Below are 57,329 nucleotides of genomic sequence, written 5' to 3'. Positions count from 1 at the left end.
GCTCGAAACCGTTCCACGGCACCACCATCGACCAGGCCTCGACACAGCGCAGGCGATAGATTCGCTCTTCGACTGTCATCTCGGACATGATGTCATTGAAATCATACCGGCCGGGGCGATCCACCAGCCCGTCGATGGTGACGCTCCAGGGGGCGGTGGTCAGCGTGTGCGCATAGGCCGCCGGATCGCCCTTGCCGGTTCCGAACTCGTAAAAGTTGTTGTAGCTGGTGATGTCTTCCCAGCTGTTCGGTTCCAGCCCGGTCTTGGCCGCCAGCGGCCCGGCAATCGCACCCAGGCCCATCCCCGCGGCACCGGCCAGAATCTGACGCCGGTTCAGGAAAACAGGTTCGGGCGTGACATCCCGGTTGCTCAGCTCGTTCTTCCAGCGATGGGCCATAACACCTCCGTATTCCGTTGGTCCCGAAATAACCGGCCCATCGCGCCGCGCCAAACCAATTCGGCTCACGATTAGGCGACGGAATTGTAACGTCGCCATGGCCGCGTCCCGCGACGGGTGGCCGCCACGAGAGCGCTGCGGACGGGATCAGGTGATCACGTCCGGATCGACACGACCCACATGCCGGGCAAATCCCGCAAGTTCGAGCACCGCCTGCCGCAAGGGTTCGAGAACTTCGGCGGTGTCTTGCCCCGGGATCGATCCTTCGGCGCGGTAGAGTTCGAGGTAGAGCCGGATGGTCGCGCCCTCGGTTCCGGTCCCCGACAGGCGCAACACCGCTCGTCCGCCACCCGCGAACCAGATCCGCAGGCCCTGATGCTCGGATAGTGAATTGTCGATGGGATCGCGATAGGCAAACTCGTCCGCCCGTTCGACCGTCATGCCGGCAAAAACCTGCCCCGGCAGAGCGTCGAGCCGGGAAATGACACCGGTGACAAGCGCATTCGCATGCGCTTGGGACACCGCCTCGAAATCATGTCGCGAATAATAGTTACGTCCGAACTCGGTCCAGTGGGCGTTCTGGATCCGGGCCACCGACTGCCCGCGCGCCGCCAGGATGTTGAGCCACAGCAGCACCGCCCACAGCCCATCCTTTTCACGCACATGATCCGAGCCGGTGCCCGCGCTTTCCTCGCCGCACAGGGTTGCGCGGCCAGCATCCAGCAGGTTGCCAAAGAATTTCCAGCCCGTCGGGGTTTCAAAGCTGGCAATGCCAAGCTTTTCGGCAACCTTGTCGCTGGCCGCGCTTGTCGGCATCGACCGCGCGACCCCGGCCAGCCCGTTTTTGTAGCCCGGCGCCAGATGCGCATTTGCCGCCAGTATCGCGAGGCTGTCGGACGGGGTGACATAGGCCCCGCGCCCCACGATCATGTTGCGATCGCCGTCCCCGTCCGACGCCGCACCCAGATCCGGGGCCTCGTCCGACATCATCAGGTCCATCAGCGGTTTCGCCCAGATCGGGTTGGGATCGGGATGACCGCCGCCGAAATCCTCGGATGGCACCGCGTTGACCACGGTTCCCGCGGCAGCCCCCAGCGACGCCTCGAGTATCGCCCTGGCATAGGGGCCGGTAACCGCGTGCATCGCATCAAAGCGCATGGTGAACCCGCCGGCAAACAGGCGGCGGATCGCGTCGAAGTCAAAGAGCGTCTCCATCAACGCCAGGTAATCCGCGACCGGGTCAACAACCCTGACCGTCATTCCGCCAAGCCGCGACTCGCCAACGCTTCCCAGATCGACGTCATCGGCCGCAAGGATGCGATAGCCCTCGATCGAGCGGGTGGCGTCGTATATCCGCGCGGTCAGCCCCTCCGGGGCCGGGCCGCCATTGGCCGCGTTGAACTTGACGCCGAAATCCGCGTCGATCCCGCCGGGATTGTGGCTCGCCGACAGGATGAACCCCCCGTCTGTCCTGTTCTGGCGGATCAGGTTGGATGCCGCAGGCGTGGACAGCAGCCCGTTCTGACCGACGATGGCCTCGGTGGCCCCATTTGCCGCCGCGATCCCGAGAATGGTCTGAATGGCGGGCCGATTGAAAAACCGGCCATCCCCGCCGACCACGAAACGTTTCCCTTCGCCGCCACCGATGGCGTCAAAAACCGATTGCACAAAGGCCGCCAGGTAATGATCCTGCATGAATACGCGGGTTTTCTTGCGCAAACCCGATGTGCCCGGTTTTTGCCCGTCAAACGGTGCGATCTTGACTGTCTTGATGGTCATGCTTGGGTTCCTTCGGTCGATTTGCGTGCCGCGCGGCCATGGTCCGCCATGCATCCGCCTATGGTCGTCAGTTCGGGATGAGTTGCAAGCTCGTCCACGGAAACCGGATAGCGCCGCTGCCAGTTGAGGTGTTCGTGAACCGTGCCCGGCAGGTTCTGCGCCTCGACGCTGCCCAGGGCATCGTCGAGCTGGACACACACCATGTCCGCCGGAGAGGCGGCCAGCAGCCCATGTACCGCATCCTGCAGGTTCGGCGCGTGCCCGCGCAGGGTGGCGACATCCTGCATCCGCCGCCCCCTTTCATGCGCCGCGGCCGCATCATCGATCCAGCCGAGCCTTTGCCACCAGTCGATGTCACGACCCTGCGCGTAACCCTGCAACGTTGGCGTGTCATGGGTTCCGAAACAGGACAGGACCTGTGGCGAGGGCATGCCGGGAGTACGAAACCCGGCCCCGTCCCGTTCGTATTGCAAAACCGAATAGCCATAGAACCCATGTTCGCGCATCCTGTCGCGAAACCCGTCAGGAACAAGGCCCAGATCTTCGCCGATCACCAGCGTACCGTTGCGGGCCGCCTCGATCTTGATCAGCGCGATCAACGCCGCGAAAGGCTGAGTGACATAGGCCCCGGGCGACCCGTCATCCCGCACCCAGTAGCTGCGGTTCAGGCCCAGAACATGATCGATACGCAGCACCCCGGCATGGCGCATGTTCTGCGCGAGGATGCGGCGCAACGGAGCGTAATGGGCGGCGCGCAACCGGTGCGGGTTGAATGCGGCCAGCGCCCATGACTGCCCCTCGGGGCTCAGATGGTCCGGCGGCGCCCCCAGCGACACGCCCGGCGCAATCACATCGGCGTTGCACCAGGCTTCGGCCCCGCCCTGCCGCGCACCAACCGCAAGATCGAGATAGAGCCCCAGCGACATGCCCGCCGCCTGCGCCCGACTGACCGCCTGCGCAAGCTGGCCATCGGCGATCCACTGGAGCCATTTGTGAAACCGCTTGCGCCCCGGCGCGGCCTGCGCCGCATTTACTCCCGCTGGCCAGTGCCGCCAATCCGGGCCGTGCAATTCGGTCAAGGCCTCGAACGCGGCAAACCGGTCAAGCTCATCACCGCCAGCCCGGCAAAACGCCTCGAACCGTGGCTTGTCTTGCTGGCGAAACACGTTCCACGCGGCCTCAAGCGCCGCCTGATGTGCGTGTTTGTGGGCCGAATAGGGCACGGCTTCGGCGCGCCGCAACGCTTCGGACGCATCGCATTGCGCGCCCGGAACCTGATCGAGCGCGATATGGGCGGTGTTCAGGAACCCGCGATGGGACGGCGAATAGGGGCTGAACGCATCGCACTCCGCATGGCCCATGGCATGCACCGGGTTGATGCCCAGAAACGCCGCGCCGTGCCGCGCGGTGGCCTGGGCGGCGCGACCGAGATCATCATAATCCCCGATGCCGCCATTGCGGCCCGAGACCAGCCCGTATAGCGCCCCCGACAGGCCCCAGATCCGGGATTGACCGATCAGATCACCGACCTGCGGCAACCGCGCGGGTGCGGCGAGCACCGTCACCTCCTGCGCATCCGCACCATCCCACAGCCGCAGCACATAGACATCCGGTGCCAGCGGCGGCAACATGACATCCCCCTCGCCTGCAAGCAGCGGGTGCGGGTCATCGGCGCGGGCCAGGCTCCAGGCATGCCCCGCGCCAAATCCCAAGGGCTGCGGGACATCCGCCGCGACGATCACGTCTGGCGGAAATTTCCGCGCCTCGGCCTGTCCGCGCAAATCGGCAATGCTGTCGGCCAAGGCCTCTCCATCCGTGTCATGACCCATGGCGCGGGCCAGCGCCGCATAGGTTTCCGGTGGCGTGACACGCTCTTGTCCCGACATGTCGTGAAAAGCCGGCAGGATCCCCAGCAACTCGCCAAGTTCGCGCAATTGCCCGGCCCTGCTCATGCTGCCCGCTCCGCAAGCAACACAAAGGCGCTGAGTGACCCTGCGCCGATGATGGGGGCGTCCTGATCGATGCGAACAGGGCTCTGCGCCGCGCGGGTGGTGTCGATCTCGCGCAGCCAGATCATGCCCTCGGGGCAATCGGGCAGGGCCACGGGCAGATCTGCATCGCTGCGGTTGAAGGCGATGAACACGGTGTCCAGATCCGGCACGTAATCCGGGGCCTCTGCCGAACAGCGCAGCGTCAGGCAGACATTGGCCAGCCGCGGATCGCGCCATTGCACCGGGCCCTGCGCGAAATCCGTCCACGCCACATCCACCAGCCCGTCGCCGGGCCGTGTCCCGCCGTGCAGGAACCGGGTTTGCCGTACCGCGCGATGTGCCACCCGGAACGCCGACAGGTGGGCGACAAAGCCGCACATGTCCTCATCCGCCCGGTCCCACGACACCCAGCCGGTTTCGTTGTCCTGGCAATAGGCATTGTTGTTGCCGCCCTGCGAGTTCGAGATCTCGTCGCCGGATAACAGCATTGGCGTCCCCTGCGCCAGAAACAGCGTGGCGAGCATGTTGCGCTGGCGTTGCCGGCGACGGTCGCGGATGGCCCTATCGTCCGTGTCCCCTTCAACCCCGCAATTGTCGGAAAAATTCGACCCGTGCCCGTCACGGTTCATTTCGCCATTGGCCTCGTTGTGGCGATGGTCATAGCGCGTGGTATCGGCCAGCGTGAACCCGTCATGGGCCGCGATGAAATTCACCGATGTCCACGAGCGCCGCCCGGAATGGTCGAAATTCTCGGCCGAACCCAACAGACGCCCGCCCAGGTCCTGGGTGGCGTGGTCGTCGTTGCGCCAAAAGCGGCGCACGGAATCGCGGAACCCGTCATTCCATTCGCGAAACTCGTGCGGGAATGCACCCAGCTGATAGCCCCCCGGTCCAATGTCCCACGGTTCCGCGATCATCCGCACATCCGCCAGCACCGGATCCTGCCGCAGCGCCGCAAAGAACCGGCCCTGCGCATCGAACCCGTGTTCTTCGCGGCCCAGAACGGTCGCAAGATCGAACCGGAAGCCGTCAATGCCAAAGGCCTCGACCCAAAAGCGCAAACTGTCCAGCACCATGCGCAGCACATAGGGATGCGCGATGTTCAACGTGTTGCCGCATCCGGTGTCGTTTACATAATAACGCGGTTGCCCCCGGCTCAGCCGGTAATAGGACGCGTTGTCGAGCCCGCGAAAACTCAGCGTCGGGCCGGATTGGTCCCCTTCGGCGGTGTGGTTATAGACCACGTCCAGAATGACCTCGATCTCGTGTTCATGCAGGCGGTCGACCATCCGGCGAAACCCGGCCAGCCCCTGCGCCCCGAAATAGCGCGGCTCGGGGGTGAAAAAGCCGATCGAATTATACCCCCAGTAATTGCGCCGCCCGCTCTCGACCAGGAAACTGTCATCGACAAAGGCATGCACGGGCAAAAGCTCGACCGCGCCCACGTTCAACCGCTTGTAATGTGCGATCATCGCGTCCGACGCCAACCCTTCGTAAGTGCCGCGCAAGGGTTCGGGCACATCCGGGTGCAACCTGGTCAGCCCCTTTGGATGGGCCTCGTAAATCAGGTCACGCGCCCCGGCCCGGTGCCCACCCTTGACCCGAGGCGCGAAAAACGCCGGGTCAGACACCACCGATTTCGGCACAAACGGCGCACTGTCGCGACCGTCAAACGACAGATCGGCCTCCCGCGCGCCCGCCTCGTATCCAAGCATCGCCGGATCATTGCCCCAGGTTCCGTGCAATTCACGGGCATAGGGATCCATCAACAGCTTGTTCGGATTGAACCGATGCCCCCGTTCCGGCGCATAAGGACCATGGGCGCGAAATCCATAGCGGGTTCCAACCGGCAGGGCGTGAACATAACCATGCCAGACCGGGCCGGTGCGTTCGGGCAAGACATGGCGCGCGATCTCGGTTTCGCCATCATCGGTGAACAGGCACAGCTCGATCTTGCTCGCGTTTTCCGAGAACACCGCAAAGTTCACGCCATGGCCGTCATGCCGTGCCCCAAGCGGATAGGGCGCGCCATGCGTCATCCGGTGTGTGGTCATTGCCTGCCTTCGAGCAAAGCGGTGAACAGGTCCAGATAGGCGCGCGCGGATTGATCCCAGCCAACCGGGTGCCGCATCGCCCGCCGTTGCATCGCGGCCCAGACCCTGGGCTCTGCAAACAGCTCACAGGCCCGCGCGATGGCCTGATCCAGACCGGGGGCCGAGATTGGCGAAAACTGGATGCCGGTGGCGCATCCGGCCTGCAAGGCCGCGTCGTTGGCATCGATCACCGTATCCGCCAGCCCGCCGGTGCGCGCCACCACCGGCAGCGTTCCATAGCGCAGGCCATATAGCTGGGTCAGCCCGCAGGGTTCGAACCGCGACGGGATGAGGATGGCATCGGCCCCGCCCTGCATCTGGTGCGACAGGGCCTCGTCATAGCCGATGATCGCGCCCACATGGCCGGGATGCCGCGACGCGGCCTCGACAAATGCCTGTTCCATCGCCGTATCGCCCGACCCGAGCAGCGCCAGCTGCGCGCCGCGTTCGACAAGGCCCGGCAGACAGTCAAGCAACATGTCCAGCCCTTTTTGCCCGGTCAGCCGGCTGATCACGCAAAACAGCGGGCCAGCGGCATCCGGCGAGAGTGCAAAGCGCCGGCGCAATGCGTCTCGGTTCCGCGCCTTGCGCCCAAGGCTGCGCATTCCATAACTCGTATCCAGGGCCGGGTCGGTCTCGGGGTTCCACGCATCAAGGTCGATCCCGTTGAGAATACCGGTCAACTGCGCCTGCCGCGCCGCCAGCACCCCTTCGAGCCCCATGCCGAACTCGGGCGTCAGCAACTCGCGGGCATAGGTGGGGCTGACGGTGGTGATCGCATCGCTATAGACCAGCCCCGCCTTGAGAAATCCGACACGGCCATAGAATTCGAGCCCCTCCGGATGAAACAGCTCGGGCGCCAGCCCCAGCGGCCCCATCACCCCGGGGTCAAACACCCCCTGAAAGGCGATGTTGTGAATCGTCGTCACAACCGGTGGCGTCGCCCGCTTGCTTTGACGCAGGTAGGCGGCGACCAACCCGGCCTGCCAGTCATGGGCGTTGACCAGATCCGGTATCCAGCCCGCGATGCCATCCTGGGCAACCCGCGCCGCCGCCATCGACAGGGCGGCGAACCGCACATGATTGTCCCGATGGTCCTGGCCATTGGCATCCAGATAAATCGTTCCGGCGCGGTCATAGAGATGTGGCGCGTCCAGCAGGAGCAGCTCGATCCCCTGCGCATTTGCCGCCACCAGCCGCGCCGGCCCGCCGTGGAAATCGGCAAACCCCATGACCTCGGCCCCCGTCGCCAGCACCTCGGCCAGCGCCGGATAGGCCGGCATCATCACCCGCACCTGCGCGCCCATCCCGGCAAGCGCCTTGGGTACGGCCCCGATCACATCGGCCAGCCCTCCGGTCTTGACAAAGGGGGCGCATTCAGAGGCGACAAAGAGCAGTTTCATCCGGTCATTCCGTCAGTCGTTCAAGGCATCGATCATCGGTTGCGTGATCAAGGTGACACCATTTTCCGTCCGCCGAAACCGTTTGGCGTCAAGCTCGGGATCTTCGCCCACCACCAGCCCCGCCGGGATGATCACGCCCCGGTCGATCACCACATCCCTGAGCCGCGCCTTGCGGTTGATCTCGACATAGGGCATGGCCACCACACCTTCGAGCTGGGAAAAGGAATGCGTCTTGACCCCGGTGAACATCAGGCACCGTTCAAGGCTCGATCCCGAGATGATGCAGCCGCCAGACACCATTGACGACACCGCCAGCCCGCGGCGGCCCTCTTCGTTGTGGATGAACTTGGCGGGGGGCGTCAGCTCGGAATAGGTCCAGATCGGCCATTCCGTGTCAAACAGGTCAAGCTCCGGTACAAAATCGGTCAGGTCGATATTGGCCCGCCAAAAGGCGTCAACGGTGCCGACATCGCGCCAATAGGGTTCCTTTTCAAGCCCGGTGCGCACGCAGGAGCGGCTGAAGGGATGCGCCACCGCCTTGCCGTTCTTGACGATCGACGGGATCAGATCGCTGCCGAAATCCTGGGTCGAGTCCGGGTTGGCGGCATCCTGCGCCAGCAGATCCATCAGGAAGCCGGTTTCAAAGACATAGATCCCCATGCTGGCCAGCGCCAGATCGGGATGGCCGGGCATCGCCGGAGGATCGGCAGGTTTCTCGACGAAATCCAGGATCGTATCGCTGGCATCCACCTTCATCACGCCAAAGCCGCTGGCCTCGTTGCGGGGCACTTCGATACAGCCCACGGTAACATCAGCACCGCTTTCCACGTGATGCTGGATCATCCGGGAATAATCCTGCTTATAGATGTGATCCCCGGCTAGAACGACGATGAACTTGGGGCCATAGCCCTCGATGATGTCCTTGTTCTGCCAAACTGCGTCGGCGGTGCCGCGATACCAGTTCTCTTGATCCAGCCGTTGCGAAGCGGGCAGGATATCTAGAGACTCATTGCGCTCGGCCCGGAAAAAACTCCAGCCGCGTTGCAGGTGGCGGATCAGGCTGTGCGCCTTGTACTGGGTCGCGACCCCGATGCGCCGGATGCCGGAATTCACCGCATTGGAAAGGGCAAAGTCGATGATCCGGGTCTTGCCGCCGAAATACATCGCCGGTTTCGCCCGCCGGTCGGTCAGCTCGTAGAGCCGGCTGCCCCGCCCGCCGGCGAGAACAAAAGCCATAGTTTGCGCCGCCAGCCGCTGAGATTCATTGTCCATGTCAGTTCCCCCATTCGAGGCCCCCGGCCCCGCTCCAATGTCAATCGCTATGGTTGCAATTCAAATATCACCGTCGAAAGCGGCGGCAGCGTGAGGCTGAGCGAATACGCCCGCCCCGATGCCGCGATCTCGTCGCTGTCCACACCGCCCAGGTTGCCGCGATTGCCGCCCCCATAGCGTTCGGCATCGGTGTTCAGCCGCTCGGCCCAATGACCGGCCTGCGGAACCCCGATACGCCGCTCCCGGCGCTCGACCGGGGTAAAGTTGGTGACGACCAGAACCGGCAGCGCACCGTCTTCACCGTGGCGCACCCATGCAATGATCGATTCATCGGCGGCATGTTCCTCGATCCATTCGAACCCGTCCGGCCGCGCATCGCGTTGGAACAGCGCCGGGGTATCGCGATAGAGGCGGTTCAGATCCCGCACGAGGGTCTGGATGCCCTTGTGATCCGGATGATCAAGCAAATGCCAATCCAGGCTGGAATCGTGGTCCCATTCGCGACCCTGTGCAAATTCACACCCCATGAACAACAGCTTCTTGCCCGGATGGCCCCACATGAACCCCAGATACGCGCGCAGGTTGGCAAATTTCGCTGCCCCCTCGCCCGGCATCTTGTCAAGCAGCGAGCCCTTGCCATGCACCACTTCGTCATGGCTGATCGGCAGGATGAAATTCTCGGAAAACGCATAGAGCAAGCCAAAGGTCAGCTTGTCGTGGTGGTATTTCCGATGCACCGGGTCTTCGGCGATATAGGCCAGCGTGTCATTCATCCAGCCCATGTTCCACTTGAACCCGAAGCCAAGCCCGCCGCCATCGACCGGGGCGCTGACACCGGGAAAGGCGGTGCTTTCCTCGGCGATGGTCATCATGCCGGGATACGTGCCATAGGTCAGGGTGTTCATCTGCTGCATGAAGGCAATCGCTTCGAGATTTTCGCGGCCGCCATGCACGTTCGGAACCCACTGGCCATCCTCGCGGGAATAGTCGCGGTACAGCATCGAGGCCACCGCATCGACGCGCAGCCCGTCGATATGGTATTCGCCCAGCCAATATTGTGCGTTTGCGGTCAGATAGTTCGCGACCTCGCGGCGTCCGTAGTTGTAGATCAGGGTGTTCCAGTCCTGGTGAAACCCCTCGCGCGGGTCCGCGTGTTCATACAGCGCGGTGCCGTCGAACTGGCCCAACCCGTGCTGGTCCGTAGGAAAATGCCCCGGCACCCAATCGAGGATCAGCCCGATATCCGCCGCATGGCAAGCATCGACAAAGGCCTGGAACTCTTCGGGTGTGCCATGCCGGATTGTCGGCGCAAACAGCCCGACAGGTTGATAGCCCCACGATCCGTCAAACGGAAACTCCGACACCGGCATCAACTCGATATGGGTGAACCCCATGTCCCGGGCGTAACCGACCAGCTGATCCGCATGTTCGCGATAGCTCAGCGGGCGGCTGCCTTCTTCGGGAACCCGCCGCCAGCTGCCCAGATGCACCTCGTAGATCGACATGGGTGCGTCGGGGCGATGGCGTGCCGCGCGCCCGGCCATCCAGCCCGCATCGGCCCAGACATGCCGGTCAATCTCGCGGACCACCGAAGCGGTTTGCGGCGGATGTTCCGATCCGAAACCCACCGGGTCCGACTTGAGCGGCAGCAGCCCGCCCGACCCATCCAGCAATTCGTATTTATAGGCCGCCCCCTCGCCGACATCCGGCAGGAAGATTTCCCAAACCCCGGTCTGCCCACGCCGGCGCATCACGGCGCGGCGGCCATCCCAGTTGTTGAAACCGCCCACCACCGAAACCCGGCTGGCATTTGGGGCCCAAACCGCGAAATGGGTTCCGGCGCTGCCCTCGTGGGTTGTCAGATGGGCACCCAACACGCGCCAAAGCTGCTGGTGTGCGCCTTCGCCGATCAGGTATTCGTCAATCTCACCAAGCACCGGGCCAAAGCGATAGGGATCCTGCGCCTCCCAGACCTGTTCGCCCGCGCCAAAACGCAGACGATAGGCAAAGGGCTTGCGCCGCCGCGCCGCGATACCGGTAAACAGCCCCGGCGCATCGGGGTGCGGATCAAGCCCCATGATCCGGCGGCCGGTCCGGGGGTCGAGCACCTCTGCCCGGTCGGCATCGGGGTGAAAACACCGCACCGACAACTTGCCGTCAACCGCGTGCAAACCCAATACCGCGAAAGGATCGGAAAACCGGCCCGCCGCGATGGCCTGTGCGTCTTGGGAACGGATCATCGGCTAGCCCTCCTTGCGCTCACATGGTCAGCGAACGTGCGTTCCAGATGTCGGATGCATAGCCCCGGATCGTGCGGTCGGACGAGAACCAGCCCATGCCAGCGGTGTTCAGCGCCGCCATCCGAGTCCATGCCGCGGGGTCGCGATACACCGCGTCAACCTTGCGTTGGGTATCGACGTAGCTGTCGAAATCACAGGTCACCAGGAAATAGTCATGGTCCCAGATGTTGCGCAAAAGCGCCGCATAGCGTCCGCCATCTCCGCCCGAGAATGTCCCGTCGGCGATCTGTCCCAGCACGCGGGTCAATCGCGGGCTGGCCCCGATCGCGGCACGGGCATAACCCGGCTCGGCCCGGCGTTCCGTCACCTCTTGTGCGGTCAGGCCAAAGAGAAAGAAGTTCTCCGCGCCCACATGTTCGCGAATTTCCACGTTTGCGCCATCCAGCGTGCCGATGGTCGGGCTGCCGTTCAGGGACAGCTTCATGTTGCCGGTGCCCGAGGCCTCTTTGCCGGCGGTCGAGATCTGTTCAGAGAGGTCCGAGGCCGGAATCAACAGCTCGGCCATCGAAACATTGTAGTTTTCCGGATAGACCACCTGCAACAGATCACGGGTGGTCGCATCGGCATTCAGGATCTTTGCCACGTCGTTGATCAGGTGAATGATCGACTTGGCCATCACGTAACCCGGTGCGGCCTTGCCACCGAAAATCTTGACCCGCGGGGTCCAGTCGCCATTCGGATTGTCGCGAATGTCGTTCCACAGGGCAATCGTCTCGAGGATATTCATCAACTGACGTTTGTATTCGTGGATGCGCTTGATCTGGGTGTCGAACATCGCGTCGGGGTTCACGATCACGCCATCACGGGCGCGCAGCCAATTGGCCAGGCGTTCCTTGTTGCTGCGCTTGGCCTTGGCAAAAGCCTCGCGAAATGCCGCATCCGCGACATGCGGTTTCAGCTCCGCGAGCCGCTCAAGATCGTCGGCCCAGCCCTGTCCGATGGTGTCGTCGATCAAGGACCGCAGCGCCGGGTTGCAGGAATACAGCCAGCGGCGCGGGGTTATGCCGTTGGTCTGGTTGATGATCCGGTCGGGATAGGCCAGGTGCAGATCGTGGAACACCGTTTCCTTGACCAGTTCGGAATGCAGCGCCGAAACGCCGTTGACCTTGTGCGCCATGACAAAGGCCAGTTCCCCCATCTTGACCTGGCCGTGCTCGATGATCGTGACCTTGGACCCCGCCGTCGCGAAATGCGCGTCCTGGATGATCTCGATGATACGGTGATGGCGCGGCAGAATGCGGGCGAACAACCCTTCGGGCCAGCGTTCCAGCGCCTCGGGCAGCAGCGTGTGATTGGTATAGGCCAGCGTCTGGCGGGCAATCTCGATAGCGCGCGCCATTGGAACCGCGTGTTCGTCCGCCAGCAACCGCACCAGCTCGGGTCCGGCAATGGCCGGGTGGGTGTCGTTCAGCTGGATGGCGACATGGTCGGGCAGGTCTTCGATGGCATAACCTTCGGTCAGGAAGCGCCGCAACAGGTCCTGGATCGAGGCGGCGGTAAAGAAATACTCCTGCTTCAGGCGCAGTTCCTTGCCCTTGTCGGTCGTGTCATCCGGATAGAGCACCCGGCTGATCGTGCGCGCCAGCGCCTCGGGTTCGGAAGCGGCGATGTAATCGCCCCGGTTGAAGCTCTCGAGATCGAACAGCTTGACCGGCTTGGCCGCCCACAGGCGCAGGGTATTTGCCCATTTCCCCTGCCAGCCGATGATTGGCGTGTCATAAGCCTGCGCCAGCACGGTTTCGTCGCTGTGCCAGACACATTTGTCGCCGCATTTGCTGACATAACCGCCGAAATGAACCGGGATCGACACTTCCGGGCGCTCGAATTCCCAGGCATGCCGTTGCGCCAGCCACTTTTCGGCGGTTTCGACCTGAACGCCATCCTTGAAATGCTGCTCGAACAACCCGTGTTCATAGCGGATGCCATAGCCATAGGCCGGGATGCCAAGGGTCGAGAGGCTGTCTAGGAAACAAGCCGCCAGACGCCCCAGCCCGCCATTGCCAAGCGCCGCATCCGGTTCATCCGTGACGATCCGGTTGTAATCCTGCCCGAGTTCGGCAAGCGCGGCGGCGGCCATGTCCTCGACACCCAGGTTGATCGCCACGTCCTCGATCAGACGACCGATCAGGAATTCCATCGACAGGTAATAGACCCGCTTGCCCTTGGCCTCATAGGTGCGCCGCGTCGAGGTGAACCAGGGGTCAACCACCAGATCGCGCAACGACAAGGCCAGCGACATGCGCCAGTCATAGGTCGTTGCATGGTCCGGATCCTTGCCCAGCGAACTGCGCAGGTGGCGCAGCATCGCCTGGCTCAGCGCCGGTTGGTCAAAATCGATGTTCAGCGTATCGGGCATGGTCATGTCCTGCTTGGGATGGGGCGACGCGGTGTGTTCTGGCGCGCGGCCCCGGTTTACCTGTCATTGCTCAAGCTCTTGCGCCCAGGGCGGGTTGGCACCGGCACGTGACACGGTAACACCGGCAACCCGCGTGCCAAAGGCCAGCGCGTCCCGCAACAGATCGGCACCGATGTCACCAAGCGCCGCCTTGTCCAGCGCTCCGGCCTGCTGCAAATGCGCCAGCACCCCGGCGTTGAACGTGTCCCCCGCGCCGACGGTATCGACCATCTCGACCCGTTGCGCCGTGACCGAAATCTCTTCACCGGTCGGCAGCCAGCCCGAGGCCCCGGCGCTGCCCTTGGTCAGGATCACCAACCGGGGGCCACGGGCGCGGATTTCCTCGATCTTTTCAGCCAGGGAGGAGGACCCCGGCACGATCCAGTTCAGGTCTTCGTCAGACACTTTCACGATATCCGCCAGCGACAGCATCCGCTCCAATCGCGTGCGATAACGTGCCTCGTCACGAATGAAGCCCGGGCGGATATTCGGGTCCAGCGCAATCACGCGGCTGCTCGCCTCGCGGTCCGCCAGCGCGGCATAGAATTCGCCACAGGGCTCGCTGATCAGGCTGATCCCCCCGAAATAGAGCGCATTGGCGGTTTCGGGAATGTCGGGAAGCGCGCTCGCGTCCAGCATCCGGCCGGCGGTGTTTTCATCGTAGAACGTATAGACCGCATGCCCATCCGTCAGTTGTACGAAAGCCAGCGTCGCCGGGCGGTCGGACAGGATGACGTTGGACACATCCACATGCGATGCCCTGAGCGCTTCGAGCAGCTGGGTGCCGAACATGTCCCGCGACAGGCCCGAGACGAAACCCGGGCTGACGCGCAGCCTGCCCAGCGCGATGGCCGTGTTGAAAATGGCACCGCCGACATGCGCGGAATAGGACACCCTGCCATCGGCGCCCCGGGCTTCGATCATGTCGATCAGCGCTTCGCCACAACACAAAAGCATTCCGACTTCCTCCCACAAACAGGGTCTTCAAAGGTTGAATGGCAAACAGCGCCAAAGGCAACGACTTATGCTATCCCGGCACCCGCCGGGATCCGAACGCCTCTGATGACTTGCGTGACACGCACGATCCCGTTTCCCCTGGCGGGCAGGCCGAATGACACGCGGAAATCACCATTCCCGACGCGATGATAGCGCTAACATCGTTTCTGATTCTGAGCAAGTCTTGTCGCGACTGAAAGACCCGTTGCGGCAATTTGCACCATGTCTCGCCTCCGGCTCCGATCTCAAGCCACGGTCCGGCGGGCGATGCCCGGCACCTGGACAGGGCAGGCGGGGCTGCGCCCTTCTGCCGGTATAATTTTTGGGCAACCTGATTAGTCGCTACATTTCCAAGGTTTAGCTATCAAGTTCGCGGCTTCTGAGGTGCGTACCTCAGAAATTTCTAGACATGAGGTGCGTACCTCAACTAGCGTTCGACTCGTCTGAACGACGAATCGGCGTCCGCAAAGAAGTCGCCATGCACCGAATGGGAGGAAAATCATGAAGTCTCTGAAACTGGCATCCGCCAGCGCGATCAGCCTTGCCGCGGCGACATTCGCCGGCACAGCGCAGGCCGAGGATCTGACATTGTGCTGGGCCGCGTGGGACCCCGCCAATGCGCTTGTCGAACTGAGCAAGGAATTCGAAGCCCAGTCCGGCCACACGATGAGCTTTGAATTCGTGCCCTGGCCAAATTTCGCGGACCGGATGCTGAATGAACTGAACTCGGGCGGACAGCTTTGCGACCTGTTGATCGGCGACAGCCAATGGATCGGCGGCGGTGCCGAGAACGGTCATTACGTCAAGCTGAACGGCTTTTTCGATGCCCAGGGCATCGAGATGAGCGATTTTGCCGATGCCACCGTCTATGCCTATTCCACCTGGCCCAAGGGGACGCCGAATTACTATGCGCTGCCCGCGATGGGGGATGCAAATGGCTGGTTCTATCGCAAGGACTGGTTCGAGCGGGACGACATCAAGGCCGCGTTCAAAGAGGCAACCGGGCGTGACCTCGCCGAGCCGGCAAGCCAAAAGGAATTGCTCGAAATCGCGCAGTTCTTTCAAGGTCGCGAAATTGACGGACAGACGGTCTACGGTGCCGCGATCTTTACCGAGCGCGGGTCCGAAGGCATCACCATGGGTGTGACCGGCGCGCTGTATCCCTGGGGTTTCAAATACGAGAACACCCCCGGCTCCTATGATATGGAGGGCGCGGTGAATTCGCCCGAGGCGGTCGAGGCGCTCGAATTCTACAAGGAATTCTACAAGACCGCGACGCCGCCGGGCTATACCAACTCGTATATGGGCGAGAGCCTTGACGCGTTCAAATCCGGCCAGGTCGCCATGGCGATGAACTGGTTCGCATTCTTTCCCGGCCTTTATGCCGACCCCAATACCGGCGGCGACAAGATCGACTTTTTCGTGAATCCGCCGCAGAATCAGCCCGGCTCGACCCTTGGCGGCCAGGGCATTTCGGTGGTGTCCTATTCCGACAAGCAGGACGCCGCGCTGGAATATATCAAGTGGTTCGCACAGCCGGACGTACAGCAGAAATGGTGGGACCTGGGCGGCTACTCCGCGCATAACGCCGTGCTGGAAAGCCCGACATTCAAGGACAGCGCCCCCTTTGCCGGGGATTTCCTCGAGGCGATGGCCAATGTCCAGGACTTCTGGCAAGAGCCGGCCTATGCCGAACTGCTGCTGGCGATGCAAAAGCGCATGCATGACTATGTGGTCGCCGATCAGGGCACCGCGCAAGAAGCGCTCGACCTTCTGATCGAGGACTGGACCGAGGTCTTCGAGGACGAAGGCAAGCTCTGACCCGCCCGAAAGCCCCGTAAATCGGGGCCAGCCAAGATCACCTGTCCCGGAAGCGATTCCGGGGCATGGGTTCCCTGCACTCTGACCACCGGATCCGCCCCATGTCCGAGACCACCGCCACCCGCGCCGCCGCCGCCACCCCGCCCGGGGTCGCGCGCAAGATCAGGGGGCTGAGCGACCGTGCCATTGCCTGGATCTTTGTTGGTCCGACGATCTTCCTGTTGCTGGCGATCAATATCTTCCCGCTGATCTGGACCGTGCGGCTCAGCTTTACCAACTTCAAGGCCAACCGGAACCGCCCCGTCGAGTGGATCGGCACGCGCAATTATGAACGCATCCTGACGGACAGCGATATCTGGTTGAACATGCAGGCCACCGCGCATTTCCTGTTCTGGACGATCTTTTTCCAGGTGCTGATCGGCTTTGCCCTCGCCTATCTGATCAACAAGAAATTCAAGGGCAACGATCTGTGGACCACCATCATCGTGTTGCCGATGATGTTGTCTCCGGCGGTGGTGGGGAATTTCTGGAAGTTCCTCTATCAACCGCAGATCGGCCTGTTCAATTATGTGGTCGGCTTCTTTACCGGCAAGGATCCGTCCAGTTTCGAAATGCTCGGCTCGGTCGACCTCGCCCCGTGGTCGATTGTCATTGTCGACACCTGGATGTGGACGCCCTTCGTGATGCTGATCTGCCTCGCCGGGCTGCGTTCCATCCCCGATTACATCTACGAGGCCGCCGAAATCGACCGGGCGTCGAAATTGCGGCAATTCTTTACCATCACCATCCCGATGGTGCTGCCTTTCCTGATGCTCGCCGTGTTGTTTCGCGGGATCGAGAACTTCAAGATGTTCGACCTGGTGGTGCAACTCACCGGCGGCGGGCCAGGATCGACCACCGAACTGACCTCGATCAATCTCAAGCGCGAGGCCTTTGAAAAATGGCGCACCGGCTATGCCTCGGCCTATGCGATCATCCTGTTTGTCACGGTGTTCGGGCTGGCCAGCATCTATGTCAAGGCGCTGAACAAGGTGAAGGAGCGGTGATCATGCAAGCGCGTCTCACTCCGACAACCTCCCGCCTGAAAGGCATCGCATCATGAGCAGCTTTTCCGTCACCGAACCCAGCCCCCGGTCGAAATGGTTCGCCGGGACGCTGGTCATCCTCTATGCGCTGATCACCATGGTTCCGCTGGCGTGGATCATGCTTACCGGGTTCAAATCGCCGTCCGATGCGATTTCCTATCCGCCCAAGGTGGTGTTCGAGCCGACACTGGAGGGCTATGTCAACCTGTTCACCACCCGCACCCGCCAGACCGACGAATATCTCGAGGCCAACCCGCCCGAAACATGGTACGAGGAAATCGTCCGCGAATATGACATGGTCATTGCCGGCCCTTCGAAGTTCGGCGAACGGTTCCTGAATTCGGTGATCATCGGCTTTGGCTCGACCTTCCTGAGCATCGTGTTGGGCACGCTCGCTGCCTATGCGTTTTCGCGGTTCAAGATACCGCTTGCCGATGACTTGCTGTTCTTCATCCTCAGCACCAGGATGATGCCACCGATTGCCGTCGCCATTCCGATTTTCCTGATGTACCGGCAACTGGGCCTGTCCGATACACATCTGGGAATGATCCTGCTTTATACAGCGGTCAATATCTCGCTGGCGGTCTGGCTGCTCAAGGGGTTCATCGACGAGATTCCGCGCGAATACGAAGAGGCCGCGCTGATCGATGGCTACACGCGGTTTCAGGCGTTCTACAAGGTCGTGCTGCCGCAGGCCGCCACGGGCATCGCCTCGACCGCGATCTTCTGCCTGATCTTTGCCTGGAACGAATACGCCTTTGCGGTGCTGCTGACCTCGGGCACCGCCCAGACCGCGCCGCCCTTCATCCCGACCATCATCGGCGTTGGCGGGCTCGACTGGCCCGCCGTGGCGGCGGGTGCCACGATCTTTTTGCTGCCGGTCATGATCTTTACCATCCTCTTGCGCAAACACCTGCTGCGCGGGATCACATTCGGAGCGGTGCGCAAATGAGCAATTTTTTTACCGGACTCATGCGCCTGCGCCGCGGCCCCTGGGAGATGCTTGCAACCATCCTGATCGGTCTCGGGGTGTTCATGCTGATGCAGCCCTTTGTGCTCTGGGCCTATACCTATTCCTTCATCACCACATTGGTGGGCACCGTGATGTTCATCATCGTGTCCCATTTCAAGGACTGACCCGTGGCCCAGATCGTCATCGACAGAATACGCAAGGAGTTCGGCGATTTCACCGCCGTGCGGGAATCGAGCTTTACCATCGAGGATGGTGAATTCTTCATGCTGCTTGGCCCCTCGGGCTGTGGCAAGACAACCACCCTGCGCATGATCGCCGGGCTGGAATTGCCGACATCCGGGCAGATTTTCCTCGACGGCGAAGAGATCAGCCAGAAACCCCCGAGCCAGCGCGACATTGCGTTCGTCTTTCAGATGTTCGCGCTCTACCCGCATATGAACGTGCGCAAGAACCTGAGCTATCCCCTGATCAGCCAGGGCATGCCCCGCGCACAGGTCAAGGCCAAGATCAACGAGGTCGCAGAGATCCTGGGCATTCAGAACATCCTGAACCGCCCCGTTGGCGGCTTGTCCGGCGGCGACCGGCAGCGCGTCGCCCTTGGTCGCGCCATCGTGCGTGACCCCAAGGCGTTCATGATGGACGAACCCCTGGGCGCGCTGGACGCCGAGTTTCGCGAGCATATGGCCGAAGAGCTGCGCGCCCTGCACGACCGGATGAACGCCACCACCGTCTATGTCACCCATGACCAGCTCGAGGCGATGCAGATGGGCGACAAGATCGTGGTGATGAACAACGCGGTGGTCGAACAATTCGGCACACCCCAGGAGATTTACGACAAGCCCGCAACCATGTTCGTCGCCGATTTCATCGGGTCGCCCTCGATGAACTTTCTGCGCTTTGGCGGCACGGTCGCGGGTGGGGCAAGCTCGGTCTCGCTGAACGGTGTGACGCTGGGCGTGCCGCGCCAGATTCAGGGCGCGAACGGCAAGCTCGTGTTCGGGGTTCGCCCGGAACATGTGACCCTGACCGACAGCGGCGCATACCGCGGAGAGGTGCTGGCATCGGAATATCTCGGCACCACCCAGATTATCACGCTGGCCACCGCCAATGGCGAGCTCAAGGCCCGCATCGACAGCGCCCAGACCGCCACGATCGGCGAAACCGTGGGGCTCGATTTTGATGCGCGCAAGATCACGCTGTTTGACGAGACCAGCGGCGCGGCCCTGCGCTCGGCGCTGAACAACGAGGTGCTCGCCCATGGCTGAGGTCGTACTCAGGAACCTGTCGAAATCCTATGGCGACGACATTGGCGTGGCCGATGTGTCGATGACCATCCCCGACGGGGCCTTTGTCGTGCTGCTCGGTCCGACCGGGGCGGGCAAGACAACCACGCTGCGGCTCATTTCCGGGCTGGAACGGATGGACAGCGGCGAGGTCTGGATCGGCGGCCGTAACGTGGGCGATGAAACCCCCGCCCAGCGCGATGTGGCGATGGTGTTTCAGCAATACTCGCTCTATCCCCACCTGTCGGTGCGCGACAATCTCGCCTTTCCGCTGAAATCCCCGATCCTCAACACCCCGCCTGACGAGATCGATCGCAAGGTCGCCGAGGTCGCCGGTGTGCTCCAGATCAGCCACAAGCTTGACAACAAGGCCACCGCCCTGTCCGGCGGCGAGATGCAGCGGGTGTCCATCGGCAGGGCGCTGGTGCGCGATCCGTCGATCTACCTGATGGATGAACCGCTCAGTTCTCTGGATGCCAAGCTGCGCACCGACCTGCGGGTCGAGCTCAAACGCATCCATGCATCGCTTGGCGCGACGTTGCTCTATGTCACCCATGACCAGATCGAAGCCATGACCATGGCCACCCATGTGGGCGTACTGGACCATGGCAGGCTCGTGCAATTCGGCAGCCCGCGCGAAATCTATGAAAACCCCGACAGCCTCTATGTCGCCAGCCGCCTTGGCCTGCCGCGGATCAACATCCTGCCCGCCGATATCTTTGGTAATGTGCCCCCCGGCACCAGCCAGATCGGGCTGCGCCCCGAGCATATCACCCAGGGCAGCGGGCAGGACGCCACCATCAAGCGGGTCGAGCATCTGGGCGATCAGGCCCGGTTGCACCTGAACCTGCACGGCCATGACATCACCACCATCGCCGCCCCCGATACCGATTATCAGCCCGGCGCGCATATCAAGATCGAACCGCGCAATCCGCTGTGTTTCGACGCCCAGGGCAACCGCATCCGCTAGGGAGACATCATCATGAGCCAGTTCATCAATGCCAGGGATACCCTTGTCACCGACGCGGTTGACGGCCTGATTTCAACGTCGGGCGGGGCGCTGGCGCGGCTTGACGGCTATCCCCACATCAAGGTTGTCACCCGCGCCGACTGGGACAAATCACGCGTGGCGCTGATTTCTGGCGGTGGCTCGGGGCATGAACCGGCCCATGCGGGATTTGTCGGCGCGGGCATGTTGACGGCGGCGGTCTGTGGCGAGGTTTTTGCCTCGCCCTCGGTCGATGCGGTGCTGGCGGGCATCCTTGCGGTCACCGGCGAGGCGGGCTGCCTGCTGATCGTCAAGAACTATACCGGTGATCGCCTGAATTTCGGCCTCGCCGCCGAACGCGCCCGCGCCTTTGGGCTCAGGGTGTCGATGGTGGTGGTCGATGACGATATCGCCCTGCCCGACCTGCCGCAGGCCCGTGGCGTCGCCGGGACGCTGTTCGTTCACAAGATCGCCGGCGCGCTGGCGCAGGACGGAGCCGATCTCGACACCGTCACCCGCGCCGCGCAGTCGGCGATTTCCGCCATGGCATCGATCGGTACATCCCTTGATACCTGCACGGTCCCCGGATCGGCCAAGGAAGACCGCATCGCGCCCGGCAAGGCCGAACTGGGCCTTGGCATCCATGGCGAGGCCGGGATCGAACAGGTGGCCTTTTCCGACGCCCGCACCGCGATGGGCATCGTGCTGGACCGGCTCGCACCCCGTATCGGGGACGGCGCGCATGTGGCGCTGCTGAACAATCTCGGCTCGACCACGCCGCTCGAGATGAGCGTCCTGGCCCATGAACTGGCCACCTCGCCCAAGGCCGGCAACATCAGGCATGTCATCGGACCGGCACCGATGATGACCTCGCTTGACATGCATGGGTTCTCCGTCTCGGTCCTGCCGGTTGATGACACGACCCGGGCGCTGCTGGCTGCCCCGGTGGAACTGCCCGCGTGGCCCGGATTGGCGGATATCGCACCGGTCACGACCCGTCCGCTGCCTGACGGGCTCAGTCCGATCCAACCGATCCCGTCCAGCAACCCAAGGACCCGTGCGGTGATCGACCAGGCCTGCAACCTGCTGATCGCGGCAGAGGCTGATCTCAACACGCTGGACGCCAAGTCCGGCGATGGCGACACCGGCAGCACCCTGGCCACGGCGGCGCGCGCGCTCAGGGAGGCGCTCGACCGGATGCCGCTGGCGGACCTGACCCAGCTGTTCCGCGCCGTCGGCAATGAGCTCAGCCAGACCATGGGCGGCTCGTCGGGCGTGATCCTTGCGATCTTCTTTGGTGCAACCGGCGATGCCTGCGCCAATGGCAAACCCACGGCGCAGGCGCTGATGGCCGGGCTCGACCGGATCAGCCAGGTGGGCGGCGCGGCGCGCGGCGACCGGACCATGATCGATGCGCTGGCCCCCGCCCTCGAAGCGCTTGCGGGCGGCATCGGCGCCGCAGCGGCCGCGGCGCGCGCGGGCGCGGATGCCACCGCCACCATGGATCGCGCCAAGGCCGGGCGCGCATCCTATGTGCCGCCGGAAAATCTGATCGGGCATAACGATCCCGGGGCCGAGGCCGTGGCGCGCCTGTTCGAAGGGCTGGCAAAAGCCCTGTGATCGCGACAAACATGACCCCATGAAGCCAGCTACCAATAATCTCCCGAACCCCACCATCAACGACATTGCCCGCGTCGCGCGGGTCAGCCTTGCAACGGTGGACCGCGTGCTGAACGCGCGCCCCGGCGTGCGCGAAGCCACGGTACAAAAGGTCAACAAGGCCATTGCCGAGCTGGGCTATGTCCGCGACACCGCCGCCGCCAACCTCGCACGCGGACGGATCTATAATTTCCTGTTCATCCTGCCCTCGAACAGCAACGAATTCCTCGTCATGCTCGAAGCACAGATCGAACAGCTGAACCGGCGGATGCGCCATGAACGCACCAAGCTGTCCTATACCCGTGTCACCGCGTTCGACCCGATGGCGCTGGCCGAGGCAATCGACGCGGTCGATGCCTCCAAGATTGACGGCGTGGCGATCTTTGGCCCCGAAACCCCTTCGGTGCGCGACTCCATCGCCCACCTCAAGGCCAATGGCGTTACGGTCGTGTCGCTGGTTGCCGATGTGCCCAGTTCCGAACGGGATTTTTATGTGGGGCTCGACAATGTGGCCGCCGGGCGCACGGCGGCGCAGCTACTTGGGCGGTTCCTTGGCGAGACCCGGGGCAAGATCGCGGTTCTGACCGGTTCGATGCTGGCGCGCGATCATCTTGAACGCCGGTTGGGTTTTGACGAGGTGATGGCCCGGGATTTCCCCAATCTCGACGTGCTCGCCTCGCTCGAAGGGCGCGACGATCCCGACCTGATTGAAAAACTGGTCCCCGAGGCCCTGGGCGATGCCGAGGACGTAATCGGCATCTATTCGTCGGCCGCGGGCAACGAAGGTCTGCTGCGCGCCTTTCGCACGTGGCGGCCCGCCCGCCGGCCGGTGGTGATCGCCCATGAGCTGACCCCGCTGTCCCGTTCGGCGCTGATGGCCGGGGCGTTCGACGCGGTGATCAGCCAGGATTGCGGCCATCTGGTGCGCAGCGCGGTGCGCATCATGCGCGCCTACAGCGACAACACCCCGATCAACCTGGCCCAGGAACGTATCCGTATCGACATATATCTAAAGGAAAACATGCCGCAGTAAGGCGGCGCAGATTTGGGAGGATCACACATGAAGACCATCAAGGGCCCGGCGCTGTTTCTGGCACAGTTCGCCGGTGACGACGCGCCGTTCAACTCGTGGGACGCGATCACGAAATGGGCGGCGGATTGCGGATACAAGGGTGTGCAGGTGCCCAGCTGGGACGCGCGCCTGTTCGATCTCGCCAAGGCCGCCGAGAGCAAGGCCTATTGCGATGACTTCAAGGGGCAGGCCGCCGCCAACGGCATCGAAGTCACCGAGCTTTCAACCCATTTGCAGGGCCAGCTGGTCGCGGTGCATCCCGCCTATGACAGCGCCTTTGACGGCTTTGCCGACCCCAGCGTGCATAACAACCCCGCCGCGCGGCAGGAATGGGCGGTGGACCAGGTCAACAAGGCCATCACCGCCTCTGCCAACCTGGGTATCGACAAACATGTGACATTCTCGGGCGCGCTGGCCTGGCCCTATGTCTATCCGTGGCCGCAACGTCCGGCGGGGCTGGTTGAAACCGCCTTTGACGAACTGGCCCGCCGCTGGCGTCCGATACTGGATCATGCCGAGGAGAACGGGGTTGATATCTGTTACGAGATCCACCCCGGCGAAGACCTGCATGACGGGGTGACATTCGAGATGTTCCTTGAGCGGGTCGACAACCACGCACGGTGCAACATGCTCTACGATCCGTCGCATTACGTGCTGCAATGTCTGGATTACCTCGACAATATCGACATCTACAAGGACCGCATCAAGATGTTCCACGTCAAGGATGCCGAGTTCAACCCGACCGGGCGTCAAGGTGTCTATTCCGGCTATCAATCCTGGGTCAACCGCGCCGGACGCTTCCGCAGCCTGGGCGACGGACAGGTGGATTTCGCGGCGATCTTTTCCAAGATGGCGGCCAATGATTTCGATGGCTGGGCCGTGGTCGAATGGGAATGCTGTCTGAAGCACCCCGAAGACGGCGCGCGCGAAGGGGCGGCCTTTGTGCGGGACCATATCATCCGGGTCACCGAACGGGCCTTTGACGACTTTGCCGATGGCGGCACCGATGACGCCGCCAATCGCAAGATGCTGGGGATTGGTTGACATGACACGGATCAGACTTGGCATGGTGGGTGGCGGCAATGATGCGTTTATCGGGGCCGTTCACCGGATTGCGGCGCGCGTCGACGACCGATTCGAGCTGGTGGCAGGGGCGCTGTCCTCGACCCCGGAAAAATCCCGCGCCTCGGGCGAGGCGCTGAACCTGCCGCGCATCTATGACGACTTCAAACAGATGGCGATCCGCGAGGCGCGGCTCAAGACCGGAATCGAAGCCGTATCGATCGTCACCCCGAACCACGTGCATTACGCCGCCGCGCGCGAGTTCCTGAAACGCGGGATTCACGTGATCTGTGACAAGCCGCTGACCTCGACGCTCGCGGATGCGAAAAAGCTGGTCAAGGCGGCCGAAGCCTCGGATGCGCTGTTCGTGCTGACGCATAACTATACCGGTTATCCGATGGTGCGACAGGCCCGCGCGATGATCGCTGCCGGTGACATCGGCACGGTGCGCGTGGTGCAGGCCGAATATCCGCAGGATTGGCTGACCACCGAGCAGGATTTCAAACAGGCCGAATGGCGCACCGACCCGGCGCGTTCGGGGGCGGGAGGGTCGACCGGCGATATCGGCACCCACGCCTTTAACCTGGCCTGTTTCGTGACCGGGCTTGAAGCCGAGAGCCTCGCCGCCGATCTCGACGCGTTTGTGCCCGGGCGGCAGGTCGATGACAACGCCCATGTCATGCTGCGCTTCAAGGGTGGGGCCAAGGGGATGCTGTGGTCAAGCCAGGTTGCGCCGGGCAACGAGAATGCCCTGAAAATCCGCGTCTATGGCGACAAGGGCGGGCTGGAATGGGCGCAGGAAGACCCGAATTACCTCTGGTACACCCCGTTCGGTCAGCCCAAGCAGCTGATCACACGCAACGGCGCGGGTGCGGGCGATGCCGCCGCCCGTATGAGCCGCGTTCCGCCGGGCCATCCCGAGGGGTATCTGGAAGGGTTCGCCAATATCTATGGCGAAGCCGCCGATGCCATCATCGCGCATCGCGACGGCAAGAAACCCGGACCGGATGTGATTTATCCAACCGTTCAGGACGGGTTGCGCGGGGTTCAGTTCGTGGATGCCTGTGTACGCTCATCCGCACGGAATGCCGCCTGGGTCTCGTTCTAGCGCCGTCCAGACGGCAAATGGCGGTGCCCGACGCAAGCCGGGCACCGCCGTTTTTCGTTACTCTGCCGGAACCGCCGTCGCCTCAAGGCTGAGCGGCGCGGGCAGGTGGGTCAGCATCTCTTTCGGGCAAACCTGAAGGAAGTTCGCCTTTTCGATGTCCCAGTGTTGCAGGATGTCGGCGGCCTTGCGGCTGCCGGTTTCCGCGGCATGACGCTCGATCAACTCCTCAAGCTGGGTTTCCCAGTGCGGCACCGTCACTGCGCAGGTGACAAGCGTTTCCTTGTTCATCAGTGTCTCGGCCTGCCCCTCGGGATCATAGAGATAGGCCATGCCACCGGTCATCCCGGCCCCGAAATTGGCCCCGATGGTGCCCAGGATCACCGCAACGCCGCCGGTCATGTATTCACAGCCGTTCGAGCCACAGCCCTCGATCACCACCTTGGCCCCGCTGTTGCGCACGGCAAACCGCTCGCCGGCGCGCCCCGCGGCAAACAGGTAGCCATCGGTCGCCCCGTACAGAACGGTGTTGCCGATGATGGTGTTTTCATCCGCCGGCAACTGGCTGACCTGCGGCGGACGCACCACGATCGTGCCCCCGGACAGGCCCTTGCCCACATAGTCGTTGGCATCGCCCGAAACCTCGAGCTTGAGCCCCGGTGCCGCGAAGGCCCCCAGCGACTGACCCGCCGAGCCTTGCAGCTTGACCGTCAGGTGATCGGCCTGGAACGCGTTGCGCATGCCGAAATTGCGCACGATATGGCTGCTGGTGCGGGTGCCCACGGTGCGGTGGGTGTTCTGGATCGCATAAGACAACTGCATCTTTTCGCCATCCCGCAGGAACCGCGCCGCATCGCGCACGATTTCGGAATCCAGCGTATCGGGCACGGCATTGCGGTCCTTGTCGCGGTCATAGACGATCTCGGACGCGCCATCGACGGTAATCAGCAGCGGGTTCAGGTCGAGATCATCCAGATGCGCGTTGCCCCGGCTGACCTGGCTGAGCAGGTCGGCACGGCCAATCACGTCATCCAGCGACCGCGCACCGATGCTGGCCAGCAATTCGCGCACTTCCTGGGCATAGAAGGTGATCAGGTTCACCACCTTGTCCGCCGATCCGGTGAACTTGTCGCGCAGGGCTTCGTCCTGGGTACACACGCCCACCGGGCAGGTGTTGGACTGGCACTGGCGCACCATGATACAGCCCATCGCGATCAGCGCGGCGGTGCCGATGCCGAACTCTTCGGCCCCCATCATCGCCGCCATGACAATATCGCGCCCGGTGCGAAGGCCGCCATCGGTGCGCAACGTCACCCGGTCGCGCAGCTTGTTCATCGCCAGAACCTGATGTGCCTCGGTCAGACCCATTTCCCACGGCAGGCCGGCATATTTGATGCTGGTTGCCGGGCTCGCCCCGGTGCCGCCATTATGGCCGGAAATCAGGATCACGTCCGCCTTGGCCTTGGCCACCCCGGCGGCAATCGTGCCAACACCCGAGCTCGCCACAAGTTTGACCGTCACCTTGCAGCGCGGATTGATCTGTTTCAGGTCATAGATCAGCTGCGCCAGATCCTCGATACTATAGATATCGTGGTGCGGCGGCGGCGAAATCAGCGTCACGCCCTTGGTCGAATGGCGCAGACGCGCGATCAGGTCGGTGACCTTCATGCCCGGCAACTGGCCACCCTCGCCCGGCTTGGCCCCCTGCGCCACCTTGATTTCGAGCTCTTCGCACTGGTTCAGGTATTCGGCGGTCACGCCGAACCGGCCCGACGCCACCTGCTTGATCTTGGCAGACGGGTTGTCGCCATTGGGTTCGGGCACGAAATGCGCCGGATCCTCGCCGCCCTCGCCGGAATCCGACTTGGCACCAATGCGGTTCATCGCGACGTTCAGGGTCTTGTGCGCCTCGGGGCTGAGCGCGCCAAGCGACATGCCCGGTGTCACGAACCGCTTGCGGATCGAGGTGATGCTCTCGACCTCTTCGATCGGCACCGATTTGCCCAGGGGCTTGATGTCGAGCAGGTCGCGCAGGTGGATTGGCGGGTTGCTCCGCATCCGGGCCGAATATTGCTTCCAGATCTCGAACGACGCCTTGTTGCAGGCCATCTGCAACATATGCATCGTCGACGCTTCCCAGGCGTGGCTCTCGCCGGATTTGCGCGCCTTGTAGAACCCCCCGATGGGCAGCACATCCTGACCCGAGGTCCAGCCACGCGCGTGAACCTCTTCGGACTTGTGCTGGATCCCGTGGATGCCGATCCCGGAAATCCGGCTGAGCATGCCGGGGAAGAACTCGGCGCACATGGCGCGCGACAGGCCCACCGCTTCGAAATTCAGGCCGCCGCGATAGGACGAAATGACCGAGATCCCCATCTTGGCCATGATCTTGAGCAGGCCCTGGTCGATGGCTTCGCGATAACGCGCAACCGCTTCGCTCAGCGTCCCCTCAAGCAGCCCGCGCCGGATCCGGTCGGCCAGCGAATCCTCGGCCAGATAGGCGTTTACAACGGTCGCGCCACAGCCGATCAGAACCGCGAAGTAATGCGGATCGATACATTCGGCGCTGCGCACATTCAGCGAGCAGAAGGTCCGCAACCCGTTGCGCGTCAGGTGGCTGTGTACGGCGCTGGTGGCCAGGATCATCGGCATCGCGACCTTGTCCGCATCGGAATGCTGATCGGTCAGCACGATATGCCCGGCCCCGGACCGTACCGCGTCTTCCGCTTCCGAGCGGATCCGGCTCAGGCCAGCGTTCAGCGCCCCCTGGCCTGACTCAAAGGTACAGTCGATCTCGACACAAGGCGCGTTGAACTGCTCGACCAGCTTGCTCCACTGGGAGTTGCCGACAAACGGGCTCTCCAGCACCACGATCTCGGTCTGACTGCTGTCTTCGTCCAGCACGTTCTTGAGATTGCCGAACCGCGTCTTGAGGCTCATCACCCGATATTCGCGCAAGCTGTCGATGGGCGGGTTGGTGACCTGGCTGAAGTTCTGGCGGAAGAAATGGCTCAGCGGACGATATTGCTTGGACAGGACCGCGCTTGGCGTGTCATCCCCCATGCTGGCCAGCGCCTCTTTGCCGTCCTCGGCCATCGGCGACAGGATCTGTTCGAGCTCTTCGACCGAATAGCCCGCCGCGATCTGGCGCTTGCGCAGCTCCGCGCCCTCGAACAACGGGGCTTCCTGCGCGCCGGACAGGGCTTCGTCGGCGTCGTTGATCTTGCCGACCCATTCGCCAAAGGGCAGCGCCTTGGCCAGCTTGTCCTTGATTTCCTTGTCGCGATACAGCGTGCCCTTTTTCATGTCCACGGCCAGCAGCTGCCCCGGCCCCAATGCGCCTTTTTCGCGCACGGTTGCCTCGTCGATCGGCACCATCCCGGCTTCGGAACCGGCAATCACCAGCCCGTCACCCGTCACCACATAACGCATCGGCCGCAGCCCGTTGCGGTCCAGCCCGGCACAGACCCAGCGGCCATCGGTCATCGCCAGCGCGGCGGGCCCGTCCCAGGGTTCCATCACGCTGTTGCAATAGGAATACATGTCGCGCCATGCCTGCGGCAGTTCGATGGCCTGTTTGCTCCAGCTTTCGGGCACCAGCATGGTCTTGGCCATCGGCGCGCTGCGCCCGGCGCGCACCAGCACCTCGAATACCGAATCCAGCGCCGCGCTGTCCGAGCTGCCCGAGGCGACGATCGGCTTGATATCCTCGGCCATGTCGCCAAAGGCCGAACTGGCCATGCGGATCTCGTGGCTTTTCATCCAGTTCAGGTTGCCCTTGAGCGTGTTGATCTCGCCGTTATGGGCCAACATCCGGAACGGCTGGGCCAGCCACCATTGCGGGAAGGTGTTGGTGGAATAGCGCTGGTGATAGATTGCAAAGGCGCTTTCGAACCGCTCGTCCATCAGGTCGGGATAGAACTCGGCCACCTGCTCGGCCAGCATCATGCCCTTGTAGATGATCGACCGGCAGGACAGCGAAGCCAGGTAAAGATCGTTGATCCCCGCCGCCGCCGCTGCCTTTTCGATACGCCGGCGAATGACATAAAGTTCGCGCTCAAAGGTCTCTTCGTCGACACCCTTGATGTTCGAGAGGATGATCTGTTCGATCTCGGGCCGTGTCGCGTTGGCCTTGTCGCCAAGACAGGTGACATCCACCGGTACGTGGCGCCAGCCATAGATATAATACCCCATGCGCAGGATCTCGGTTTCGACGATGGTCCGGCATTTTTCCTGGGCCCCGAAATCGGTGCGCGGCAGAAACACCTGCCCCACGGCGATCAGCTTGTCGTGATGCGGTTCGTGGCCGGTGCGCTCGATCTGGTCATAAAAGAACCTGACCGGAATCTGCACATGGATCCCCGCGCCATCGCCGGTCTTGCCATCGGCGTCCACGGCACCCCGGTGCCAGATCGCCTTGAGCGCCTTGATCCCGGATTCAACCACCTGGCGACTCTTGGAGCCGTCGATGGACACCACCAGCCCGACCCCACAGGACGAATGCTCGTCGCTTTCGGAATACATGCCATTCTCGGTCATCCACTTGCGCTTTTCAGCTTCTGCCCGGGCCCAGTTATCGTCAAATTTGGTCATGGATTGCTTCCTTGTTCTGAGGCCGATACCGAATCGAGAACGTCCTGTTCGGTCAGTTGTTGGCGATCACCCGCAAAGGCATAGCCGGCGGGTTTGCAGTCGATGTATACTTCTTGTGTCAGCGTCAGGTCGCCGAGGTCATCCAGCGAACCCGCGGACAGGCTCATCATGCCGTCCGGCATGATCTCGCCGGGCGGGATCCGGTAGAACAGGCTTGATCCGCAGATGGCACAGAACCCGCGTTCCGCCCAGTCGCTGGATTTGTAGATCCGGATCGAATCCTCACCCTGCCAGGCAATCCCGTCAAGCGGCACATCCAGCCCAAGCTCGATCCCGCCGCTGAATTTCCGGCACATGCCGCAATGACAGGCACCAATATGATCGGGCACCTGTTTCAGGGTGTAGCGCACCGCGCCACACATGCAGCCACCCGTTCTTGACGTGCTCATGCGTTGTCTCCCGCTGTTTCCTCGGGCGCGAACATGGCGAGGCATTCGGCCTCGGTCAGCCGCCGATGATCCCCCGCGAGCGCATAGCCACGCGGTTTGCGGTCTGAATAGAATTCGAACGTCATGCTGCCGCCGGCGGCATTTTCAAACAGCCCCGCAGCAAGATTGCGAACATTGTCATGCGTGGTCATGTACCACAGCGCCGAACCGCAGATGTCGCAGAACGCACGCTCTGCCCAATCTGACGAGCGATAGCTCCGCACCGGGCCGTCTGCCTCGATCGACTCGGGATCGGCCGAAACCGACAGGAACATGCCGCTGGTCCACCGGCGGCACATGTCACAATGACAGGCCCGCAACACCGGTTCACACGCGCTTGCCCGCACCGTCACCGCGCCGCACATGCATTGCCCGTTCAACTCAGCCATCACAGCCCTCGTCCAGTTGCGTGGACAGAAAGCCCGGATCGCCGGGAAAATACAGCGAGAGCGGCGATTGCTCCAGCCACTCGGGGTCGGTCGCCGCCGTCTTGCGTGAATAGGCCCCTTCGATGAACAGGTTCAGCTCTTCGGAAACATAGATATCGAATTCGAAATCCAGGCTATTTTCGCCCTGCTGCCGCACAAATCCACGATGCAAGGTGCCCTTGCGAAAACTGTGTCCGCTCAGATCCAGCGTCTCGTCACCGAGGGCAGCCTCGGAATGCAGGCGATATTTCAGCCCCTTGAGCGCCCCGCTTCCAATCACTGCGGGGCGATCCGATGTGGCGCTGCCATGCTCCAGAAGCCCCGGCAGGGTGATCGAGCGGCCATCGTCAAAGCCGATCTCGATGGTACGCAGGTCATCGCCAAGACGATATTCGACAAACGCCCAGTCGGCGTTGAACACATGGGTATAGGCGGGCTGACCGTGGGAAAAGGCGGCCTCTTCGAAATGGCTGCCGCAATCGAAAATGGTCGTCGCGATGCAACTTTTCTTGGCAACAGTGACGATGGGTTCACAGCCCTGGGGCACGCTGACCTGCTGCGCGGTCAGCGGCGTGGCCACCGTAGCCAGCACAAGCGCGGCGACACGACACCGGGCCATTGATCCAATCAGGCGTTCAATCACAATCCGCCTCCGATTCCGTGGCCATGAAACCCGGCTCGCCCGGCCAGGCGAGGCCGAAAGGCGTCTGGGTGAAACGCTCACGCTCGCTGCCGAACACGCTGCGCGTCCAGTCGGCTTCGAACATCAGGTTGCGTTTGGCCGAAACATACATGTCGATCTCGAACTCCATGCCGCCACCCCCGATCTCGGTTTCGAAAACCCGGTAGGCGCGGGCCTTTTGAAACCAGACGCCGCCCAGAAACTCGGTTTCTCCGGTCAGTTCGATATGCCCGGTCAGGACATAGGGGCGGTTTTCGATCATCCGTGTGCTCAGGGTGAAGCGGCCCGCCTCTTGCGACCAGCCAGCATTCAACAGCGCCGGTATGTTGGTGTTGGCCAAGGTGCCCGGCACGGCGGTCATGCGCATTCCGCTGAATCCCGGCTGGCGAAATTCGGTCATGCGCCAATCCGAGGTAAAGACACGCACGACCTGCAATTTGCCCTTGCGATAGGTATGCGCCTCGCGCGAGGTGCCGCAATCGATCAGCGTGGTTGCGTTGCAGGACGCCTTGAGAACCGTGGCGATGGGCTGGCATTGCGGGGGAATGGCAACCTGTGCCCCGGCCCGGACGGGTGCAAATGCCGCAACGGCACAAAGCGCCGCGGCGATTATCCGCCCGGCTGCGCTGTGTACTGTTCTGCCCCATCCCTGGTTCACGTTTTTCACTCTTTGCTGACCATTTGTCCGGTTGGCTTGGAGACGGCTTGCGCGCGCTAGACCTTGCGCGCCAACGTCACGGATGCGCGTGGCATCCGGCATTCAGGCGCTGACGCAAGCCCATGCGCCAGCGGCCCGGTTCATTCCGCGGCAATGGCACCCGCGCCCGCGTTCAGGCGGGTCAGGATCGCATCGGCGCAATCGCGACCGTCGCGGATTGCCCAGACCACCAGCGACGCGCCACGCACAATATCGCCCACCGCATAAACCCCGTCCAACGCGGTTTCGCCGGTGGTGAATTCGGCGCGGATGGTGCCCCAGCGGGTGACCGCAAGATCGGGCTGGTCCCAGAGAGTCGGCAGGTCTTCGGGCTCGAAACCAAGCGCCTTGATCACCAGATCCGCCTCTTCGACGTAATCCGCGCCTTCGATCACTTCGGGTGACTGGCGGCCGCTCGCGTCGGGCGCGCCAAGCCGCATCTTCTGAACCATGACGCCGCTGACCGCTTCGTCACCGACAAAACCCTTGGGTGCGCTGAGCCATTCAAAGACCACGCCTTCTTCCTCGGCATTGGCCACTTCCCGCTGGCTGCCCGGCATGTTGGTGCGGTCGCGGCGGTACAGGCATTTGACGCTTGTTGCGCCCTGGCGGATGCTGGTGCGTACGCAATCCATCGCGGTGTCGCCGCCGCCGATCACCACGACGCGCTTGCCCTCGGCATTCAACCGGCCCGACTCGAACGTGTCCACGGTGTCGCCAAAGCTCTTGCGGTTGCTCGCAGTCAGAAAATCGATGGCTTTCTCGATCCCCTCAAGCCCGCTGCCCGGCATGCCCAGATCGCGGGACTTGTAGACGCCGGTGGCAATGATGACCGCATCATGCTGCGCGCGGATTTCGTCAAACGAGATGTCCTCGCCGACGGTGCAATTCAACCGGAAGGTCACGCCGCCTTGCTCGAGCTGTTGGTTGCGGCGCATGACCACGTCCTTTTCGAGCTTGAAGCCCGGAATACCATAGGTCAGCAACCCGCCCGCCCGGTCATAACGGTCATAGACTGTCACCTGTACACCTGCGCGGCGCAACACATCTGCCGCCGCCAGCCCGCCGGGGCCGGCACCGATGATCCCGACGCTTTCTGTACGTTCCTGCGCCGGTGTGATGGGCTGAATCCAGCCCTCTTCCCATGCCGTGTCGGTGATGTATTTCTCGACCGCGCCGATGGTCACGGTGCCATGCCCGGACTGCTCGATCACACAATTGCCTTCGCACAGACGGTCCTGCGGGCAGATGCGGCCGCAGATTTCCGGGAAGGTGTTGGTGGCCTGGCTCACCGCATAGGCCTCTTGCAGGCGCCCCTCGGCGGTCAGGCGCAGCCAGTCGGGAATGTTGTTGTGCAGCGGGCAATGGCTCTGGCAATAGGGTACACCACACTGGCTGCACCGGCTGGCCTGTTCCTTGGCCTTGGCCTCGGCGAATTCGGCATAGATCTCGTGAAAATCCTCGCGACGCGCCCCGGCTTCTCGCTTTGCGGGCATATCCCGGTCAATCTGAACGAATTTCAGCATTGGTTGCTTTGCCACAGCGAGATCTCCATGATATCTTGGTCGTGAACGTCTCTAAGCGAATTGTAGAATGATTAAAAGTCAGAAGTGCTGACCTAATTACGCAATTATTGGGCATCAGCCCGGTGCATCAGGCCGATTTGCCCCAAAATTAGTAACCAATACGGACCTATATTTCAGCTTTCCTATATTTTCAAAGCACTTATACCTGTCACCATCACGCATGAATTTTCTGGTCCCGCGATAAGATGCCCCTGTTTCAACTTCTCCTCGTGGCCCTGATCCAGGGTCTTACCGAGTTTCTGCCGGTTTCCTCTTCGGGGCACCTGATTCTCCTGCCCGGCCTGACCGGCCTGCAGGACCAGGGCCAGCTGATCGATGTCGCGGTGCATGTCGGCACCCTTGGCGCGGTGGTGGTCTATTTCTGGCGCGACGTGCGGGTCGGGCTGCTGGGGCTGCCCCGGTTGCTGCGTGGCAAGGCCGATACTCCCGGCGCACAGCTGGCGCTTGGGCTGATCATCGCCACGATTCCGGTCATCGTCGCCGGTGCCTTCCTGCATTTCACCGGGCTGAGCGACGCGATGCGCTCGGTCGCGGTGATCGGCTGGACCATGCTGATCTTTGGCATCGTGCTCTACTGGGCTGACCAGAGCGGCGCGTCGGACAGGACGGCGGCGGACTGGTCGGCCAGGGATGCTCTTGTCATGGGGTTATGGCAGGCCGTGTCGCTGATCCCCGGCACCTCGCGCTCGGGTATAACCATCACCGGGGCCCGCCGCTTGGGCTATGGCCGCGAAGATGCCGCCCGGCTTGCAATGCTGATGTCGATTCCGACGATTCTGGCGTCGGGTGTCCTGCTCGGGGCCGAAGTAGCCCTTGACGCCAACACCACCGCGATGCGCGATGGCGCAATTGCCGCCGCCTTTGCCTTTTTCGCGGCCCTTCTGGCCCTGACCCTGATGATGCGCCTGCTGCGCAGCATCAGCTTTACCCCCTACGTTATTTATCGGATCGCGCTTGGAATCGTGTTGCTGGTCTATGCCTATGGCGGCTCAGCTGCGCAGGTTGCCGGCTGATTTCTGCAACGCGTCGTATTGACCGGCGGGGCGGAAACGCCACAGGTAATCCGGCAGGACTGACCCCATCGCCACCGGCGATATCCCGAGGTCGGAGAAGCCCCTGGCACCCTCCGCCACAACATTGTCGCGACGCAGGTTGCAAAGCTGATCCCGCGTCAGCACGCCATTACCGATCAACCCCAGCGACACCGCCTGAACCATGTCCAGCCCAAAGGCCATGATCCGGGCCAGCCAGAACGGCATGTTGACCAGCACCCGCCGTCGGCTGATCACGTCCAGCATCTGCGCCATCAGGTCCCGCATCGTCTTGACCTCGGGCCCGCCCAGCTCATAGACGCCCGGCGCGACATCCCCGGTCACCGCCTTGACCGCCGCCCTGGCAACGTCGTCCACATAGACCGGCTGAAAACGGGTCTCGCCCGCCGCGATCGGCAGGAAAGGACCCATCCGCGTCATCCCGGCGAACCGGTTGAAAAACTGGTCCTCCGCCCCGAAAATCACCGATGGCCGCAGGATCACGGCACCGGGCATATGTTCTGATACTGCCGTCTCGCCCGCCGCCTTGCTCCGGCTGTAATCACTGTCCGACCCGGCATCCGCGCCGATGGCCGAAAGATGCACCATCCGCGCGATACCCTGCTGCGCCGCGATCCGGGCAACCCGGCCCGCGCCGTCGGCCTGGATGGCGTCAAAACCGTTCTTGCCGGTTTCATTCAGGATACCGACGCAATTCACCACCGCGTCCGCGCCCTGCATCGCCCGCGCGACCGAATCGTCATCGCGAATGTTGCACAGCACCGGCTCGACCTGGCCGACCACACCGTAGGGGCGGACAAAAATCGCCTCGTTGGGTCGCCGTACCGCGACGCGCACGCGCCAGCCCATCTGAGCGAGGTGGCGCGCAATATAGCGCCCCACGAATCCGGATCCGCCATAGATAGTGACCAGCTTGGACATGTCAGCGCTCCCTCATGATTGGGTCTCTTCCGATCTACCGCTCCAAACCCATGCAAACAAGGCGCAAAAACGCCACGCCGCGGGGAAAACCCTTGCCGCAATGTTTCAAGCGAGACCGCAGGGCAGCGTTTTCCTTCAGATTTTTACAATTTCCATTTGACACCCCCCGCTCGTCCACTTAAAGGGTCGCTTCACGACACCTGCCCAGGTGGCGGAATGGTAGACGCGCTAGCTTCAGGTGCTAGTGTTCGCAAGGACGTGGAGGTTCGAGTCCTCTCCTGGGCACCATAACAGACTTGAGGGTCTGTGATCCCACTTAAAGCCTTGAACGGAAACGCTAATTCAGCGGTTCTAGCACCCCCATTTCGGCAGTATCTTATGCGGTCTGTGAAGGCCAGTTTGAGCACCAGTTTGCGTGCTACCACACTACCACTTTCCCATATTTTCCAAGGGTTTGAGAGAAATATCAGGGCCGGTTCTAGTTTTTCAGCAAAGCTCCCAGCAGGAACGGCCTGATCTTCAATCGCCTCAGCGAGTAGTGCCTTCTGTTTGTTCAGTTGCCCGATCTTGGCCTCATAGGTTTCGATGACGGCTGAATTGTCCGAGTCCATGATCCGTTCCAGAAGCTTGGCTATCTGCTTATCCAGCTCTTTAATTTTCAGCTTTGCTGAGGCTGCAATCTCCAATGCCTGATCTTTTTGCATGTTCCACGCATCGCGGAACATTTTCGTCGCCAGCGTCATCAATCCTTTGGTTGGTTGCAGCGTCTTAACAAGTTCGCCGACATCCGCTTCAACCTTGTCGCGCGCGATGGACTTGCCGTAATTGTCACAGCCCTTTGTCTGGCAAAGATAATACGGGTAGCGCTTGTTTCGTCCTGTGGACCATGATGAGCGTAGAGGCACATCACAGCACGCACAGACGACCATTCCGCGCAGAGCAAAGTCGTCAGGGTTGTTCTTACCGTAAGGCGCTCTTGCGGCCCCCTGTCGCCTCTCCTGCACCTTTTCAAAGGTCCTGAGCGAGATCAGGGCTTCATGCTGTCCTTTGAGCCACTCGATGCTGTAGCGCTCGCTACAGATGTAACCTGTATAAATCGGATGAGTAAGCATATCGGTCACGCGCTGCTGGGTGATAACGCCAGCTTTGTTACGTGGAAAATTCGGCAAGGTTTCAAAGTAACGCCGGATATCGGCCTGCGTCTGGAAACGTCCTGATGCATATCCCTCAAAAGCTTCACGCACCATGTCAGCAAAAGGTTCACTGGGAACAAGTACCTTGCCGCGTCCCTTGATCGTCTCATAGCGGTATCCTATCGGCGGATAGTGAATCCAGTAGCCGTTTTCCATACGGGCCTGCATCTTCTGGGCAACCTGGCGTCCGTTCTGCTTTCTTTCCAAAGCGCCCTGCGCTGCCATGATGGTTTCAATGAACTCACCTTCAGGCGTCTCATCGAACTTGAAGTTTAAGCATTCAATCTTGGCACTGCGCAGACGGAAAGCTTCGCGCAGGTCGAGATGAAAGCGCGTATCACGGGCAAAGCGTTTGAGATCATCAAAGATGACGATAAAGCGCTCAGTGGGCTGGGCGTCCAGAAATGACAGTAACGCCACCATACCGGGGCGCTGCATGAAATCACCGCCGCCAGTAATGGTGTCAGGGAAAACGGCAGCAACCTCATAGCCCTTGGATGCGGCATGCTGGCGGCATCTTGTTTCCTGAGATTCAAGGCCATGTCCTTCTGCTTCCTGCGACCGAGAGGATACGCGGCAATAGATGACAGCCTTCGGCTGGTTATCTATTTGATTTGAGTTGGGAACATTGTTCTTTTTAGGCTTCATCTTGCCCCCTTTTTCTTGCGGGATTGGTTAGGAGCCAATGTTTCAGGCGCTGTCTCTACGGGGATGAGATATTCTAGCACATCATCGAAGCTGGTTTCAGTATTTTCGTGGAGCTTATCCCCAGACTTCACGCTGAAACCCAACTCAGCAAATCCGCGCATGATCTGCCAGAGTGACATCAGGAATTCTTTCTTCTGCGCTTCATCCAGTTCAACCAAGCTTGGATCATCGCCGTATTGAGCAAGCAGCCTGTCTTCTTCATCCATCGGCGGCGCTGCCGCCTGGTTCATCACGGCTTTTGGTTTAGGTTTTGCTTGGGGTCTTGAGCGCATGAAAAAAGCTGAAGACCTATCGAAAGACTATTTCCGTTTGGACCAAGAACAGTTCATGAAACAATGGATGCCTGGTATGGCGCGTGAGGTCAGGCGGCAAACCACCAGCGCTTCATGGGAGAAAATTGTTGATGACCTGGGCAACAAGGTCCAGCAAGACATTGTGACCGATGACCGTGACCGCACAAATGTTCTTGTCTTGGCAGGTCCGGGATCAGGCAAAACACGCGTATTGGTCCACCGCATCGCTTATTTGCTGCGTATGAAACGCGAAGATCCTCGCGGAATTCTAGTGCTGGCTTACAATCGTCATGCAGCGGCTGAAATCCGCATGAGATTGCGCGGCCTCGTTGGTGACGACGCCAATGGCATTACTATCCTGACCTGCCATTCCTTGGCTATGAGGTTGGTTGGGGCGAGTTTCACAGGAGTTCATGCCGACAAAAAGGACTTTGATAACATCATCACTGAAGCCGTTCGTCTTCTAAATGCAGATGATCTTTCGAAGTCAGAGGCCGAAGCTCAGCGGGAAAGCCTCATCCAAGGATACCGCTGGATATTGGTCGATGAATATCAAGACATCGGCGCGCATGAGTACGACTTGATTTCGGCGGTTGCGGGCCGTTCACTTGAGGATGCCGATCTAAAACTTAGCCTCTTTGCCGTTGGGGATGATGACCAGAACGTCTACGCTTTCAGGGGGGCTTCAATCGAGTTTATCCGTAAGTTTGAGGACGACTATAACGCCAAACCGGCCTTCCTGATTGAAAATTATCGCTCGACGGCAAACATCATTGCCGCAGGCAATGACGTCATATCCAGAGCGCCTGATCGCATGAAGGTCGAACATTCCATCAGGATTAACAAAAGTCGGTCAGCAAGTCCTGCTGGTGGCCGTCTGGAAAAATCAGATGCTGTGGTTCAAGGGCGTGTTCATCTTTTGGATGTTCCACCGGGAGACGCCCCGCAAGCTATAGCTGCAATTGATGAGCTTCTCCGCCTTTCGCGGCTAGACCCAAGCTGGAACTGGGCGAAGACTGCCGTAATCTCTCGTGATTGGAAGGGACTGGGAGCGGTTCGGGCATACGCAGAAAGTAAGGGACTGACCGTTCAAATGGCGAACGAAGAGCCGCTTAACATTTGGCGATTTAGAGAAACCCAGAAACTCGTCACCAAGTTACGCCAAACACCTGATGCGTTGCTTGGAGTTCAAGAAATTCTTGATGTCCTCAACGAGCAGCCTCGCAATAGGTGGGTTGACCTCATAGCTGAAGGTATCGCGGAGTTAGCTCAGGAACTTAAAACCAAAACCATGCCGGTTGCCGATATTATCGAGTGGATCGCGGAATGGTCAAAAGATGTTTTGGATGAGCAACGCAATCTACTGTTGCTGACTGCACATCGCGCCAAAGGTCTTGAATTTGATCATGTAGTCATCCTGAATGGTGGTTGGGATCGAATTCCTGATGCCTCTCACAACGAAGATCACGAAGCGCAGCGGCGATTGTTTTATGTTGCGATGACAAGAGCGCGACAAAGTCTCACGGTATTGACCTCTGGCAAACATCAGTTCTTGAACGCAGATTCTAAAACCGTGCTTCATAGGTCTGTGCAGCCAGACATGGGGGATTTCATTCCTCCTAGGAGTATTTATCAGATGTCCAGTCTAAAGGCAGTTGACCTTTCTTATGCCGGACGCCAGCGAAATGGCCACAGCGTCCACAGTGCTGTTCCCAAGGTAAAAGTTGGAGATAAGCTGTCGCTGAAATTCAGCGATCCACATTGGTTGATCATCAACTCTCAAGATCAAATCCTTGGGCGGATGGCAAAGGCTTGGAAAATGCCTGCGGGCCACATTCTTGTGTCGGGCCATGTCGGAGCCGTGGTCAATTGGAGAAAGCAAGACAACGAAGAGGAATACCGCCCCAATCTCAAACGCGATAGCTGGGAAACTGTTTTGCCCGAGTTTATTTTTCAGCCCGAAGGGTATTCAACACGGCCTGTCCAACGCCCAAATGAGATCGAGGTTACTGATGGTGCTGTTACCAAGGGCAACATCAATGAAGAGCCAGTACACCGTACCCCTGTTGAAACGACAGATTTGGAAAAAGACCCGCTACCGAAGAACACTGATCAGATGTTAGCGGATGCCATGAAAACCATCGTGAAAGATGCCGTCAGCGAAACAAAGACATGGGATGAGTTTGCAGCAGCGCTAGAACTTGAAAATATCAAACTGCGGCCCAAAGGAGGCGGATTGGTAGTGTGCGATGCCAAATCAGACGAAGAGGTTTGCAAATTGTCTTTGTTGAAACTTAGCTACATCAACTTGATCCGTCATTTTGGTGAGGGCTTTCCTGGACATACCGCGACATGGCTGGTTGAGCGAGCGCTTGACGAAAACTATGTTCCCAAAGGCCGCAAACGCGGCGGTGTAGGTAGGAAAAAATCGAGGGATGACGACTTTTCAGTTATTGAAGACTAAAATCTCTGGCACAGCGCCTGCAAATTTCTCTTGCATCACATTGAAGCCTTGTGCTGCTATCCCGCCTCATTTGACGTCAAGAAACTGACAGCAAATCGAAGAAGTCTATCTGCGCTGCGCTGATCTCACCCAATATCTTATCTTTGGTTCGTGGGCTTCTGAACATTTGATAGTGTGCAACTGCCTTGTGTTGGCTGCACGCATTAGCGACCCGCCGTATAGCTTCCTCAACAAGCTCTTTCTTTTCATCGCCGCAGGGTATGGCCTGCTTCTGGTCCTTAACCAAAAGGAGCTTGCACGCATATAGAACAAACCAATGGCCATACACTAGGTATTGATGTTGGTGCTCATGGCCGTTTTCTGGAGATGTTCCATGTTCAGATATGTATCTATCTCTCAGGTCTTCTATGTGTCGATAAAGTTCGAACAAATTTATCAATTGTTTGATATCACGACGTTCATGAAAGATGTGATTAAACCTAGTGTCGAAAATTGAATCTGATTCTGACTTCGCCTTATCCGGGTCCCGCAATTCAAATGCCAGAAGTATTTGACCAAGTTTCAATGCATCAATACGTTTGCTATCCGGTTTATCGCTATGCATGTTCTTTTTTCTTTCGAAAAAATATCCATGCTCTCTAAACGCAAGCTCAAGCTTTTTCATGGATTGGTGATTTGAGCGTAAATCACGACTTTGGATGCGTGCCTGACTGTTGGTTGCGACAGCCACACGTTCAGCAATACCTTCCCGGTCGGTTGCGTAGACACGTACCATCACAACAACGTTGTCCAAATTCTCAGATTCGTCACGGCTTGCTTCAAGTAGTGAGTGTGAGGTTTGTGCGCCGTTTACAATTTGAAAATCCTCAAACCTAAGTGTCGGATTGGTGTGTCCTTTGTTATAAGAGAAATTCCGGCAAGTGATCGTCACACCGTTGTTCAGATACCAAAACAGGTAGCTGTCTTTGGAGTTTGCGGTTTTTATTATCGAAGAGTTATATCCACCTTTGGCACCAAGATACACTCTGAGATTATCATCAAAGAGATGCCGTTTTATTCCAGCGCCATCCTCAGACCGAATAAGATCGATAAACGACTTTGCATCAACCGATGCCACAACGCCGCGTATATCGCCATCTGATCGTTCCAAAATTTCTTTACCCACCACTTGTAGGCATCCGTCTTCTACGGCTCTGCCCTCTGAGGCAAACCCGCGCATCACGTCGTTAACCCCATAGAATTCGAACGAGACTTGCGGATGCGAACTGGTGACTGAAGCGGCTATCTTTGAGGCGCTTTCAGAAAAGGATTGGCCATTGGAGCAGAAAATTACACGGTAACGACAAATCTTCCCATCTTCATGGAGCTGCCAAATTCGATTAACTGCTTCGTTCAGTCGGAAGTTGTTGCAGTTTGCCAGTGAGTCTGCTTTCTCAAATAGTTCGTTAAGAAAAAGAGATACCTTTAGAACTTCGCTGTCATTGATCGTCTTTGAACATGACTTCTGATGTTCCCTATATTTCGATTGGAAAAGAAAAACCTCTGCACTTGTCTCATTCTCCACGATATGAACTGCATCTATTCCGCGATCATCTGAACCGTCTGTAATGGCTTCTTGAAGTTGATCTTGTATGCTGGGAAACAGCTGTTCAAGAACGACCGACAAAAAACCAATCGAGTTCGTTGGGAAAGAGTGGCGTGATACCGCATCAGATACGCGCGCTCCAACAATGTCCCAATCCATTTGCGTTACTCTAGCCGTCTCAACTGCTGTCAAACCAATCTCCTTACTACTGGTTGAGCCAATCCCGATGTCAGATACCATATCTACGGCGCAGAGTCCTAGTGCAGAAGTAAATTACGCAAGTTATCCACAGTGCATGACTTGCGTTCCGAAAACCCAGGTTCGAAGGCCGGGTGTTCAATATTGGTGCTAGATATGCGACAATCTTAACATGTCAAAAGAAACTCAACTTGCAACGTTGACGGAAAACTATCCGAAAGCCCCTCGGCGCAGAACGGCCTATCTCAAGGAGCTCGTTTTGCCATCAGATCAGCATCAGTTCATCGGGCGGATATATGATTTAAGCGTTGTTGCTTACAGCTTTGAATCCTATGATGACATGTCTCAATACCCTGACTGTTTGTATGCCCTGAATGTCAATGAGGTTTTATCTTCCCTAACGAGAAGGGTAGAGTCACTGAACCACGTTGCGGACTTGTTATGGCTGGAGGACAAGTTTGTTGCTGATCCACACCTTCCAGTCACCAGATATGAGTGGTTGAACATCTGCGCAGACACTTTTTTGATGCGTTACGTGTCTTTGTTTGATTGTGCTCTGCTACTCACCAATGAGGTCCTCGAATGCGACCTTCGTCCGCAAGTTTGCTCTCTAAAGAACTTGCGAAGAAACGGAGCAGCGCCCAGAATTTTGGACGTTCTCAAAGAAATGGATGCGGTTGTCTCAAGCCTAAGAAACGAACGCAATGAACGTTTTCATAGGGGTTGGGAGCGTGAGCATACTTCTGACGACATTTCTTTCAAAGCATCAACCATCCACGAAAACCGAGGAATGAGAATGACGGGCACAGACCGATATGGCCGTCCGCTTGATCAAGCAAAATTTCTTCGCGAAGGCCTTGTGAATTTACAGCGGGACTTCAAAAAATCTAGCACATTGTATATCAAGAGCTTGGACAAACTTTACGACTTACTTGAAATCGAGTTTGAGGGCCGGTTTTCACCGAAATTCAACGACCAAAAGACGGGGTTTGGGTATCAGCAAAGAACCCGTTCACTAACGCGAAACAACACTTAGGGCGTTGCCCCCGGCGCACTTCAGGCAAAACAGATCGAACAGATTGTGATCGTTGTCGGTTCCCCCTGAAGGTCTCCCCCAACAACGACAAAATCTTTCGCCGATTTCGCCTTCCGTTTGCACCCCCATTCTCGCCGAAGGGCAAGGTTGCATGAGCAACCCACACCCAAGAGAAAGGGGAAGAAAAATGAAACAGTTTGAAGGAGATATCAGAATCTATGTTGCCTGTTTGGCAGCTTACAATAATGGCATCCTGCATGGATGCTGGATTGATGCGGAACAAGATGCATACGCCATCTATGATGACGTAAGAGCCATGCTTGCGGCGTCACCGATGGAAGATGCCGAAGAATGGGCGATCCACGACTATGAAGGCTTTGAAGGCGTCCGCCTCTCTGAATATGAGGGCTTTGCCGAGGTATCAAAACTGGCGGCGTTCATCTCAGAATATGGCGAGATCGGCGGGCAGCTTATAGGCCATCTGGGCAGTCTGGATGAGGCCAAGAAAGCCATGGAGGATGCCTATGCGGGTGAATACAAATCTCTGGCAGAGTTTGCCGAAGAGCTGACCGAGCAAAGCACCGAAATCCCCGAAAGCTTGCGCTTCTACATCGACTACGAAGCGATGGCGCGGGATATCAAAATCAATGATGTCTTCACCATTGATACGGGGTTTGAGCAAGTCCATGTGTTCTGGAATCACTGATATGAGAACAGAAACACACAGACTGACATGGCAAGGGATCGAGATTGAACTGACCTACAAGCCAGAGGATTATGGCGGCGTTATTGCCCATCTTGAGATCAAAAGCATCAATCCAGACCGCGCGCCGCTACCGATCACTGAGACGGGCTATCGTTCCCACTTTCACCCTGTGGGAACAGTCGAAGCCAATGAAGGCACGTTGGTCACGCAGGTCACAGCATGGCTGGATGAAGCAGCAAAGTCGAAGGCGTGGAAGAAGTACATCGAAGATAGCCGCCAGCTTTGCCTGTTCGATTGAGATTGACAGCAAGGTATCATATTTGATAACATATAGCATGAGTTGGAAGATCACGTTTTACAGCGAGAAGGTTGAGAAAGAGACGTTGGCGCTACCAGCGGGTATCTTGGCAAACTTCCTGCGGATTGCAGAGTTGATCGAAGAATTTGGCCCTGATTTGGGCAGGCCGCATACCGCGCCCCTTGGCAAAGGTCTGTTTGAAATCCGCGCCAAGGGCAAGGAAGGCATCTCTCGCTCTGTCTTTTGCACCGTGAAAGGGCAGGAAGTCGTGATCTTGCTGACAGCGATTAAGAAAACAAACGCTCTGCCAAAGCGGCAGATGGCGACGGCAAACAAACGAATGAAGGAGGTTCAGGACAATGACTGAGCGACCAACCTTAATAGACATGCGCGACAAGGCGCTGAAAAACCCGGATGTTAAGGCAGAGTATGATGCCTTGTCGTCTGCATTTGAGATGAAACGGCAGATGATTGCTCTTCGCAAAGCGGCAGGATTAACCCAAGCCGAGATGGCGGAGAAATTGGGCACAAAGCGCAGCAACATCTCGCGGCTTGAGAGCCTGAACGCGTCCAACTCGCCGTCTATTGCAACGATTGAAAACTATGCCCGTGTGCTGGGGTACTCCCTGCGTGTTGGCTTTGAACCGCAAGGCGCGCGCTAATCAGCGCTCGAAACTTGGCCCATCGCGTGGACGTGTATTTCTGCTATTGCGCAATTCGTTGAAGCGTTCCCGATCTTGCGCCAAGTCTCTGGCTTGATCTTTAAGGGCTGATCGCTCGACCGAATGGGCGCGTTTCAGATGGCGGCGTTCTTCAAGATTGCGGAACACCATGTCATCTTTGATCTTCTGATCGCGCAGATGGGCCTGCCATGCTTCTTGTTCATTCTGTTCTTTGATCTGTCGATGTTCCCCGCGCACACGATCCCAAAGCCCTTTCAGACCTGTGCGGAACCGTTCTTGCCGCTGCTTGGCCTCAAGGAGTCGGCGCTGTTCCAGCTTCTTTTCTAACTGATAGCGTGCCTGTCGCTGCTTTTGGACAAGCTGCATTCTTTGCTGATCCTGCTTTGATTTGAGCGCCCGCTGTTTCTCAGCCAGGTCTGTTTGCCAGCGTGATAGAGCATGCTGCATATTCTGAGCGATGTGGGCTTTGGCTTCTTCGACCGAGCGCAACACCTTTGGATCGCCGAGTTTTTCCTTAACTTGCTTCGTTTTCAGTCCTGTCCATTTCGGGATGGCATAAACCTCACCGTGAACATCTACAGCGACAAAGCCGCGCCGATCGCCGCGTGCCAAAACATAGCCTTTTTCTTCCAAGGCATGGGCAAAGGCGTCCTTAGTGTCGGAGACAGACCATGCTTCTTGGAATGTGCGTTTGATATCCCTCGCATCTTTGCCCTGACGCTTGGCTTGTTGCCACTCAGCAAGCGTGAAGTTGCGCGGATCACGTTGTTTGCGATCACGATACCCGTCAGGCAATCGCCAACCATGTTCGAGAAACAGGTCTTTAGAGACCTCGTTCAATCTGGTCTTGTAGAAGGGCAGATTAATAGCCTTCATCTGATCAATGTCGATCCGTGACCAAACTACATGAGCATGACGGCGACCTTCTTTCTCATGGAAGACAATCGCGCGTGATTGCCCTGTCAGACCGAGCCGATCTTCGGCTTGCGCAATTGCTTTCTCGAAATCCGCCACAGACACCCTCTCGGTCTCCGGTGGACTGAGGCTAAGCGAAAACAGATATTGCTGGCATTTGGTACCTTTGGCGATGGCATCGGCTTCCTGAAATGCGCCGTGCAGATCATCCGCTGTGAACCCGCGTAACTCATGCACCTCAACATGATCATTGTCGTGGGTGTTCATCAGATGCGCTGCCAGCTTCAAGCCGCAGCTTCTCTGAGAGCCTTTCAGGATCATGAGCTGGCATCCGAAGAATAACCAAGCGCTTTCATCAGTTCCGCCCTGATGGCGATTACGGCAGCACAGGTTGCCATCAACTCTTGTTCGACTTCCGGCGAAAGTGGCAGCGCACCCATATTGGCGGCTTTGGCAAGCTGGTTGAGATTGTTTGCCAGTCGTAGATTTCCGAGCAGACCAAGCGCCCGTGCCAATGCTGCATGATCTTTGACAGGAGCCTGTCCGCGCATCCGGCGCGGCTTCATCTCCCCATCAAACACTTTGCTTTTGATATAGCTGTTCAGCGATGCGCCGCCCGCAGCCTGCACAAGCGTTTCGCGTTCTTCATCACTCAGTCGCAACGATAAAGGCGCGGCCCGTTTGGATTTCTTCTTCGGCTTGGCTTCGACTGACGGTGTTACAGTGGAAACGTCAGAGAATTTAGGTTGGAGATGGCTCATAGTTCCATCCCCGGTTGAGGGAACTCAGATGGTGCGCTCAACGCCTTTTGAATTTCAGGTTCGGACGAGATGATCTGCGACCAAGACTCCAGTTCTTCCAACAGTTCTGAGGTCGAAAACGGTTCTAGTTTACTCCTCTCAGCGGCACCAATTCCCCTTATATTCTCGCCGTTTATGCCGGGTGGCGCATTTGCTGGCTGGTTCTGCCCGGGGCTTGTGACGCCTGCGCGGATCAGAGGAGGCCGGATCCGCGGAACGAGTATTCTTCTTCCTTGCCGATCACCACGTGATCGTGGATCGCGACGCTGATGGTTTTGCAGGCGGCGTCGATCTGTTGTGTCATCTGGATGTCTTCCTGGCTCGGGGTCGGATCGCCAGAGGGGTGATTGTGAACAAGGATGATCGCCCCCGCGTTCAGCTCCAGTGCCCGTTTCACGATCTCGCGCGGATAGACCGGTACGTGGTCGACGGTGCCTGTCGCCTGCTCTTCATCGGCGATGATGGTGTTCTTGCGATCCAGAAACAGGATGCGAAACTGTTCGGTTTCACGATGCGCCATGGATGTGCGGCAATAGTCGATCAGATCATCCCAGGATGTCAGGACGTTGCGCTCCAACACCTTGGCCCGTGCCATGCGTTGGGCAAAGGCCTCGGCGATGCGCAGTTGCAAGTATACCCGGTCGGTTGCGCCCTCGACCTGGAGCAGGCGATGTTCGGATGCCGCCACCACGCCGTTCAGATCCCCGAAGGCCGCAAGCAACCTTTTGGCAAGCGGCTTTACGTCGATCCGGGGAATGGCGTTGAACAGCAGCAGTTCGAGGATCTCGTATTCCGGCATCGGCTTGTGCCCGCCGGTAAGGAACCGGGTTCTCAGCCTTTCGCGGTGTCCCCAGTAATGCGGCCGCTTGTTGCCATCCCTGTCCGTGACCATGCCACCGCCCGCGGCAGCCTCGGACGACAGCCGGTCATTGCCCTTGAAGGGCCGCGCATAGGCCGGTTGCGTCACCACCCCCGGCGGCGGGATACGGGCATCGAGATCGGCGAGACCGCGCATCGCGCTCTCGGAAAACCCAACGGGCCCGGTGCGATCCTGCCCGAAACCGGATGGGGGTTTCTTGCTGGTCAGACGTTGCCTGGCCTGTTTCGAAAATTGGCTGATGATCCAGTTGGCCATCCCACTGCCCCCGATCGGTTGTTCAGCATGTGCGTGCCATGCCGAGATTGCGACGTGCTGCCATGCTGATCCGGGGTCGGTTAATGCCAGTTTAACGGGCAAATCGGGGTGAACCACTGTGTGATTTTTGTCGAAACCGGCTTCGGGTAGTGCCGGTTCGGCCGGGGGCCTCGCTTCACAGCGACGCCATCAGATCACCGATCGCCGCGCGATAGGCGGCAACAACGGCCCGCCGTTCAACATGACGCCCGTCCTTGACACGGTGGCGGCCCGCCGACCACAGATCGGTCACCACCCGGTCATTGGCGGCAAAGACAAACCCATCCAGAAGCTGATCGCGCGACAGGGCGCAGAGTGCCGGATCGGTGGAGTCGATGGCAACAAGATCGGCGAGCCGGTGTTCGGCGATTTCGCCGGCATTGCGGCCCAACGCCTGTGCACCGCCCCGCGCGGCACCGGTGTACAGCCTATGACCAACCGACCCTTCACCGACCACCAGGACGTTCCGCGCCAGATCGCGCAGGCGTTGCGAATATTCCAGCATGCGCAGTTCTTCGGTCAGGGAAATGTTGACGTTGGAATCCGAGCCGACACCAAAAGCCCCATTTGCCGCGAGATAGGTTACGCCGTTGAACGGGCCATCGCCCAGGTTCGCCTCGGTAACCGGACACAGCCCCGCCACAGCCCCGGTTGCCGCCATCGCCCGCGTCTCGGATTCGGTCATGTGGGTGGCGTGGATCAGGCACCAGCGGCGATCGACATTCACATGGTGCAACAACCAATCCACCGGGCGCTGGCCCAGCCACGCGGCGATGTCTTCGACTTCCATTGGCTGTTCGGCGATATGGATGTGGATCGGCCCGTCGGCATGGTCCAGCACCGCGTTCAGGTCCTGCGGAGAAGTGGCGCGCAGGGAATGTGGCGCGATGCCGATCCGGGCGTCGGCAGAAAGGGCCCCCAGCCCGGCGCGCGCCGCATCCAGCAATGTCAGAAAACCATCCACATCATTGCCAAACCGCAACTGCCCCGGTGACAGGGGCATCCGGCCCGCGCCGCCATAGGAATAGAGCACCGGCAGATGGGTCAGCCCGATCCCGGTGCGCGATGCGGCCGCATAGATGCGCAGCGACAGCTCCGCCGGGTCGTCATAGGCGCGGCCCCCGGTTTGATGATGGACATAGTGAAATTCACCGACCGAGGCATATCCGGCCTCTTGCATTTCAACATAGACCATCGCGGCAATGGCCTCGATCTGATCCGGCGTCAGGCGATCCATGAAACGATACATCAGGTCGCGCCATGTCCAGAAACTGTCACGCCCCTGTTTTCGATGTTCGGTCATGCCCGCCATCGCGCGCTGAAACGCATGGCTGTGCAGGTTTCCAAGCGCGGGCAGCAGGGTATCGACCCTTGTGGCCACCTGCGGACACGGGGCGTTGCAGGTGATTTTCGTGATGATCCCACCGTCGATGGCGACAAGAACATCCTGCGCCCAGCCGCAGGAGAGCAATGCATGACGCGCGTGGATCATCCCGTAAATTCCATCAATAACTTCTTTATGTATAGACATATAAACACGCCTTGGCTAAGAAAAAAGCAGAATCGTGCAAGGACCGGATTGCCGTGACCGATATCAACCAGACACTGACGAACCTGACCGTTGCAACCATGGCGCAGCAGGACATTGCCTATGGGATGGTCGAAAACGCGGCCATCGTTCTGGAACAGGGGCGGATCAGTTGGGTTGGTCCGCTGGCCGACCTGCCCGGGATTTATGCATCCTACCGCCAGCGCGACCTTGACGGGCGGCTCGTGACGCCGGGGCTTGTCGATTGTCACACCCATATCGTTCATGGCGGCAACCGGGCGGCCGAGTTCGAGATGCGTCTGAACGGGGCATCATACCAGGAGATCGCCCGCGCCGGCGGCGGCATCGTTTCCACCGTCAGCAGCACCCGGAACGCAAGCCGGGACATGTTGCTCGCCGAGGCGCTGCGCCGGGTCGATGTGCTGATCGCCCAGGGGGTGACCACGATCGAGATCAAATCGGGTTATGGGCTGGATCGCGACACCGAGCTGCGCATGCTGCGGGTCGCGCGCGCGATCGGCGAACACCGCCAGATCCGCGTGCGCACATCGTTCCTGGGGGCCCATGCGACACCGGCGGAATACAAGGGGCGGGATGACGCCTATATTGACGACATCTGTATCCCCACCCTGCGCATGGCGCATGAACAGGGCCTTGTCGATGCGGTTGACGGGTTCTGCGAAGGCATCGCCTTTTCCCCTGACCAGATCGCGCGGGTGTTCGAGGTCGCGCGCGACCTGCGGCTTCCCGTGAAACTGCACGCGGAACAGCTGTCGAACCTTGGTGGTGCCCGGCTGGCAGCCGGGTTTGGCGCGCTGTCGGCGGATCATCTGGAATATCTTGACGAAGAGGGCGTGATGGCCATGGCGGCGGCGGGAACCGTTGCGGTGATCCTGCCCGGCGCGTTTTACACGCTGGGCGAAACTCAGGCCCCGCCGATCAAAGCCTTTCGCAAACACGCGGTGCCGATGGCGCTGGCCACCGACATGAACCCCGGATCGTCGCCGTTGAATTCGCTGCTTCTGGCGATGAACATGGGCTGCACCCTGTTTCGGCTCACCCCCCAAGAGGCGCTGGCCGGCGTTACCCGGCATGCGGCGCGTGCGCTTGGGCTTGCCGATGTCGGAACGGTCGAACCGGGCAAGCGGGCCGAGCTTGCGGTCTGGGATGTGCAACACCCGGCCGAGCTTGCCTATCGTATCGGCGACAACCCGTTGCACGCGCGCATCATCGGGACGATGCCATGATAACCCTGACCCTGACTCCCGGTGCCGCCACCCTGTCCGATCTGGAAACCGTGTTCCGCCAGACGGCTGCGGTGCGGCTTGACCCGTCCTGCCACGGCGCGGTGATCGAGGCGCAGACGCGGATTGCGGCGGCGGCCAGCGGCGACGCGGCGATCTATGGCGTCAACACCGGCTTTGGCAAACTGGCCAGCGTCAAGATCGAGGCCGGCGATACCGCCACCCTGCAACGCAACCTGATCCTGTCACATTGCTGCGGCGTCGGAGAACCGATCCCGCGCGCCCATGCGCGCCTGATGATGGTCCTGAAACTGCTCAGCCTCGGGCGCGGGGCGTCGGGCGTGCGAATGGAGCTGATTGCCCTGATCGAGGCGATGCTGGCCACCGGCGTCACCCCCGTCATTCCGGTACAGGGGTCTGTCGGGGCGTCGGGCGATCTGGCACCGCTGGCGCATCTTGCGGCGGTAATGATGGGGCATGGCGAGGCCGAGTATCAGGGCGAAACCCTGCCCGGTGCGGTGGCGTTGAAACGGGCCGGCCTGACCCCCGTCGCGCTTGGCCCCAAAGAGGGGCTGGCCCTGATCAACGGCACGCAATTCAGCACCGCCTTTGCGCTGGCGGGGTTGTTCGGAGCCTGGCGGGCCATGACCAGCGCCTTGGTGACATCGGCATTGTCGACCGATGCAATCATGGGATCTACCGCGCCGCTGCAACCCGAGATCCACGCGCTGCGCGGTCATGCCGGCCAGATCGAAGCCGCCGATTGCATGCGCAGCCTGCTGGCCGGGTCGGTGATCCGCGAAAGCCATCGTGACGGCGACACGCGGGTGCAGGATCCGTATTGCATCCGCTGCCAGCCACAGGTCACCGGCGCGGCGATGGACATGCTGCGCATGGCGGCCCGCACGCTGGAAATCGAGGCCAATGCCGCCACCGACAATCCGCTGGTTCTGGTGGGGGCGGACCTGATCGTGTCGGGCGGCAATTTTCACGCCGAACCGGTGGGGTTTGCCGCCGACATGATCGCGCTGGCCCTTGCCGAGATCGGCGCCATCGCCCAGCGCCGCGTGGCATTGATCGTCGATCCGGTGCTCAGCCATGATCTGACGCCATTCCTGACGCCGAATCCGGGCCTGAACTCGGGTTACATGATCGCCGAGGTGACAACCGCCGCCCTGATGAGCGAGAACAAGCATCTCGCCAATCCCTGCGTCACCGACAGCACCCCCACCAGCGCCAACCAGGAAGACCATGTCAGCATGGCGGCGCACGGGGCGGTGCGACTGGGGCGCATGGTTGCCAATCTTGAACGGATACTGGGGGTCGAATTGCTCTGCGCCGCACAGGGTGTCGAATTTCGCGCTCCGCTCAGCACCAGCGCGCCGCTTGCCCGCGTGATCGCGAAGCTGCGTCGATCGGTCGATGGCCTGACCCATGACCGCTATCTGGCCCCCGACCTTGAAACCGCCGCTACGCTGATCCGCGAGGGCGTGGTGGTCAACAGCGCCGGGATCACCCTGCCGGAGCTGTCCCCATGACCGCCGTTGAGATCACCCGTGGCGACGGGCCCATCGTGCTTGGCCTGCCCCATACCGGCACTGACCTGCCCGAGGCTGTCGCGGCGCGGCTGAATGCGCGCGGTCGCAGTCTGGACGACACGGACTGGCATATTCACCGGCTCTATGACGGGATATTGCCCGGTGCCACGACCGTGCGCGCCACGTTTCACCGCTATGTCATCGACGCCAATCGCGATCCCGGCGGCACGAGCCTCTATCCCGGCCAGAACACCACCGGGCTGGTGCCGCTCACCGATTTTGACGGGCATGATATCTGGACCAGCCCGCCGGATGCCGATGACATCGAGAACCGGCGCGCAGGGTTTCATGCCCCCTATCACGCGGCATTGCAGGCCGAACTGGCGCGGGTGCGTGACCGGCACGAAGTCGCGATCCTCTATGACTGCCATTCGATCCGCGGGCGGATCCCCTTCCTGTTTGACGGCATCCTGCCCGATTTCAACATCGGCACGAATATGGGAACAACCTGTGATCCGCGCATCGAAACCGCCATGCGCAACATCTGTTCGGCGGCCCCGGGTTACACCAGCACCACAAACGGCCGGTTCAAGGGGGGCTGGACCACCCGGCATTATGGCCGTCCCTCCGACGGGTTTCACGCGATCCAGATGGAGCTGGCGCAATCCACCTACCTGGTGCAGGAAACCGCACCCTGGACCTATGACGAGACCAAGGCCGAACGGCTTCGCGCTCACCTTAGAACAATCCTGACCACGCTGGCCGCGATGGCCCCCGAGTTGAAAGGCGCATCATGAGCGATCCCCGCAAGAACAGCCGCGATATCTATCCCGCCACGGGCCCCGAGATCAGCGCCAAGAGCTGGCTGACCGAAGCGCCCATGCGGATGCTGATGAACAACCTGCATCCGGACGTGGCGGAAAACCCTCATGAACTCGTGGTATATGGCGGCATCGGCCGCGCGGCGCGTACATGGGACGATTTCGACCGGATCGTCGCCAGCCTGCAAGAGCTGGAAAGCAACGAAACCCTGCTGGTGCAATCGGGCAAACCGGTTGGCGTGTTCAAGACCCACAAGGACGCGCCACGCGTGTTGATCGCCAATTCGAACCTCGTTCCGCATTGGGCAAATTGGGATCACTTCAACGAATTGGATAAACGGGGTCTGGCGATGTATGGCCAGATGACCGCCGGATCGTGGATCTATATCGGCTCGCAAGGCATTGTGCAGGGCACCTATGAGACCTTTGTCGAGGCGGGTCGCCAACATTACGGCGGCAACCTGTCGGGCAAATGGATCCTGACCGGCGGGCTGGGCGGAATGGGAGGGGCGCAACCGCTGGCCGCGGTGATGGCGGGGGCCTGCTGCCTCGCCGTGGAATGCAATCCGGACTCGATCGATTTCCGTTTGCGCACCGGATACGTGGATGAAAAGACCGAGAGCCTGGAGGACGCGCTGGCGATGATCCAACGCTGGACAGCAACGGGCCAGGCAAAATCCGTCGCGCTGTTGGGCAATGCGGCGGACGTGTTCCCGGACCTCGTGAAACGCGGGGTGCGCCCCGACATCGTGACCGACCAGACCTCGGCGCATGATCCGGTCAACGGCTACCTGCCGCAGGGCTGGAGCATGGCCGAATGGCGTCAGAAACGCGAAAGTGATCCAAAGGCCGTGGAACGGGCGGCGCGCGCTTCGATGAAGGTGCAGGTCAAGGCGATGGTCGATTTCCACGCCGCCGGCATCCCGACCGTCGATTATGGCAACAACATCCGGCAGATGGCGCTCGAGGAAGGGTTGGAAAACGCCTTTGATTTCCCCGGCTTTGTCCCGGCCTATATCCGGCCTCTGTTCTGCCGGGGCATCGGGCCGTTCCGCTGGGCCGCGTTGTCCGGTGATCCCGAGGACATCTACAAGACCGATGCCAGGGTGAAAGAGATCCTTGCCGAGGACAGCCATCTGCACAACTGGCTTGATATGGCGCGGGACCGGATCGCGTTCCAGGGGCTGCCCGCGCGCATCTGCTGGGTCGGGCTGGGCGTGCGGCATCGGCTGGGCCTTGCCTTTAACGAAATGGTCCGCTCCGGCGAATTGTCGGCCCCGGTGGTGATTGGCCGCGACCATCTTGATTCAGGCTCGGTCGCCTCGCCCAACCGCGAAACCGAGGCGATGAAGGACGGGTCGGACGCGGTGTCGGATTGGCCCCTGCTCAATGCGCTGCTGAACACCGCGTCCGGCGCCACATGGGTCAGCCTGCATCACGGCGGTGGGGTCGGCATGGGATTTTCCCAGCATTCCGGCATGGTGATCTGCTGTGATGGCAGCCATGACGCCGACCGGCGGATCGAACGGGTGCTGTGGAACGATCCCGCGACCGGTGTCATGCGTCATGCGGATGCGGGTTATGACATCGCGCTGGATTGCGCGCGGGAAAACCGGCTGAATCTGCCCGGCATCCTCTGATCGGCTGCACCTGCCGTCGCCCGGCTCAAAGGCGACGGCGGGAAACCGGATCAGCCGATCTTGCAAGAGGCCAGAACGGCCATGTTCAGAATGTCATTTGCGGTCGATACCGACGAGCAAATCTGAATCGGCTTGTCCAGGCCGGACAGGATCGGCCCGATCACCGTGGCGCCGCCCATTTCCTGCATCAGCTTGACCGAGATACTGGCCGAATGGCGGGCCGGAACCACCAGGATATTGGCCGGGCCTGTCAGGCGTGAAAACGGATAGGCCGCCTGAGAGTGCGCATTCAACGCAACGTCCACGGTCATTTCGCCTTCGAACTCGAAATCCACACCGCGCGCTTCCAGCACGCCGGGTGCCTGGTGCATCTTTTCCGCCCGTTCGGACACGGGATAGCCAAAGGTCGAAAAACTCACAAAGGCAACGCGCGGTTCAAGCCCCATGTGCCGCGCCACTTCGGCGGCACGTTCCGCGATGGTCGCCAGGTCCTCGGCGTCGGGCCATTCCTGCACCAGCGTATCCGCGATCAGCACGATCCGGCCCTTGTGCAACAGCGCGGTAACACCCGCGACGCCGTTCTCGGGATTGGCGTCAAACACGTGGTTGATGCGATCCAGGATATGCGCCGATTTGCGCGTCGCCCCGGTAACCAGCCCGTCGCCATGCCCATGCGCCAGCATAAGCGCGGAAAACACGTGCCGGTCGCGTGCCGCGAGACGATGAATGTCGAGCCGGTCAAAGCCCTTGCGCTGCAACCGCTCGTAGAGAAAATCCTTGTAGGTATCCAGGTACTGGGTGTTGGCGGCGTTCACCACCTCAAGCTCGCGCGCCGCATCGCCCAGCCCCGCCGCATCGAGCTTGGCCTTGACATCGTCGGGGCGTCCGACAACCAGCGCCTTGCCCAGACCGGACCGCTGATAGGTGACTGCCGCCCGCAACACGCGGGGGTCGTCACCCTCGGCAAAGATCATCCGCGCCTTGGCCGCCCGCGCCCGCGCGTTCAGGCCGCGCAGGATGCTGGCCGTGGGATCCATCCGCGCCTTCAGGGTCAGCTCATAGCTCTCCATGTCGATGATCGGACGCCGTGCCGCGCCGGTATCCATCCCCGCCCTGGCCACGGCCGGCGGAATGCGGTGGATCAGGCGCGGGTCAAACGGAGTCGGGATGATATAGTCGCGGCCAAAGGACAGGTTTTCACCATAGGCCAGCGCCACCTCGTCCGGCACGTCTTCGCGGGCCAGCTGCGCCAGCGCATGGGCACAGGCGATCTTCATCTCGTCATTGATTGCCCGCGCGTGAATATCCAGCGCCCCCCGGAACAGGTAGGGAAAGCCCAGAACATTGTTCACCTGGTTGGGATAATCGCTGCGCCCGGTGGCGACGATGGCATCCATGCGCACTTCGTGGGCCTCTTCCGGCGTGATCTCGGGATCGGGATTGGCCATCGCAAAGATCACCGGATTGTCGGCCATCGAGGCCACCATGTCCTGGGTCACGGCCCCCTTGACGCTGACCCCCAGGAACACGTCGGCCCCCTTCATCGCATCCTCCAGCGTGCGCGCCTCGGTCTTGACCGCATGGCCCGATTTCCACTGGTTCATGCCCTCGGTGCGGCCTTGCCAGATCACGCCCTTGGTGTCGCACATGATGCAGTTTTCATGCCGCGCGCCCATCGCCTTGAGCAGTTCCAGACAGGCGATCCCCGCCGCGCCCGCACCGTTCAGCACGATCTTGACGTCCTCGATCTTCTTGTTCGAAAGATACAGCGCATTGATCAGCCCCGCGGCACAGATCACCGCCGTGCCATGCTGGTCATCGTGGAACACCGGAATATCCAGCTCTTCCTTGAGCTGCTGTTCGATGATGAAACAATCCGGGGCCTTGATATCCTCAAGGTTGATGCCGCCAAAGGTCGGGGCCATCAATTTGACCGCCTTGCAGAAATCAGCGACATCCTCGGTATCAAGTTCGATATCGATGCTGTTGACATCGGCAAAACGCTTGAACAGGACGGATTTGCCTTCCATCACCGGCTTGGACCCCAACGCACCCAGGTTGCCCAGACCCAGCACGGCGGTGCCGTTCGAAATCACCGCAACAAGGTTGCCCTTGTTGGTATAATCATACGCGGTTTCGGGATTGGCGGCGATTTCCTCGCACGGGATGGCGACACCCGGAGAATAGGCCAGCGACAGGTCGCGCTGTGTGTTCATCGGCACGGTTGCCTGGATTTCGAACTTGCCCGGCGTCGGCTCCAGATGAAACGTCAGGGCTTCGTCGCGGGTATATTTCAGCTTGGCCATGACCGGCTGTCTCCTCGTTGCGGTTCTGGCGTCATACCCCGCGCTTCGCCCGGCCTC

The 57,329-nt window shown here is 60.4% G+C and carries 44 protein-coding genes, 1 tRNA gene and 1 pseudogene (1 of these 46 only partly in view); 22 read left to right on the top strand and 24 right to left on the bottom strand.

Going from position 1 to position 57,329, the window contains the following annotated elements:
• From msrP to ACP15R_RS22170, 9 genes are all read right to left on the bottom strand, one after another.
• A protein-coding gene (gene msrP, locus ACP15R_RS22210; RefSeq protein WP_424988265.1) for a protein-methionine-sulfoxide reductase catalytic subunit MsrP crosses the window boundary here: on the bottom strand, nt 1-397 show its 5' portion. The gene continues 506 nt to the left of window position 1, outside the view; 397 of the gene's 903 nt are visible here — the first part of the coding sequence; it begins with the start codon at nt 395-397; its stop codon lies beyond the left edge, outside the window.
• Nucleotides 398-544: 147 nt separating this feature from the next.
• A complete protein-coding gene (locus tag ACP15R_RS22205) occupies nt 545-2,176 on the bottom strand; it encodes an alpha-D-glucose phosphate-specific phosphoglucomutase (protein WP_424988264.1) in 1,632 nt (543 codons plus the stop codon).
• Nucleotides 2,173-4,128 carry a 4-alpha-glucanotransferase gene (gene malQ / locus ACP15R_RS22200; RefSeq protein WP_424988263.1) on the bottom strand — a complete coding sequence of 652 codons (1,956 nt, stop codon included), beginning with the start codon at nt 4,126-4,128 and terminating at the stop codon, nt 2,173-2,175. The genes ACP15R_RS22205 and malQ overlap by 4 nt, the downstream gene beginning before the upstream one ends.
• A complete protein-coding gene (gene glgX, locus ACP15R_RS22195) occupies nt 4,125-6,221 on the bottom strand; it encodes a glycogen debranching protein GlgX (protein ID WP_424988262.1) in 2,097 nt (698 codons plus the stop codon). Before glgX ends, malQ begins: the two co-directional genes overlap by 4 nt.
• Nucleotides 6,218-7,663 carry a glycogen synthase GlgA gene (gene glgA, locus ACP15R_RS22190; RefSeq protein WP_424988261.1) on the bottom strand — a complete coding sequence of 482 codons (1,446 nt, stop codon included), beginning with the start codon at nt 7,661-7,663 and terminating at the stop codon, nt 6,218-6,220. Before glgA ends, glgX begins: the two co-directional genes overlap by 4 nt.
• Before the next feature lie 12 nt (nt 7,664-7,675).
• Nucleotides 7,676-8,935, bottom strand: coding sequence for a glucose-1-phosphate adenylyltransferase (gene glgC / locus ACP15R_RS22185; protein WP_424988260.1), 1,260 nt, complete (start codon nt 8,933-8,935; stop codon nt 7,676-7,678).
• 47 nt (nt 8,936-8,982) lie between these two features.
• A complete protein-coding gene (gene glgB, locus ACP15R_RS22180; RefSeq protein ID WP_424988259.1) occupies nt 8,983-11,175 on the bottom strand; it encodes a 1,4-alpha-glucan branching protein GlgB in 2,193 nt (730 codons plus the stop codon).
• A 19-nt stretch (nt 11,176-11,194) separates the two neighbouring features.
• Complete coding sequence (locus ACP15R_RS22175; RefSeq protein ID WP_424988258.1) at nt 11,195-13,591, bottom strand: glycogen/starch/alpha-glucan phosphorylase; 2,397 nt, start codon at nt 13,589-13,591, stop codon at nt 11,195-11,197.
• A 63-nt stretch (nt 13,592-13,654) separates the two neighbouring features.
• Nucleotides 13,655-14,587: a carbohydrate kinase family protein gene (locus ACP15R_RS22170; protein WP_424988257.1), complete on the bottom strand. Its 933-nt coding sequence runs from the start codon at nt 14,585-14,587 to the stop codon at nt 13,655-13,657.
• Between the two features lie 540 nt (nt 14,588-15,127).
• Here ACP15R_RS22170 and ACP15R_RS22165 point away from each other — a divergent pair.
• The 10 genes from ACP15R_RS22165 to ACP15R_RS22120 all read left to right on the top strand — a co-directional run bounded on the left by ACP15R_RS22165 (nt 15,128) and on the right by ACP15R_RS22120 (nt 25,677).
• Nucleotides 15,128-16,447 carry an ABC transporter substrate-binding protein gene (locus tag ACP15R_RS22165; RefSeq protein WP_424988256.1) on the top strand — a complete coding sequence of 440 codons (1,320 nt, stop codon included), beginning with the start codon at nt 15,128-15,130 and terminating at the stop codon, nt 16,445-16,447.
• A gap of 101 nt (nt 16,448-16,548) precedes the next feature.
• The gene (locus tag ACP15R_RS22160; RefSeq protein WP_424988255.1) at nt 16,549-17,493 is read left to right on the top strand and encodes a carbohydrate ABC transporter permease; all 945 of its coding nucleotides are present in this window, start codon (nt 16,549-16,551) and stop codon (nt 17,491-17,493) included.
• A gap of 52 nt (nt 17,494-17,545) precedes the next feature.
• Complete coding sequence (locus tag ACP15R_RS22155) at nt 17,546-18,484, top strand: carbohydrate ABC transporter permease (RefSeq protein WP_424988254.1); 939 nt, start codon at nt 17,546-17,548, stop codon at nt 18,482-18,484.
• Nucleotides 18,481-18,669, top strand: a complete 189-nt coding sequence (locus tag ACP15R_RS22150; protein ID WP_424988253.1) for a hypothetical protein — start codon at nt 18,481-18,483, stop codon at nt 18,667-18,669. The genes ACP15R_RS22155 and ACP15R_RS22150 overlap by 4 nt, the downstream gene beginning before the upstream one ends.
• Before the next feature lie 3 nt (nt 18,670-18,672).
• Complete coding sequence (locus ACP15R_RS22145) at nt 18,673-19,770, top strand: ABC transporter ATP-binding protein (RefSeq protein WP_424988252.1); 1,098 nt, start codon at nt 18,673-18,675, stop codon at nt 19,768-19,770.
• The gene (locus ACP15R_RS22140; RefSeq protein WP_424988251.1) at nt 19,763-20,758 is read left to right on the top strand and encodes an ABC transporter ATP-binding protein; all 996 of its coding nucleotides are present in this window, start codon (nt 19,763-19,765) and stop codon (nt 20,756-20,758) included. Before ACP15R_RS22145 ends, ACP15R_RS22140 begins: the two co-directional genes overlap by 8 nt.
• Nucleotides 20,759-20,770: 12 nt before the next feature.
• Nucleotides 20,771-22,396: a dihydroxyacetone kinase subunit DhaK gene (locus ACP15R_RS22135; RefSeq protein ID WP_424988250.1), complete on the top strand. Its 1,626-nt coding sequence runs from the start codon at nt 20,771-20,773 to the stop codon at nt 22,394-22,396.
• Between the two features lie 19 nt (nt 22,397-22,415).
• Nucleotides 22,416-23,468 carry a LacI family DNA-binding transcriptional regulator gene (locus tag ACP15R_RS22130; protein WP_424988249.1) on the top strand — a complete coding sequence of 351 codons (1,053 nt, stop codon included), beginning with the start codon at nt 22,416-22,418 and terminating at the stop codon, nt 23,466-23,468.
• 27 nt (nt 23,469-23,495) lie between these two features.
• Nucleotides 23,496-24,551: a sugar phosphate isomerase/epimerase family protein gene (locus ACP15R_RS22125; RefSeq protein WP_424988248.1), complete on the top strand. Its 1,056-nt coding sequence runs from the start codon at nt 23,496-23,498 to the stop codon at nt 24,549-24,551.
• Between the two features lies 1 nt (nt 24,552).
• The gene (locus tag ACP15R_RS22120) at nt 24,553-25,677 is read left to right on the top strand and encodes a Gfo/Idh/MocA family protein (RefSeq protein WP_424988247.1); all 1,125 of its coding nucleotides are present in this window, start codon (nt 24,553-24,555) and stop codon (nt 25,675-25,677) included.
• Between the two features lie 57 nt (nt 25,678-25,734).
• Here ACP15R_RS22120 and gltB read toward each other — a convergent pair whose 3' ends face one another.
• The 6 genes from gltB to ACP15R_RS22090 form a co-directional block, all read right to left on the bottom strand.
• Complete coding sequence (gltB, locus tag ACP15R_RS22115) at nt 25,735-30,267, bottom strand: glutamate synthase large subunit (RefSeq protein WP_424988246.1); 4,533 nt, start codon at nt 30,265-30,267, stop codon at nt 25,735-25,737.
• The gene (locus ACP15R_RS22110; RefSeq protein ID WP_424988245.1) at nt 30,264-30,716 is read right to left on the bottom strand and encodes a GFA family protein; all 453 of its coding nucleotides are present in this window, start codon (nt 30,714-30,716) and stop codon (nt 30,264-30,266) included. The genes gltB and ACP15R_RS22110 overlap by 4 nt, the downstream gene beginning before the upstream one ends.
• On the bottom strand, nt 30,713-31,144 hold the full coding sequence (locus tag ACP15R_RS22105) for a GFA family protein (protein ID WP_424988244.1): 432 nt from the start codon (nt 31,142-31,144) through the stop codon (nt 30,713-30,715). Before ACP15R_RS22105 ends, ACP15R_RS22110 begins: the two co-directional genes overlap by 4 nt.
• Nucleotides 31,137-31,826: a hypothetical protein gene (locus ACP15R_RS22100; RefSeq protein WP_424988243.1), complete on the bottom strand. Its 690-nt coding sequence runs from the start codon at nt 31,824-31,826 to the stop codon at nt 31,137-31,139. Before ACP15R_RS22100 ends, ACP15R_RS22105 begins: the two co-directional genes overlap by 8 nt.
• A complete protein-coding gene (locus tag ACP15R_RS22095) occupies nt 31,819-32,523 on the bottom strand; it encodes a hypothetical protein (RefSeq protein WP_424988242.1) in 705 nt (234 codons plus the stop codon). The genes ACP15R_RS22100 and ACP15R_RS22095 overlap by 8 nt, the downstream gene beginning before the upstream one ends.
• A gap of 140 nt (nt 32,524-32,663) precedes the next feature.
• The gene (locus tag ACP15R_RS22090) at nt 32,664-34,103 is read right to left on the bottom strand and encodes an NAD(P)-dependent oxidoreductase (RefSeq protein WP_424988241.1); all 1,440 of its coding nucleotides are present in this window, start codon (nt 34,101-34,103) and stop codon (nt 32,664-32,666) included.
• A gap of 230 nt (nt 34,104-34,333) precedes the next feature.
• Here ACP15R_RS22090 and ACP15R_RS22085 point away from each other — a divergent pair, with 230 nt between their 5' ends.
• A complete protein-coding gene (locus tag ACP15R_RS22085; protein WP_424988239.1) occupies nt 34,334-35,161 on the top strand; it encodes an undecaprenyl-diphosphate phosphatase in 828 nt (275 codons plus the stop codon).
• Here the strand turns inward: ACP15R_RS22085 and ACP15R_RS22080 are convergent.
• Complete coding sequence (locus ACP15R_RS22080; protein WP_424988238.1) at nt 35,138-36,121, bottom strand: complex I NDUFA9 subunit family protein; 984 nt, start codon at nt 36,119-36,121, stop codon at nt 35,138-35,140. The genes ACP15R_RS22085 and ACP15R_RS22080 overlap by 24 nt on opposite strands.
• A 202-nt stretch (nt 36,122-36,323) precedes the next feature.
• Here ACP15R_RS22080 and ACP15R_RS22075 point away from each other — a divergent pair.
• Nucleotides 36,324-36,409: transfer RNA gene (locus ACP15R_RS22075), tRNA-Leu, on the top strand.
• 497 nt (nt 36,410-36,906) lie between these two features.
• Here the strand turns inward: ACP15R_RS22075 and ACP15R_RS22070 are convergent.
• Together ACP15R_RS22070 and ACP15R_RS22065 are read right to left on the bottom strand one after the other, a co-directional pair.
• Nucleotides 36,907-37,962: pseudogene (locus ACP15R_RS22070) on the bottom strand (recombinase family protein); the annotation flags it as partial.
• Complete coding sequence (locus ACP15R_RS22065; protein ID WP_424988237.1) at nt 37,959-38,252, bottom strand: hypothetical protein; 294 nt, start codon at nt 38,250-38,252, stop codon at nt 37,959-37,961. The gene ACP15R_RS22065 and the pseudogene ACP15R_RS22070, both read right to left, overlap by 4 nt.
• A gap of 40 nt (nt 38,253-38,292) precedes the next feature.
• On the opposite strand from ACP15R_RS22065, the gene ACP15R_RS22060 reads away from it, so the two are divergent.
• A complete protein-coding gene (locus ACP15R_RS22060; RefSeq protein ID WP_424988236.1) occupies nt 38,293-40,779 on the top strand; it encodes a UvrD-helicase domain-containing protein in 2,487 nt (828 codons plus the stop codon).
• 76 nt (nt 40,780-40,855) lie between these two features.
• On the opposite strand, the gene ACP15R_RS22055 is transcribed toward ACP15R_RS22060, so the two are convergent.
• The gene (locus ACP15R_RS22055) at nt 40,856-42,556 is read right to left on the bottom strand and encodes an AIPR family protein (protein WP_424988235.1); all 1,701 of its coding nucleotides are present in this window, start codon (nt 42,554-42,556) and stop codon (nt 40,856-40,858) included.
• 178 nt (nt 42,557-42,734) lie between these two features.
• On the opposite strand from ACP15R_RS22055, the gene ACP15R_RS22050 reads away from it, so the two are divergent.
• The 5 genes from ACP15R_RS22050 (at nt 42,735) to ACP15R_RS22030 (ending at nt 45,264) form a co-directional block, all read left to right on the top strand.
• A complete protein-coding gene (locus ACP15R_RS22050) occupies nt 42,735-43,598 on the top strand; it encodes a Cthe_2314 family HEPN domain-containing protein (protein WP_424988234.1) in 864 nt (287 codons plus the stop codon).
• A 187-nt stretch (nt 43,599-43,785) separates the two neighbouring features.
• The gene (locus ACP15R_RS22045) at nt 43,786-44,304 is read left to right on the top strand and encodes an antirestriction protein ArdA (protein ID WP_424988233.1); all 519 of its coding nucleotides are present in this window, start codon (nt 43,786-43,788) and stop codon (nt 44,302-44,304) included.
• Between the two features lies 1 nt (nt 44,305).
• Nucleotides 44,306-44,602 (top strand): hypothetical protein, encoded by a 297-nt coding sequence (locus ACP15R_RS22040; protein ID WP_424988232.1) that lies wholly within the window; start codon nt 44,306-44,308, stop codon nt 44,600-44,602.
• Between the two features lie 37 nt (nt 44,603-44,639).
• Nucleotides 44,640-44,969, top strand: coding sequence for a type II toxin-antitoxin system RelE/ParE family toxin (locus ACP15R_RS22035; RefSeq protein WP_424988231.1), 330 nt, complete (start codon nt 44,640-44,642; stop codon nt 44,967-44,969).
• Entirely contained in the window at nt 44,962-45,264 is a 303-nt protein-coding gene (locus tag ACP15R_RS22030) for a helix-turn-helix transcriptional regulator (RefSeq protein WP_424988230.1), read from the top strand. Before ACP15R_RS22035 ends, ACP15R_RS22030 begins: the two co-directional genes overlap by 8 nt.
• Here the strand turns inward: ACP15R_RS22030 and ACP15R_RS22025 are convergent, their stop codons facing one another.
• The 4 genes from ACP15R_RS22025 to ACP15R_RS22010 all read right to left on the bottom strand — a co-directional run bounded on the left by ACP15R_RS22025 (nt 45,265) and on the right by ACP15R_RS22010 (nt 49,705).
• A complete protein-coding gene (locus tag ACP15R_RS22025) occupies nt 45,265-46,521 on the bottom strand; it encodes a relaxase/mobilization nuclease domain-containing protein (RefSeq protein ID WP_424988229.1) in 1,257 nt (418 codons plus the stop codon).
• Nucleotides 46,518-46,961, bottom strand: coding sequence for a plasmid mobilization relaxosome protein MobC (gene mobC, locus ACP15R_RS22020; protein WP_424988228.1), 444 nt, complete (start codon nt 46,959-46,961; stop codon nt 46,518-46,520). Before mobC ends, ACP15R_RS22025 begins: the two co-directional genes overlap by 4 nt.
• Nucleotides 46,962-47,193: 232 nt before the next feature.
• Nucleotides 47,194-48,135: a RadC family protein gene (radC, locus tag ACP15R_RS22015; protein ID WP_424988227.1), complete on the bottom strand. Its 942-nt coding sequence runs from the start codon at nt 48,133-48,135 to the stop codon at nt 47,194-47,196.
• A 175-nt stretch (nt 48,136-48,310) separates the two neighbouring features.
• On the bottom strand, nt 48,311-49,705 hold the full coding sequence (locus tag ACP15R_RS22010) for a formimidoylglutamate deiminase (protein WP_424988226.1): 1,395 nt from the start codon (nt 49,703-49,705) through the stop codon (nt 48,311-48,313).
• A gap of 53 nt (nt 49,706-49,758) precedes the next feature.
• On the opposite strand from ACP15R_RS22010, the gene hutI reads away from it, so the two are divergent.
• Genes hutI through hutU form a run of 4 tightly spaced genes read left to right on the top strand, consistent with a single transcriptional unit; the run spans nt 49,759 to nt 54,966 of the window.
• Entirely contained in the window at nt 49,759-50,970 is a 1,212-nt protein-coding gene (gene hutI / locus ACP15R_RS22005; RefSeq protein WP_424988225.1) for an imidazolonepropionase, read from the top strand.
• Nucleotides 50,967-52,505 (top strand): histidine ammonia-lyase, encoded by a 1,539-nt coding sequence (hutH, locus tag ACP15R_RS22000; protein ID WP_424988224.1) that lies wholly within the window; start codon nt 50,967-50,969, stop codon nt 52,503-52,505. Before hutI ends, hutH begins: the two co-directional genes overlap by 4 nt.
• Nucleotides 52,502-53,302, top strand: a complete 801-nt coding sequence (gene hutG, locus ACP15R_RS21995) for an N-formylglutamate deformylase (protein ID WP_424988223.1) — start codon at nt 52,502-52,504, stop codon at nt 53,300-53,302. Before hutH ends, hutG begins: the two co-directional genes overlap by 4 nt.
• Nucleotides 53,299-54,966 (top strand): urocanate hydratase, encoded by a 1,668-nt coding sequence (gene hutU / locus ACP15R_RS21990; RefSeq protein ID WP_424988222.1) that lies wholly within the window; start codon nt 53,299-53,301, stop codon nt 54,964-54,966. The genes hutG and hutU overlap by 4 nt, the downstream gene beginning before the upstream one ends.
• A gap of 50 nt (nt 54,967-55,016) precedes the next feature.
• Here the strand turns inward: hutU and ACP15R_RS21985 are convergent, their stop codons facing one another.
• Nucleotides 55,017-57,272, bottom strand: coding sequence for an NADP-dependent malic enzyme (locus ACP15R_RS21985; RefSeq protein WP_424988221.1), 2,256 nt, complete (start codon nt 57,270-57,272; stop codon nt 55,017-55,019).
• Nucleotides 57,273-57,329 lie beyond the last annotated feature (57 nt).

It is taken from the genome of Microbulbifer sp. S227A (genome assembly GCF_049800935.1).
The sequence above is the reverse complement of the archived record's forward strand: the minus strand, read 5'-3'. Positions and strand labels throughout refer to the sequence as shown.

Coding starts and splice junctions, on each gene's coding strand:
- ACP15R_RS22205 (WP_424988264.1), bottom strand. CDS start 2,176: ATGACCATCAAGACAGTCAAGATCGCACCGTTTGACGGGCAAAAACCG.
- malQ (WP_424988263.1), bottom strand. CDS start 4,128: ATGAGCAGGGCCGGGCAATTGCGCGAACTTGGCGAGTTGCTGGGGATC.
- glgX (WP_424988262.1), bottom strand. CDS start 6,221: ATGACCACACACCGGATGACGCATGGCGCGCCCTATCCGCTTGGGGCA.
- glgA (WP_424988261.1), bottom strand. CDS start 7,663: ATGAAACTGCTCTTTGTCGCCTCTGAATGCGCCCCCTTTGTCAAGACC.
- glgC (WP_424988260.1), bottom strand. CDS start 8,935: ATGGACAATGAATCTCAGCGGCTGGCGGCGCAAACTATGGCTTTTGTT.
- glgB (WP_424988259.1), bottom strand. CDS start 11,175: ATGATCCGTTCCCAAGACGCACAGGCCATCGCGGCGGGCCGGTTTTCC.
- ACP15R_RS22175 (WP_424988258.1), bottom strand. CDS start 13,591: ATGCCCGATACGCTGAACATCGATTTTGACCAACCGGCGCTGAGCCAG.
- ACP15R_RS22170 (WP_424988257.1), bottom strand. CDS start 14,587: ATGCTTTTGTGTTGTGGCGAAGCGCTGATCGACATGATCGAAGCCCGG.
- ACP15R_RS22165 (WP_424988256.1), top strand. CDS start 15,128: ATGAAGTCTCTGAAACTGGCATCCGCCAGCGCGATCAGCCTTGCCGCG.
- ACP15R_RS22160 (WP_424988255.1), top strand. CDS start 16,549: ATGTCCGAGACCACCGCCACCCGCGCCGCCGCCGCCACCCCGCCCGGG.
- ACP15R_RS22155 (WP_424988254.1), top strand. CDS start 17,546: ATGAGCAGCTTTTCCGTCACCGAACCCAGCCCCCGGTCGAAATGGTTC.
- ACP15R_RS22150 (WP_424988253.1), top strand. CDS start 18,481: ATGAGCAATTTTTTTACCGGACTCATGCGCCTGCGCCGCGGCCCCTGG.
- ACP15R_RS22140 (WP_424988251.1), top strand. CDS start 19,763: ATGGCTGAGGTCGTACTCAGGAACCTGTCGAAATCCTATGGCGACGAC.
- ACP15R_RS22135 (WP_424988250.1), top strand. CDS start 20,771: ATGAGCCAGTTCATCAATGCCAGGGATACCCTTGTCACCGACGCGGTT.
- ACP15R_RS22130 (WP_424988249.1), top strand. CDS start 22,416: ATGAAGCCAGCTACCAATAATCTCCCGAACCCCACCATCAACGACATT.
- ACP15R_RS22125 (WP_424988248.1), top strand. CDS start 23,496: ATGAAGACCATCAAGGGCCCGGCGCTGTTTCTGGCACAGTTCGCCGGT.
- ACP15R_RS22120 (WP_424988247.1), top strand. CDS start 24,553: ATGACACGGATCAGACTTGGCATGGTGGGTGGCGGCAATGATGCGTTT.
- gltB (WP_424988246.1), bottom strand. CDS start 30,267: ATGACCAAATTTGACGATAACTGGGCCCGGGCAGAAGCTGAAAAGCGC.
- ACP15R_RS22110 (WP_424988245.1), bottom strand. CDS start 30,716: ATGAGCACGTCAAGAACGGGTGGCTGCATGTGTGGCGCGGTGCGCTAC.
- ACP15R_RS22105 (WP_424988244.1), bottom strand. CDS start 31,144: ATGGCTGAGTTGAACGGGCAATGCATGTGCGGCGCGGTGACGGTGCGG.
- ACP15R_RS22085 (WP_424988239.1), top strand. CDS start 34,334: ATGCCCCTGTTTCAACTTCTCCTCGTGGCCCTGATCCAGGGTCTTACC.
- ACP15R_RS22080 (WP_424988238.1), bottom strand. CDS start 36,121: ATGTCCAAGCTGGTCACTATCTATGGCGGATCCGGATTCGTGGGGCGC.
- ACP15R_RS22065 (WP_424988237.1), bottom strand. CDS start 38,252: ATGAACCAGGCGGCAGCGCCGCCGATGGATGAAGAAGACAGGCTGCTT.
- ACP15R_RS22060 (WP_424988236.1), top strand. CDS start 38,293: ATGAAAAAAGCTGAAGACCTATCGAAAGACTATTTCCGTTTGGACCAA.
- ACP15R_RS22050 (WP_424988234.1), top strand. CDS start 42,735: ATGTCAAAAGAAACTCAACTTGCAACGTTGACGGAAAACTATCCGAAA.
- ACP15R_RS22045 (WP_424988233.1), top strand. CDS start 43,786: ATGAAACAGTTTGAAGGAGATATCAGAATCTATGTTGCCTGTTTGGCA.
- ACP15R_RS22040 (WP_424988232.1), top strand. CDS start 44,306: ATGAGAACAGAAACACACAGACTGACATGGCAAGGGATCGAGATTGAA.
- ACP15R_RS22035 (WP_424988231.1), top strand. CDS start 44,640: ATGAGTTGGAAGATCACGTTTTACAGCGAGAAGGTTGAGAAAGAGACG.
- ACP15R_RS22030 (WP_424988230.1), top strand. CDS start 44,962: ATGACTGAGCGACCAACCTTAATAGACATGCGCGACAAGGCGCTGAAA.
- ACP15R_RS22025 (WP_424988229.1), bottom strand. CDS start 46,521: ATGATCCTGAAAGGCTCTCAGAGAAGCTGCGGCTTGAAGCTGGCAGCG.
- mobC (WP_424988228.1), bottom strand. CDS start 46,961: ATGAGCCATCTCCAACCTAAATTCTCTGACGTTTCCACTGTAACACCG.
- radC (WP_424988227.1), bottom strand. CDS start 48,135: ATGGCCAACTGGATCATCAGCCAATTTTCGAAACAGGCCAGGCAACGT.
- ACP15R_RS22010 (WP_424988226.1), bottom strand. CDS start 49,705: ATGTCTATACATAAAGAAGTTATTGATGGAATTTACGGGATGATCCAC.
- hutH (WP_424988224.1), top strand. CDS start 50,967: ATGATAACCCTGACCCTGACTCCCGGTGCCGCCACCCTGTCCGATCTG.
- hutG (WP_424988223.1), top strand. CDS start 52,502: ATGACCGCCGTTGAGATCACCCGTGGCGACGGGCCCATCGTGCTTGGC.
- hutU (WP_424988222.1), top strand. CDS start 53,299: ATGAGCGATCCCCGCAAGAACAGCCGCGATATCTATCCCGCCACGGGC.
- ACP15R_RS21985 (WP_424988221.1), bottom strand. CDS start 57,272: ATGGCCAAGCTGAAATATACCCGCGACGAAGCCCTGACGTTTCATCTG.